The organism is Arthrobacter sp. MOO21 (assembly GCF_057369995.2).
Genome location: NZ_CM170671.2, coordinates 2834821 through 2891166, shown reverse-complemented (window position 1 = coordinate 2891166; position 56346 = coordinate 2834821). Strand labels below are relative to the sequence as shown.

Annotated in this window: 53 protein-coding genes, 3 tRNA genes and 1 pseudogene (1 of these 57 only partly in view); 25 read left to right on the top strand and 32 right to left on the bottom strand. The window is 67.7% G+C overall.

Annotated elements, in window-relative coordinates:
* Both AC2JAJ_RS13425 and asd read left to right on the top strand, forming a co-directional pair.
* Positions 1-33 carry the final stretch of a hypothetical protein gene (locus AC2JAJ_RS13425; protein WP_221386430.1) on the top strand. 402 nt of this gene lie to the left of the window's left edge, so the window shows 33 of its 435 coding nt (coding positions 403-435); its start codon lies off the left edge, out of view; it ends in the stop codon at positions 31-33.
* 108 nt (positions 34-141) lie between these two features.
* Entirely contained in the window at positions 142-1272 is a 1131-nt protein-coding gene (gene asd / locus AC2JAJ_RS13420) for an aspartate-semialdehyde dehydrogenase (RefSeq protein ID WP_486415490.1), read from the top strand.
* A gap of 99 nt (positions 1273-1371) precedes the next feature.
* Here asd and AC2JAJ_RS13415 read toward each other — a convergent pair whose 3' ends face one another.
* The 11 genes from AC2JAJ_RS13415 to AC2JAJ_RS13365 form a co-directional block, all read right to left on the bottom strand.
* The gene (locus AC2JAJ_RS13415; RefSeq protein WP_501053159.1) at positions 1372-2475 is read right to left on the bottom strand and encodes a DNA glycosylase AlkZ-like family protein; all 1104 of its coding nucleotides are present in this window, start codon (positions 2473-2475) and stop codon (positions 1372-1374) included.
* Positions 2476-2510: 35 nt separating this feature from the next.
* On the bottom strand, positions 2511-3578 hold the full coding sequence (locus AC2JAJ_RS13410) for a UDP-N-acetylmuramate dehydrogenase (protein WP_486415492.1): 1068 nt from the start codon (positions 3576-3578) through the stop codon (positions 2511-2513).
* A 22-nt stretch (positions 3579-3600) separates the two neighbouring features.
* A complete protein-coding gene (locus AC2JAJ_RS13405; protein ID WP_486415493.1) occupies positions 3601-4878 on the bottom strand; it encodes an MFS transporter in 1278 nt (425 codons plus the stop codon).
* A 10-nt stretch (positions 4879-4888) separates the two neighbouring features.
* Positions 4889-5326, bottom strand: coding sequence for a MaoC family dehydratase (locus AC2JAJ_RS13400; RefSeq protein WP_221386425.1), 438 nt, complete (start codon positions 5324-5326; stop codon positions 4889-4891).
* Between the two features lie 2 nt (positions 5327-5328).
* The gene (locus AC2JAJ_RS13395; RefSeq protein ID WP_221386424.1) at positions 5329-5790 is read right to left on the bottom strand and encodes an FAS1-like dehydratase domain-containing protein; all 462 of its coding nucleotides are present in this window, start codon (positions 5788-5790) and stop codon (positions 5329-5331) included.
* A 65-nt stretch (positions 5791-5855) separates the two neighbouring features.
* Positions 5856-6080: a DUF3188 domain-containing protein gene (locus AC2JAJ_RS13390; protein ID WP_486415494.1), complete on the bottom strand. Its 225-nt coding sequence runs from the start codon at positions 6078-6080 to the stop codon at positions 5856-5858.
* 20 nt (positions 6081-6100) lie between these two features.
* Entirely contained in the window at positions 6101-7060 is a 960-nt protein-coding gene (locus AC2JAJ_RS13385) for a DUF2797 domain-containing protein (RefSeq protein ID WP_486415495.1), read from the bottom strand.
* A gap of 29 nt (positions 7061-7089) precedes the next feature.
* Positions 7090-7953 (bottom strand): HpcH/HpaI aldolase/citrate lyase family protein, encoded by an 864-nt coding sequence (locus AC2JAJ_RS13380; RefSeq protein ID WP_486415496.1) that lies wholly within the window; start codon positions 7951-7953, stop codon positions 7090-7092.
* A gap of 166 nt (positions 7954-8119) precedes the next feature.
* Positions 8120-9061 carry an aldo/keto reductase gene (locus AC2JAJ_RS13375; RefSeq protein ID WP_486415497.1) on the bottom strand — a complete coding sequence of 314 codons (942 nt, stop codon included), beginning with the start codon at positions 9059-9061 and terminating at the stop codon, positions 8120-8122.
* Between the two features lie 31 nt (positions 9062-9092).
* On the bottom strand, positions 9093-10805 hold the full coding sequence (locus AC2JAJ_RS13370; RefSeq protein ID WP_486415498.1) for a glycoside hydrolase family 13 protein: 1713 nt from the start codon (positions 10803-10805) through the stop codon (positions 9093-9095).
* A 135-nt stretch (positions 10806-10940) separates the two neighbouring features.
* Complete coding sequence (locus AC2JAJ_RS13365) at positions 10941-11597, bottom strand: SDR family oxidoreductase (protein WP_221386419.1); 657 nt, start codon at positions 11595-11597, stop codon at positions 10941-10943.
* Between the two features lie 105 nt (positions 11598-11702).
* On the opposite strand from AC2JAJ_RS13365, the gene AC2JAJ_RS13360 reads away from it, so the two are divergent.
* Genes AC2JAJ_RS13360 through AC2JAJ_RS13340 form a run of 5 tightly spaced genes read left to right on the top strand, consistent with a single transcriptional unit; the run spans position 11703 to position 19872 of the window.
* Positions 11703-15413: a nitrate reductase subunit alpha gene (locus tag AC2JAJ_RS13360; protein ID WP_486415499.1), complete on the top strand. Its 3711-nt coding sequence runs from the start codon at positions 11703-11705 to the stop codon at positions 15411-15413.
* Positions 15413-17107: a nitrate reductase subunit beta gene (gene narH / locus AC2JAJ_RS13355; protein WP_473696637.1), complete on the top strand. Its 1695-nt coding sequence runs from the start codon at positions 15413-15415 to the stop codon at positions 17105-17107. The genes AC2JAJ_RS13360 and narH overlap by 1 nt, the downstream gene beginning before the upstream one ends.
* Positions 17104-17724: a nitrate reductase molybdenum cofactor assembly chaperone gene (narJ, locus tag AC2JAJ_RS13350; protein WP_221386416.1), complete on the top strand. Its 621-nt coding sequence runs from the start codon at positions 17104-17106 to the stop codon at positions 17722-17724. The genes narH and narJ overlap by 4 nt, the downstream gene beginning before the upstream one ends.
* Before the next feature lie 2 nt (positions 17725-17726).
* The gene (gene narI, locus AC2JAJ_RS13345; RefSeq protein WP_486415500.1) at positions 17727-18596 is read left to right on the top strand and encodes a respiratory nitrate reductase subunit gamma; all 870 of its coding nucleotides are present in this window, start codon (positions 17727-17729) and stop codon (positions 18594-18596) included.
* A gap of 55 nt (positions 18597-18651) precedes the next feature.
* Entirely contained in the window at positions 18652-19872 is a 1221-nt protein-coding gene (locus AC2JAJ_RS13340) for an MFS transporter (RefSeq protein ID WP_501053158.1), read from the top strand.
* Here the strand turns inward: AC2JAJ_RS13340 and AC2JAJ_RS13335 are convergent.
* From AC2JAJ_RS13335 to AC2JAJ_RS13310, 6 genes and pseudogenes are all read right to left on the bottom strand, one after another.
* Positions 19857-20414 (bottom strand): dihydrofolate reductase family protein, encoded by a 558-nt coding sequence (locus AC2JAJ_RS13335; RefSeq protein ID WP_486415502.1) that lies wholly within the window; start codon positions 20412-20414, stop codon positions 19857-19859. The genes AC2JAJ_RS13340 and AC2JAJ_RS13335 overlap by 16 nt on opposite strands.
* 142 nt (positions 20415-20556) lie before the next feature.
* Positions 20557-21345 (bottom strand): membrane protein insertase YidC, encoded by a 789-nt coding sequence (yidC, locus tag AC2JAJ_RS13330; RefSeq protein ID WP_486415503.1) that lies wholly within the window; start codon positions 21343-21345, stop codon positions 20557-20559.
* 93 nt (positions 21346-21438) lie between these two features.
* Positions 21439-21512 (bottom strand) — tRNA-Met (locus AC2JAJ_RS13325).
* A gap of 61 nt (positions 21513-21573) precedes the next feature.
* Positions 21574-21645 (bottom strand) — tRNA-Thr (locus tag AC2JAJ_RS13320).
* A 301-nt stretch (positions 21646-21946) separates the two neighbouring features.
* A pseudogene (locus tag AC2JAJ_RS13315) lies at positions 21947-23958 on the bottom strand (DEAD/DEAH box helicase).
* 405 nt (positions 23959-24363) lie between these two features.
* The gene (locus AC2JAJ_RS13310; protein WP_486415504.1) at positions 24364-25020 is read right to left on the bottom strand and encodes an MOSC domain-containing protein; all 657 of its coding nucleotides are present in this window, start codon (positions 25018-25020) and stop codon (positions 24364-24366) included.
* Positions 25021-25201: 181 nt separating this feature from the next.
* Here AC2JAJ_RS13310 and AC2JAJ_RS13305 point away from each other — a divergent pair, with 181 nt between their 5' ends.
* From AC2JAJ_RS13305 to AC2JAJ_RS13290, 4 genes are read left to right on the top strand one after another with little or no spacing between them, the layout of a single operon-like run.
* Positions 25202-25792 carry a Tat pathway signal protein gene (locus AC2JAJ_RS13305; RefSeq protein WP_486415505.1) on the top strand — a complete coding sequence of 197 codons (591 nt, stop codon included), beginning with the start codon at positions 25202-25204 and terminating at the stop codon, positions 25790-25792.
* A 3-nt stretch (positions 25793-25795) separates the two neighbouring features.
* Positions 25796-27007, top strand: coding sequence for a glutathionylspermidine synthase family protein (locus AC2JAJ_RS13300; protein ID WP_486415506.1), 1212 nt, complete (start codon positions 25796-25798; stop codon positions 27005-27007).
* Positions 27004-28497 carry an amino acid permease gene (locus tag AC2JAJ_RS13295; RefSeq protein WP_501053157.1) on the top strand — a complete coding sequence of 498 codons (1494 nt, stop codon included), beginning with the start codon at positions 27004-27006 and terminating at the stop codon, positions 28495-28497. The genes AC2JAJ_RS13300 and AC2JAJ_RS13295 overlap by 4 nt, the downstream gene beginning before the upstream one ends.
* 21 nt (positions 28498-28518) lie before the next feature.
* Positions 28519-29736, top strand: coding sequence for an acyl-CoA dehydrogenase family protein (locus tag AC2JAJ_RS13290; protein WP_501053156.1), 1218 nt, complete (start codon positions 28519-28521; stop codon positions 29734-29736).
* 79 nt (positions 29737-29815) lie between these two features.
* Here AC2JAJ_RS13290 and AC2JAJ_RS13285 read toward each other — a convergent pair whose 3' ends face one another.
* Genes AC2JAJ_RS13285 through AC2JAJ_RS13265 form a run of 5 tightly spaced genes read right to left on the bottom strand, consistent with a single transcriptional unit; the run spans position 29816 to position 35120 of the window.
* Complete coding sequence (locus AC2JAJ_RS13285; RefSeq protein ID WP_486415507.1) at positions 29816-30586, bottom strand: SDR family oxidoreductase; 771 nt, start codon at positions 30584-30586, stop codon at positions 29816-29818.
* Between the two features lie 37 nt (positions 30587-30623).
* Complete coding sequence (locus AC2JAJ_RS13280; protein ID WP_486415508.1) at positions 30624-31991, bottom strand: MFS transporter; 1368 nt, start codon at positions 31989-31991, stop codon at positions 30624-30626.
* Positions 31988-32494: a winged helix-turn-helix transcriptional regulator gene (locus AC2JAJ_RS13275; protein ID WP_486415509.1), complete on the bottom strand. Its 507-nt coding sequence runs from the start codon at positions 32492-32494 to the stop codon at positions 31988-31990. The genes AC2JAJ_RS13280 and AC2JAJ_RS13275 overlap by 4 nt, the downstream gene beginning before the upstream one ends.
* Positions 32495-32544: 50 nt before the next feature.
* Entirely contained in the window at positions 32545-33708 is a 1164-nt protein-coding gene (locus AC2JAJ_RS13270) for a cystathionine gamma-synthase (RefSeq protein ID WP_486415510.1), read from the bottom strand.
* A gap of 26 nt (positions 33709-33734) precedes the next feature.
* Positions 33735-35120, bottom strand: a complete 1386-nt coding sequence (locus AC2JAJ_RS13265) for a cystathionine beta-synthase (RefSeq protein WP_486415511.1) — start codon at positions 35118-35120, stop codon at positions 33735-33737.
* A gap of 59 nt (positions 35121-35179) precedes the next feature.
* On the opposite strand from AC2JAJ_RS13265, the gene AC2JAJ_RS13260 reads away from it, so the two are divergent.
* Entirely contained in the window at positions 35180-36367 is a 1188-nt protein-coding gene (locus AC2JAJ_RS13260; RefSeq protein ID WP_486415512.1) for an SLC13 family permease, read from the top strand.
* A 13-nt stretch (positions 36368-36380) separates the two neighbouring features.
* Here AC2JAJ_RS13260 and AC2JAJ_RS13255 read toward each other — a convergent pair whose 3' ends face one another.
* Entirely contained in the window at positions 36381-36758 is a 378-nt protein-coding gene (locus AC2JAJ_RS13255) for a DUF1304 family protein (protein ID WP_486415513.1), read from the bottom strand.
* 33 nt (positions 36759-36791) lie between these two features.
* Positions 36792-37187: a VOC family protein gene (locus AC2JAJ_RS13250; RefSeq protein WP_486415514.1), complete on the bottom strand. Its 396-nt coding sequence runs from the start codon at positions 37185-37187 to the stop codon at positions 36792-36794.
* A 132-nt stretch (positions 37188-37319) separates the two neighbouring features.
* On the opposite strand from AC2JAJ_RS13250, the gene AC2JAJ_RS13245 reads away from it, so the two are divergent.
* From AC2JAJ_RS13245 to AC2JAJ_RS13230, 4 genes are all read left to right on the top strand, one after another.
* Positions 37320-38306 (top strand): DNA-3-methyladenine glycosylase family protein, encoded by a 987-nt coding sequence (locus AC2JAJ_RS13245; protein ID WP_486415515.1) that lies wholly within the window; start codon positions 37320-37322, stop codon positions 38304-38306.
* A 119-nt stretch (positions 38307-38425) separates the two neighbouring features.
* Positions 38426-39013 (top strand): hypothetical protein, encoded by a 588-nt coding sequence (locus tag AC2JAJ_RS13240; RefSeq protein ID WP_486415516.1) that lies wholly within the window; start codon positions 38426-38428, stop codon positions 39011-39013.
* Positions 39014-39088: 75 nt separating this feature from the next.
* Positions 39089-40582 (top strand): C2 family cysteine protease, encoded by a 1494-nt coding sequence (locus AC2JAJ_RS13235; RefSeq protein WP_486415517.1) that lies wholly within the window; start codon positions 39089-39091, stop codon positions 40580-40582.
* A 119-nt stretch (positions 40583-40701) separates the two neighbouring features.
* A complete protein-coding gene (locus AC2JAJ_RS13230) occupies positions 40702-41010 on the top strand; it encodes a hypothetical protein (RefSeq protein ID WP_221386393.1) in 309 nt (102 codons plus the stop codon).
* A 7-nt stretch (positions 41011-41017) separates the two neighbouring features.
* Here AC2JAJ_RS13230 and AC2JAJ_RS13225 read toward each other — a convergent pair whose 3' ends face one another.
* Positions 41018-42694, bottom strand: a complete 1677-nt coding sequence (locus tag AC2JAJ_RS13225) for an AMP-binding protein (RefSeq protein ID WP_486415518.1) — start codon at positions 42692-42694, stop codon at positions 41018-41020.
* Positions 42695-42786: 92 nt separating this feature from the next.
* Between AC2JAJ_RS13225 and AC2JAJ_RS13220 the strand changes: the two genes are divergently transcribed.
* Positions 42787-43065, top strand: coding sequence for a putative quinol monooxygenase (locus AC2JAJ_RS13220; protein ID WP_473696621.1), 279 nt, complete (start codon positions 42787-42789; stop codon positions 43063-43065).
* A 63-nt stretch (positions 43066-43128) separates the two neighbouring features.
* Here AC2JAJ_RS13220 and AC2JAJ_RS13215 read toward each other — a convergent pair whose 3' ends face one another.
* Both AC2JAJ_RS13215 and AC2JAJ_RS13210 read right to left on the bottom strand, forming a co-directional pair.
* A complete protein-coding gene (locus AC2JAJ_RS13215; protein ID WP_221386390.1) occupies positions 43129-43566 on the bottom strand; it encodes a thioredoxin family protein in 438 nt (145 codons plus the stop codon).
* Positions 43567-43649: 83 nt separating this feature from the next.
* Complete coding sequence (locus AC2JAJ_RS13210; RefSeq protein ID WP_486415519.1) at positions 43650-44204, bottom strand: acyl-CoA thioesterase; 555 nt, start codon at positions 44202-44204, stop codon at positions 43650-43652.
* Between the two features lie 70 nt (positions 44205-44274).
* On the opposite strand from AC2JAJ_RS13210, the gene AC2JAJ_RS13205 reads away from it, so the two are divergent.
* Both AC2JAJ_RS13205 and AC2JAJ_RS13200 read left to right on the top strand, forming a co-directional pair.
* On the top strand, positions 44275-45009 hold the full coding sequence (locus tag AC2JAJ_RS13205; protein ID WP_221386388.1) for a potassium channel family protein: 735 nt from the start codon (positions 44275-44277) through the stop codon (positions 45007-45009).
* A 376-nt stretch (positions 45010-45385) separates the two neighbouring features.
* Positions 45386-46369: a LysM peptidoglycan-binding domain-containing protein gene (locus tag AC2JAJ_RS13200; RefSeq protein ID WP_486415520.1), complete on the top strand. Its 984-nt coding sequence runs from the start codon at positions 45386-45388 to the stop codon at positions 46367-46369.
* An 84-nt stretch (positions 46370-46453) separates the two neighbouring features.
* On the opposite strand, the gene AC2JAJ_RS13195 is transcribed toward AC2JAJ_RS13200, so the two are convergent.
* From AC2JAJ_RS13195 to AC2JAJ_RS13185, 3 genes are all read right to left on the bottom strand, one after another.
* A complete protein-coding gene (locus AC2JAJ_RS13195) occupies positions 46454-46879 on the bottom strand; it encodes a CBS domain-containing protein (RefSeq protein ID WP_221386386.1) in 426 nt (141 codons plus the stop codon).
* Between the two features lie 322 nt (positions 46880-47201).
* Positions 47202-47283: transfer RNA gene (locus tag AC2JAJ_RS13190), tRNA-Tyr, on the bottom strand.
* 163 nt (positions 47284-47446) lie between these two features.
* On the bottom strand, positions 47447-47680 hold the full coding sequence (locus tag AC2JAJ_RS13185) for a hypothetical protein (protein WP_221386935.1): 234 nt from the start codon (positions 47678-47680) through the stop codon (positions 47447-47449).
* A gap of 187 nt (positions 47681-47867) precedes the next feature.
* Between AC2JAJ_RS13185 and AC2JAJ_RS13180 the strand changes: the two genes are divergently transcribed.
* The 4 genes from AC2JAJ_RS13180 (at position 47868) to efeB (ending at position 52077) form a co-directional block, all read left to right on the top strand.
* Positions 47868-48359, top strand: coding sequence for a YajQ family cyclic di-GMP-binding protein (locus AC2JAJ_RS13180; RefSeq protein WP_018769043.1), 492 nt, complete (start codon positions 47868-47870; stop codon positions 48357-48359).
* Positions 48360-48626: 267 nt separating this feature from the next.
* On the top strand, positions 48627-49487 hold the full coding sequence (gene efeU, locus AC2JAJ_RS13175; protein ID WP_486415521.1) for an iron uptake transporter permease EfeU: 861 nt from the start codon (positions 48627-48629) through the stop codon (positions 49485-49487).
* Between the two features lie 29 nt (positions 49488-49516).
* The gene (gene efeO / locus AC2JAJ_RS13170) at positions 49517-50713 is read left to right on the top strand and encodes an iron uptake system protein EfeO (RefSeq protein ID WP_486415522.1); all 1197 of its coding nucleotides are present in this window, start codon (positions 49517-49519) and stop codon (positions 50711-50713) included.
* Positions 50710-52077: an iron uptake transporter deferrochelatase/peroxidase subunit gene (gene efeB / locus AC2JAJ_RS13165; RefSeq protein ID WP_486415523.1), complete on the top strand. Its 1368-nt coding sequence runs from the start codon at positions 50710-50712 to the stop codon at positions 52075-52077. Before efeO ends, efeB begins: the two co-directional genes overlap by 4 nt.
* Before the next feature lie 43 nt (positions 52078-52120).
* Here efeB and htpX read toward each other — a convergent pair whose 3' ends face one another.
* Together htpX and AC2JAJ_RS13155 are read right to left on the bottom strand one after the other, a co-directional pair.
* Positions 52121-52987 carry a zinc metalloprotease HtpX gene (gene htpX, locus AC2JAJ_RS13160; protein ID WP_221386382.1) on the bottom strand — a complete coding sequence of 289 codons (867 nt, stop codon included), beginning with the start codon at positions 52985-52987 and terminating at the stop codon, positions 52121-52123.
* A gap of 28 nt (positions 52988-53015) precedes the next feature.
* Entirely contained in the window at positions 53016-54287 is a 1272-nt protein-coding gene (locus AC2JAJ_RS13155) for an MFS transporter (RefSeq protein WP_486415524.1), read from the bottom strand.
* Between the two features lie 80 nt (positions 54288-54367).
* Between AC2JAJ_RS13155 and AC2JAJ_RS13150 the strand changes: the two genes are divergently transcribed.
* The gene (locus tag AC2JAJ_RS13150; protein ID WP_221386380.1) at positions 54368-54865 is read left to right on the top strand and encodes a Fur family transcriptional regulator; all 498 of its coding nucleotides are present in this window, start codon (positions 54368-54370) and stop codon (positions 54863-54865) included.
* The gene (locus AC2JAJ_RS13145; protein WP_221386379.1) at positions 54862-56343 is read left to right on the top strand and encodes a catalase; all 1482 of its coding nucleotides are present in this window, start codon (positions 54862-54864) and stop codon (positions 56341-56343) included. The genes AC2JAJ_RS13150 and AC2JAJ_RS13145 overlap by 4 nt, the downstream gene beginning before the upstream one ends.
* The last annotated feature ends 3 nt before the right edge of the window (positions 56344-56346 follow it).

The window sequence follows — 56346 nt, the reverse complement described above, 5'->3', positions numbered from 1 at the left end:
CCCGAGCCCACAGGCCGCCAGTTGGACTGGTAGCAGCGAGCGGTTGTTCCGAGGTGCGTGCCGCCGTCGTACCTTGCCAAGCCGCCCACGGCGTGACGTAACCGACTGCGCCCTGCCGGTTCCGAAGTCTAAACTGTACGAATGACTACAGCAGCTACCCCTTCCGTCGGCCTGGTCGGATGGCGCGGCATGGTCGGTTCCGTCCTCATGCAGCGCATGCAGGACGAGGGCGACTTCGCCAACATCAACCCGGTGTTCTTCTCCACTTCCAACGCGGGAGGTGCCGCGCCTTCCTTCGCCGAAGGCGCAGGCAAGCTCGAAAACGCGTTCGACGTCGACACGCTGGCCAAGCTGCCCATTATTGTCACCGCCCAGGGCGGCGACTACACCAAGCAGGTCCACGGCGAGCTGCGCAGCCGCGGCTGGGACGGCCTCTGGATCGACGCCGCCTCCACCCTGCGCATGAACGACGACTCGATCATCGTGCTGGACCCCATCAACCGCGACGTCATTGATAAGGGCCTGGTCAACGGCACCAAGGACTTCATCGGCGGCAACTGCACCGTCTCCTGCATGCTGATGGGCCTTGGCGGCCTGTTCAAGAACGGACTGGTGGAGTGGGGAACCTCCATGACCTACCAGGCTGCCTCCGGCGGCGGGGCCCGGCACATGCGAGAGCTGCTCAGCCAGTTCGGCACGCTCAACGCCGAGGTCAGCACGGAACTGGACGACCCGGCGTCGGCCATCCTGGACATCGACCGCAAGGTCCTGGCCCACCAGCGCACAGACATCGACGCCACCCAGTTCGGCGTGCCCCTGGCCGGCTCGCTGATCCCCTGGATCGACGCGGACCTGGGCAACGGGCAGTCCAAGGAAGAGTGGAAGGCCGGAGTCGAAACCAACAAGATCCTGGGCACCGCGGACGAAAACCGCGTGGTCATGGACGGTCTCTGCGTCCGCATCGGTGCCATGCGCTCCCACTCCCAGGCCCTGACCCTGAAGCTCCGCGAGGACCTGTCCGTCGCCGAGATCGAGAAGCTGCTGGACGAGGACAACCAGTGGGCCAAGGTGGTTCCCAACACCAAGGAAGCCTCCATGGCCGAGCTGACCCCCGTCGCGGCTTCCGGCACCCTGGACATCCCCGTGGGCCGCATCCGCAAGATGGAGATGGGCCCGCAGTACATCAGCGCGTTCACCGTCGGCGACCAGCTCCTCTGGGGCGCCGCCGAGCCGCTGCGCCGCATGCTCAACATCGCCACCGGCAACCTGTAACGCCTACAGCTGCTTCACGAGCGGCCCTGCCCCGCACGAACGGTGCTGCCCAGCACCGGTTATGCGGGGCAGGGCCGCTTATGCGAGCGGGCAAGCTGGTCAGGCGGCCAGGAACGCCAGGTAGCGCCGGGCGGCCTTGGTGAGGGCTGCCTGCGCTGCGGGGCCCAGCGTCGCGGTCCCGTCAAAGAGTTCAGGTACGACGGCGGCGCCCGGCCCAGAGCCCTGCAGCGCCCAGGTGCCCACCACCTTCCCCGCCGCGACGACCGTCTTCTTGAACACACCGTTACCGCCGGGAACGATCAGGTCGGAGTGCTCCGGCACCAGGACGGCCGACCGGTCCGTGTAGCCGAGGACGAACTCATCGAACCCGGGCAGCAGATGTATGGACCGGGCGCCGGGAAGTCCGGAGTCCAGGAGGGCCGCCACATCCGGTGAGAGCCAGTAGCCGGCACCCTCGAACTCCAGTTCCACCAGCCCGTCCCGGACGCTTTCAAAAGCAGCCCGCACCTCGGTCAGCGGCAGCTGGGTCCACCAGGCGAAGTCGCGGAGCGTTGCCGGGCCGTGGCTGCGGAAATAGCGGAGCGCGAACTCCGCGATCCCCTCCTCGCGGCCGAGGCTGCGGGACTCTGGGATCCATTGCTCGAAGGCGGCGATCAGCTGCTGGTTTCCCGACAGCGGACCCAGTACCAGCCAACCATGCCGGCACAGCGAGCCGAGCAGATGGATCCCCCTTTGGCCTTGGGTCGGCTGGCCGGCGGCGTCGAAGACCCGGAACAGGTCGGCGCGGCTGACCGGACCTTCAGCCGAGATGTGCTCCAGCGCGATGTCCCGGGCCTTTTCGATATCCGCCCACGTGATCTCCAGCTGCCGGTGCCGGCCTGCAATGCTTTTGGTGAGCCGCTCGGCCGTGAGTTCCAGCATCCAGCCCAGGTCCTCCGGTGCCACCAAATGCAGCGTTCCGCGCATGGGCCAGGACCTGGCCACAGTCCCGGCATCTATGGCGGCCCGCACATCGGAGAGTCCTGCTGCGGGCACGCGGACACCCACGGCCCACAGCGCCGCCTGCAGGTCCTGCGCCTGCATCGCGGTCATCCAGCGGACCAGGTCAGATGCCGTCGCCGCGGCCTCGCCCACGAGCCGCTGGGATGCCAGCCGGAGCCGTCCCACAATCCTGCGGTCGCGCAGGGAAGCGTGTGCAGCCATGGCCCCATCCTAGGCCTGGTCACGGCCGGGAATGCCTACAGTTCCAGGCCAATCAACAGCGGCTCCGGGTGCAGCGAAATGCCGAAGCAGCGTTCGACGCCGGCACGCACCTCCCGGGCGACGGCCACCATGTCCGCGGCGCTGGCTGCGCCGCGGTTGGTGATGGCGAGCGTGTGCTTGGTGGACAAGGAGGCCCGGCCACCCGACACGCCGTCGGGCTCCAGGCCGAAGCCCTTGCCGAATCCTGCCTGGTCAATCAGCCAGGCGGCGGAGAGCTTCACCAGGCCATCGCTTCCGGCCGGGTAGCGGGGAGCCGTTTCCGGCAGCCTGTCCGCCACCTCGGCGGGCACGATGGGGTTGGTGAAGAACGAGCCCGTGGAGTACGTGTCCCGGTCCGCAGCGTCCCACACCATGCCCTTGGAAGCACGGAGCCGCAGGACCTCCCGGCGGACGTCGTTGGAGTATGCCCGCTTGCCCGGCTCCACGCCAAGCGACCGGGCGAGCTCGGCGTAGCGGATAGGCGCGCTCATCCGGCCCAGCGGCAGCTGGAATTCCACCGTCAACACGATGTACCGCGGAGAGCCGTTCACCGTGGTCTGTTTAAGGATGGAGTCGCGGTAGCCGAACTTCAGCTCGGAGTTGGTGAAGGTCCTCACGGCGTTCTGTTCGCGGTCCCAGGTGCGGACGGCTGCGATGGTCTGGGAGACCTCGGCGCCGTAGGCACCAACGTTCTGCACCGGCGTCGCCCCGGTGGAGCCCGGGATGCCGGACAGGGCCTCGATCCCGGACCAGGCGTGGCGGACGGCGTGCTCCACCAGTTTGTCCCAGTTGTGGCCGGCCTGCACCACCACGGCCACTCCGCCGCAGGAGTCCTCCGCGTTGACGGTGAACCCCTCGGAGGCGATCTTCACGACGGTTCCGGCGAACCCGTCGTCGGACACCAGGAGATTGGAGCCTCCGCTGATGATGAGGACCTGCTCCCCCGCCGCATCCGCCGACCGCACGGCGTCGATGATCTCAGCCTCGGTCCGGGCCTCGACGAACTTGCCGGCGGGGCCACCGACGGCGGACGTGGTCAGGGAGGAAAGCAGGGTTGGAGTCACCCGTCCACAATACTAGGGAAACCTAGGCAGCCTTCCGGGCCACCGGCGACAGGACGAAGCTCACCGCAAGCATCACCATGACCGCCAGCAGCGAATGCAGGATGCCCACGTGTTCGGCCAGCAGGCCCAGCAGCGGTGGTCCGCAGAGGAACGCGGCGTAGCCGATGGTGGACACCACGGAGACCCGGGCGGCGGCCATGGCCGGGTCATCGGCCGCGGCGGACATGCCCACCGGGAAGCCGAGGGAGGCGCCCAGCCCCCAGGCGGCAAGTCCCACGTAGGCCAGCCAGGGCGCGGTGGCGAAGACGAACACGCCCAGGCCCACGACAGCCAGGGCGGCGCACCATCGCATGACCGGCACGCGGCCAAAGCGGTCCAGCACGACTGTTCCGGCGAAGCGTCCGATGGTCATGAATGTCACGAACAGTCCGTAGCCGGCGGCGCCGGCAGCATCGGTCTGGCCGTGGCCGTCCGCCAGGGCAAGGGCCACCCAGTCCCCCGCAGCGCCCTCGGCCAGTGCGAGGCCCAGCACCAGGACGCCCAGCAGCAGGGTCCGCCGGTCCCGCCACGCCTGCGCTATCTTGCGTTTGTTGTCCAGCGGTGCGCCACCGGATGCGGTTCCGGCGGCAATGACGGGGATGGGACCGGTGACCGGGTCCTCGAAGTTGTCCGGGACGTAGGCGCGCTCCCCCGCCGCGGGGGTGATGTCGGCACGGAACCGGGCCGCCGCCGTCGCCACCGACACCGCGACCACCGCACCTGCCGCAGCGAGGTGCCAGAACACCGGCAGGGACACTGCCGCGGCACCTGCGCCCAGTCCGGCGCCCGCAACGGTCCCCAGGCTGAACGCGCCGTGCAGCCGCGGCATGATGTGCCGGCCCACGGCCCGTTCCACCGCGGCGCCTTCAACGTTGGACGCCGTGTTCCAGCTGCCGGTACCCAGTCCGATGACTGCCAGCCCCGCGGCTGTGGCCACCGGGCTGGATAGCACGGTTGTGCCAAAACCGGTAGCCAGCAGGCCGGCACCCACCATGATGCTTCCGGTCCGGATGGTCCGCTTGGATCCCAGCCGCAGCACCACCAGCCCTGATGCTGAGACGGAGGCGAAGGATCCCAGCGTCATGCAGAGCAGGAGGATCCCGATGTTGCCGGGAGTGAGGTCCAGCGCGTCCCGGATGGCCGGAAGCCGGGAAACCCAGGAGGCGAAGGCGAGGCCGCTGGCTGCATAGGCCACCACCACCGCGTTGCGCCACTGCCTTACCTCAAGGGAGGTGGCCGCGGTTCCCGCGCCTGCGCTCAAGGGCGGGCGCTCAAGACAGCTTGACGAGCGCCTGGGCCTTCATCAGGACCTTCTGCCCGGCCGAGACGACGGTGAGGTCCACGCGCGCGGTGCCGGCATCGGCGTCGAGCTTGCCGATGGTGCCGCTGACCTCAATGGTGGCACCGGGCTCCTGCGTGCCCGTGGTGTCGGCGACCAGGACGGGCTTGGTGAAGCGGGTCTGGAAATCGACGACGGCGCCCGGGTCACCCGCCCAGTCGCTGACCAGCTGGACAGCGGAGCCCATGGTGAACATGCCGTGGGCGATGACGCCGGGCAGTTCCACGCTGGTGGCGAAGGCCTCGTTCCAGTGGATGGGGTTGAAGTCGCCGGACGCGCCGGCGTACTTGACCAGGTCGGTGCGGGTGACCTCGATGGTGCGGCTGCCGATCTCCTGGCCGGCGCTGAGTTCGTTGAAGGTGGGGCTCATGGTTACTGTCCCTCTCCGCGGACCAGGATGGATGACGTGGTGGTGGTGACGTGTTCGCGGGCGTCGCCGTCGCCGAGGGCGAAGATCTCGGAACGGGTGGTGATCATGGCGCCGCCGCCCATGGCCCGGACGCCGTCGACGTGCAGTTCCGCGATGAGGCGGTCCCCGGCGACGATGGGCCGGTGGTGCGTGAAGCGCTGGTCGGCGTGGACCACGCGGGAGAAATCGATGCCGGCTGCCGGATCCTCGATCAGCTGGGCGTCGGCGCGCTGGGCGATGATGATGGCGAACGTGGGCGGGGCCACGAGGTCGCGGTGGCCCAGGGCCTTGGCTGCGTCGAGGTCGAAATGTGCAGGGTGGGTGGCTTTGACGGCGCGGGCAAACTCGCGGATCTTCTCGCGTCCGACGTCGTACACCTCTGCGGCAGGGTAGCTTCGCCCCTGCAGGTCCGGATTGATAGTCATGGCCTCCAGCCTATCGCCCGGTCAGTGGCGGCCGGAAAAGCCCACCGGTACCGTTCCGGCGGCGGCTAGCGGCGGAGGTTCTTGCGGATCGCCTGGCCGCGGACCACGATGCCGGCCACATGCAGGACGAGGCCCAGACCGATCAGCGACAGGGAGGCCATCGCCAGCCCCTGGTTGCCGCTGGTGTTGCCTACCAGGTTGAGGATGATGCCGACGGCGATCAGTCCCATCGCGCTGAAGACCAGGACTTTGTAGCGGGTTGGCGCGGTGGCCCAGAATTCGTTCAGCACCCAGCCAGTTTACCGGGCCGTCAGAACAGGGACTCCTGGATCGCCGGCACCGCCGAGGCATAGTCACCCAGGACGATGGTCCGGGCGGCCAGTTGGGACAGGTTGACCACGAACTCGGCACCGGTGCCGTCCAGCCGGGCCAGTGCGTTCGGCCCGCTCAGCGCGGCGATGTCGAAGCCGTGCCGGCCTGTGTCCAGCGGGTGCGGGTAGGCGTGGCGTAAAGCGTCACTCCCGTAGAGGGCGTCGGCCCGGGCCGGCCGGACCCATTGCTCCTCCACCGCCTCGAAGCCGTCGACGGCGGTGCGCGCCAGCAGCGCCCGCACCTGGGCGGCGGCGCGGGCATTGATGGCGTCCAGCTGCCTGGGCGGGAGCGGCTGCAGCAGGGCGTCCGCCTTGGCTGCGGACCGGATCTGCTGCGTCAACCCGGCTTCCGAGCTCACCAGGTCCTCGAGGATACGCACCACCCGGCCGTCCTCCGCCCGCGCCACGTACCTCGCGGCGGCGGCGCCCTGCTCCGCGAGCCGGTTCCACTTCCGAGGGCCGGACGCCGTCCCCACCTTGGTGGCACCGCCGGCGAAGGTGGCCACATAGAGCCAGTGTTCCTGCATCAGGTAGTCCCGCAGCCCCGGAGTGACCCGGCCGCCGCGGTGGAAGTCGTGCATCAGCCGGGATTCGTCCAGCATGAAGCAGCGCCCGCACTGCCTTCCCTTCGATGCCGGGGCCCCAGCCGTACACAGGATGTGTTCCCGCCGCGACGGGGAATGAACCACCACGTGCCCCAGGCAGGACCTGCCCGGCTGGACCACCTCAAAGCCCAGGCGCGCGCCGGCGTGGAGGCCGAGCTGCCGGAACTCCCCGTCCGGTGACTGGAGGCGCAAAACCGGGGCACCGCCGTCGTCAGCTGCCATGGCGGCGCCCGCTGCCTTGGAAGCCGGCCCATCCCAAAAGACCCCGTGGACCAGATAGCGGGTATCGGTCAACGGGGCCTCCTGAAGATATGTGGGCGGCACTACAGTGCGGGCTGCACCCCGAAGGCGACCGCGAGCTTCATGATCTTCTCGGCGCGGCCCAGGCGGGGCAGGTCGGAGCCGTCACGGATGACGCGGCCGTTGGCTTCGAAGTCCGCCATGAAGTCGGTGGCCCAGGCGACGTCGGACGGCGTGGGGCTGATGACCTCGTTGATGACGGGGGTCTGGTCGATGGCCAGGCACAGCTTGCCGGTCATGCCCATCATCACGGTAATGCCGGTCTGCTCGCGCAGGATGGGGTGGTTGGTGCCCACGGTGGGTCCGTCGATGGGGCCCGGCAGGTTGCCCACGCGGCTGGCCACGACGAGCTTGGCGCGCGGGTAGGCCATGGCCTCGGGGGTGGCGGCCATGCCGGTGTCGCGGCGGAAGTCGCCGGAGCCGAAGGCCAGGCGGAAGGCGCCCTGGGCCTTGGCGATGTTGTTCGCTTCCTCGATGCCGACGGCGGATTCCACCAACGGAATGACGGGGGTCTTGCCGTCCATGCGGTGGTAGCTCTCGGTGACCTGGTCCGCGGATTCGGTCTTGGCGAGCATGACGCCGAGCAGGCCGGGGGTGCCCCGCAGGCCGGCAAGGTCATCGGCCCAGAACGGGCTGGTGGCGTCGTTGATTCGGACCCAGGCCTTGCCGCCGGCCGTGAGCCAGTCGATCACGTTGTTCCGGGCCTGGTCCTTCTGGGAAGGGTCCACGGCATCTTCAATATCCAGGATGATCGAGTCGGCGCGGGACACGGCCGACTGGTCGAACAGTTCCGGCTTCATGGCGTTCACGAGGAGCCAGGAGCGGGCGATCTCTGCAGGGATATTGCGTTCCGGCCTTACGGTCTCGGTGGCGATGGTAGACGTCATGTATCTACCGTATCCGGCCCGCAAGCGGCGCGGTGAAGAAAACGGCCAGCTTGTGAGGATCAATACGAACTAAACGGGATATGACCGGTCCCGTGGCGAATGCAGGTAGCAGCAAGTGCCGTTCCGGGCTCCAAAACGGCACTTGCTGCTACGTGGTTGGGTGAGGTCAGGGGATGTTGCTGCCCCGCGCCGTCACCCAGAGTTTGTACCAGTCGGGCCGCGACATGGCCTCCGCCACGCGGGCGGCGTCGGCGCAGGCCCGGATCCGGTCCGGGTTGACCGTTCCGATCACCGGGGCGATGCCTGCCGGGTGCTTCATCAGCCAGCCCAGCAGCACAGCTTCGCCGGTGGTGCCGTACCCCGCCGCCAGCTGCGCCACGAGTTCCGTGGTGGCTGCCTCCGGGGAAGCCGGGGTCTCCGGTTCCACGCCGGTATAAGCCCCGCGGGCCAGCGAACCATAGGCCTGCAGCGTGATGTTGTTGCGCGTGCAGAACTCCACGGTGCCGTGCGGGAAGCTGTAGTCCAGGTGGCCGGGATGGTTGACCAGGACCTGGCTCTCCAGCCAGGCGCGCTTGAGCAGGCTCATTTCAAGCTGGTTTGCCACCACCGGCGTCTCCAGCCGGTCCTGCAGCGCCTCAATCTGCGGCCCGGACATGTTGGAGACACCCAGCTGCCGGACCTTGCCTTCCGCCATCAGCTGCCCGACGGCGGATGCCACCTCGGCAGGATCGGACAGGGGGTCGGGGCGGTGCAGCAGGAGAATGTCGACGTAGTCCGTCCGGAGCCTTTTGAGGCTGCCGTTGACACGCTCAAGGATGGCTTCGCGGCTGAGGTCGTAGTGCGTTTGGAGGCCGCGCTCATTGAGCCTGATGCCGCACTTGGTTTGCAGCCTGATGCGTTCCCGGAGCCCCGGCGTGGCCGCGAGGACCTCACCAAAGACCGCCTCCGACTTGCCGTTCCGGTAGATGTCCGCATGGTCGAACAAGGTGATGCCGGCGTCCAGGGCGGCCTGGACGGCAGCCGCGGCCTCGTCCACATGGTGGCTGCCATGTGGCTCGTCGGACCAGCTGCCGCCCAGGCCCATGCACCCGTAGATCAGCTCCCGCATCAGCGGGCCGCGCCTTCGCCGCGGCCGCGCATCAGCGCAGCCATGCGGTGGTGTTGGCGGGCAGCTTGCCGTCCTCGAGCGGGGCGCTGCTGACCAGCACCTTGCCGGCCGGAAGGTCCACGGCGGTGTTCCCGAAGTTGGTCACGGACTGCCAGCCGTTGGGGCGCCTGAAGTGCAGCACGTCAGGATTGCCGCTTTCCACCCATTCGAGGTCCTCGCTTGTCTGCAGTTCCCGGCGCAGCTTGAGGGCCGTCCGGTAGAGCTCCAGGGTGGAGCCTTCCGTTCCGTCCTGGGCCTCGACGGCGTACTTGCTGAACCAGTCCGGCTGCGGCAGGTGGGAACCGCCGTCGCCGAAGCCGAAGGAGGTTCCCTCCACCTTCCACGGCAGCGGCACGCGGCAGCCGTCGCGGCCGATCTCCACTCCCTTGTTGCGGAAGAAGGACGGGTCCTGCCGCTCGGAGTCCGGAATCTCGGCAACCTCCTGCAGGCCCAGCTCCTCACCCTGGTAGAGGTAGGCGGAGCCCGGCACAGCGAGCATCAGCAAGGTGGCAGCGCGGGCACGGCGCTCGCCGAGTTCAACATCCAGCTGGTCCTTCGGGCCGCCTGCGAGCAGCCAGTCCTTGCCGTCCTGGCCCTTGGTGCCGGCCTTTTCCTTGGCCACCTGCGGCAGGCCGTAGCGGGTGGCATGGCGGACGACGTCGTGGTTGGAGAAGACCCAGGTGGAGGAAGCGCCGGTGGCGGCGGCCTCCGCGAGGTTGCGGGTGATGATTTCCCGGTACTCCGCCGCGTCGAAATCGGCCTGCAGCAGGTCGAAGTTGAAGGCCTGGCCAAGGCCCTGGGGGCTCGCGTAGCGGGCGCGGCGGGTGGCGTGCACCCAGGCTTCGGCGACGGCGGTGCGCGGAGGGTTGTATTCGTTGAACACTTCGCGCCATTCGGCGTAGATCTCATGGACTTCGTCCCGGTCCCAGAACGGGTGCGTGCCGTCGTCGAACCCGTCCACGCCGGTGTTGGCCGCGCTCAGTTCCAGCTTGGAGAGCAGCGGCTCGGTGAGGTCCTTGGTGAGGGCGTGGGCCACGTCCACGCGGAAGCCGTCAACGCCGCGGTCGGACCAGAAGCGCAGGGTCTTGAGGAAGTCCTCGCGGATTTCCCGGTTGGACCAGTTCAGGTCCGGCTGCTCCTTGGCGAAGATGTGCATGTACCACTGGCCCGGGGTGCCGTCCGGCTCAGTGATGCGCTCCCAGGCGGGCCCGCCGAACACGGAGTCCCAGTCCGACGGCGGGAACTCGCCGTTGGGGCCCTTGCCGTCGCGGAAGATGTAGCGGTCGCGGGCAGGTGAGCCCTTCGGCGAGGCCAGGGCCTCCTGGAACCACTTGTGCCGGTTCGAGGAGTGGTTGGGGACGATGTCGGCAATCAGCTTGATGCCGGCCCCGTGCAGGGCCTTGGCCATCTCGTCGAAGTCCTCCAAAGTGCCCAGCTTGGGGTCCACGTCGCGGTAGTCGTCAACGTCGTAGCCGCCGTCAGCCAGGGCCGAAGGGTAGAAGGGGCTCAGCCAGACGGCGTCGATACCCAGCGTTTTCAGGTACGGGACCTTCGCCGTGATGCCCTTGAGGTCGCCGATGCCGTCGCCGTTGGAGTCGGCGAAGCTGCGCGGGTAGATCTGGTACACGGACGCCTGGCGCCACCAGTTCGGGTCAGCCAGACGGTCAGAGTCGGACAGGGTTGCCAAGGTGGCAGTGGTGGACAAGGCTCGATCCTTTTCTTCAGCAAGGGGGATATTTATTTTGAATCTAAATTTACTTCCGGATCCATTATTCGCGCCCTGCAGGGGAAGGTCAACAGCATCCCGGCACCGGTCCCCGGACCAACTGTCCGGGACCGGCTACGGCCGCGGTTCCAAGGCTGCTGCCACGGGCAGCGTGCCGTCCCGGAATTCAATGGTCCGGCCAGCGGTTTGCGGCAGGTCCAGAACTGCCGCCGCCACGATCGCCGTGTTGGCCCGTGAGGTTTCCCGGGAGCCCCCGGGCGCCGGATCGACGTCGATCAGCCCGGTCCCGGGCTTGTCCGTCAGCGCTCCGGGGCCCAGGATGGTCCACGCCAGTCCGCTGCCGCGCAGGTATTCGTCCGCGGCCGCCTTGGCCTCCGCATAGGCGTAGAAGCTGTTGTCTTCCGGCACGCCGTGGTTTTTGCCGGCACCCAGGTAGGAGACCATGACATACCGGTCCACCCCGGCCTGGGCTGCGGCATCCATCGACCGGATGGCGGCGTCCCGGTCCACGGCGTAGGTGCGGCCCGGGTTGCCGCCGCCGGCGCCGGCGGACCAGACCACGGCGTCGTGGCCTTCCAGCGCCTCGGCGATGTCCGCCGTCGTTGCATTCTCCACGTCCAGGACCACCGGCGTGGCACCGGCACCCGCAACGTCGGCGGAATGGTCCGGATTCCGGATGAACGAGGTGACGCTGTGGCCCTCGTCGGCAAGCATGGCGGACAGGAGGAGGGCCACTTTGCCGTGGCCGCCGATGATGGCGATGCGTGTCATGCACCCATTCTGCCTGCCCCGGGGATAATTCCAAGGGCCCAGGCGGCCCTGAACAGGGCCTTTGTGCCCTAGCCCGGCTTTCCGGCCCCACCCTAGCTTGAAGGAATGGCTGCCGGACCCAGAGCGGGGTTGGATGGACCCGCCTCAGAGACGATGTTGAAGCTGGGCCGTTTCTTCACGAAATGGGACCAGACAGAGGACGGCAGGGCGGTGTTTCGGGAAGGCGGCCGCAAGGGCGACATCTTCTACCGGGACCGCTGGAGCCACGACAAAGTGGTCCGCTCCACCCACGGCGTGAACTGCACGGGGTCCTGTTCCTGGAAGGTGTATGTCAAGGACGGCATCATCACCTGGGAGTCGCAGCAGACCGATTACCCGTCCGTGGGCCCGGACAGCCCGGAATACGAACCCAGGGGCTGCCCGCGCGGGGCGGCCTTTTCCTGGTACACCTACTCCCCCACCCGCGTCCGCTTCCCGTACGCCCGCGGGGTCCTGGTGGAGATGTACCGCGAAGCGAGGGCCCGGCTCGGTGATCCGGTGCTTGCCTTCGCCGAAATAGCGGCGGACCCGGAAAAGCGGCGCCGCTACCAGCAGGCCCGCGGCAAGGGCGGACTGGTGCGCGTCTCGTGGCAGGAAGCGATCGAGATTGCGGCCGCAGCGCACGTGAACACCATCAAGACCTACGGCCCGGACCGCTGTGCGGGCTTCTCCCCCATCCCGGCGATGTCCATGGTGTCCCACGCGGTGGGAACCCGGTTCATCCAGCTCATCGGCGGGGTGATGACCTCCTTCTACGACTGGTACGCGGACCTGCCGGTGGCCAGCCCGCAGGTGTTCGGGGACCAGACCGACGTTCCGGAATCCGGGGACTGGTGGGACGCACGGTACCTGATGATGTGGGGCTCCAACGTCCCCGTTACCCGCACCCCGGATGCCCACTGGATGGCGGAGGTCCGCTACCGGGGCACCAAGGTGGTCACGGTCAGCCCGGACTATGCGGACAACACGAAGTTCGCTGACGAGTGGCTGCCTGCCCAGGCCGGGACAGACGCCGCGCTGGCCATGGCTATGGGGCACGTGATGCTCAAGGAGTTCTTCGTGGACCGGCAGGTGCCCTTCTTCACCGACTATGTGAAGCAGTACACGGACCTTCCGTTCCTGGTCCGGCTGGCAAGGAACGACGACGGCGCGCTGACGCCGTCGAAATTCCTTACCGCCCTTGACGTCCCCGGGGAGTCCACGGCCGAGGACGCGGCGTTCCGCACCGTCCTGTACGACACAAAGGCCGGCCGCCCGGCGGTGCCCAACGGGTCCATGGGGTTCCGGTACTCAGGCAGCGGCGAGGGCAAATGGAACCTCGACCTCGAAGGACTCGAACCTGCCCTGTCCCTTCGGGAAGTCTCCGCGGAGAGCGCCGAGATCCTCCTCCCCTGCTTCGAGGACCCCGGCGGCGACGGCAGCATCCTGCGGCGGGGCGTGCCGGTCATCGAGGTCAACGGCGGGCTGGTGACCACCGTGTTCGACCTCATGCTGGCCCAGTACGGGGTGGGCCGCGAGGGGCTGCCCGGCGACTGGGCCGCAGGGTACGGGGACGCCGCCACCCCTTACACGCCCGCCTGGCAGGAGGAAATCACCAGCGTCCCCGCGCAGGCGTGCATCCGGGTGGCCCGCGAATTCGCCCGCAACGCAGAGCAGTCCAAGGGCCGGTCCATGATCATCATGGGCGCCGGCATCTGCCAGTGGTTCCACGGCGACACCACCTACCGGGCGGTCCTGGCCCTGGTCATGCTCACCGGCTGCATGGGCCGCAACGGCGGGGGCTGGGCGCATTACGTGGGACAGGAGAAGACCCGGCCCGTGACCGGCTGGGTATCCCTGGCCAACGCCCTGGACTGGTCCCGGCCGCCCCGCACCATGATCGGCACCGGCTACTGGTACATGCACACGGACCAGTGGCGGCAGGACGGCTACTCCGCGGATGCGCTGAAGTCGCCGCTGTCCACCGGCAACCTGGACGGCATGCACACGGCGGACGCGCTTGCCCAGTCCGCCCGGCTGGGCTGGATGCCCTTCTACCCGCAGTTCGACCGGAACCCGCTGGACGTCGCGGACGAGGCGGAGGCCGCCGTCGCCGCCGGCGCAGCTGCCAACGCCCCCGCCTACATCGCCGAAGCACTGAAGAACCGCACCCTCAACCCGGCCATCGAGGACGTGGACGCCCCGGCCAACTGGCCGCGGACCCTCGTGCTGTGGCGCTCCAACTTGTTCGGCTCCTCCGCCAAGGGCAACGAGTACTTCCTCCGCAACCTGCTGGGGACGCACAACAACGTCATGGGCCCGGACAGTGCCGCCGAACTCAAACCACGGGACGTTGCCTGGCACGACCAGGCACCGGAAGGAAAGCTGGACCTTTTGGTGTCCGCCGACTTCCGCATGACCTCCACCACACTGCTGTCGGACGTCGTGTTCCCGGCGGCCACCTGGTACGAAAAGAACGATCTGTCCTCCACGGACATGCACCCGTTCGTCCACGCCTTCAGCCCGGCCATCGACCCGCCCTGGGAAACCAAGACCGACTTCGACACCTTCCACCTGCTGGCCCGCGAGTTCTCCCGCCAGGCAAGGACCCACCTCGGCGTGCGGCGGGACCTTGTCAGCGTGCCGCTGCAGCATGACACCCCCGGTCAGCTCGCCCAGCCCGGCGGCGTGGTACGGGACTGGCGGAACCCGGACATCCCGGCCGTGCCCGGGCAGAACATGCCCGTCTTCTCTGTGGTGGAGCGGGACTATACGGCCATCGCGGACAAGCTTGCCGCCGTCGGGCCCCTGGCTGACAGGCTGGGCTTCACCGTCAAGAACGTCACCTACAAACTGGCCGGACCGTTGGAACGGCTCAGCCGGTCCAACGGCGTGATGCTCGGCGGCGCCGCGGACGGCCGCCCCGCAATGGACACCGACGCGAAGATGGCCGAGGCGATCCTGGCCTTCTCCGGGACCACCAACGGCGCCTTGTCGGTGCAGGGGTTCAAGGACCTCGAGGTGCGCACCGGGAGGACGCTGGCGGACCTCTCGGAAGGCTCCGAGGAGAAATCCATCACCTTCGCCCAGACGCAGGCCGGCCCGGTGCCGGTGATCACGTCGCCGGAATGGTCCGGTTCCGAGACGGGCGGGCGCCGGTACGCACCGTTCACCATCAACATCGAACGGCTCAAGCCCTTCCACACCCTGACCGGGCGGATGCACTTCTTCCTGGACCACGACTGGATGACGGACATCGGCGAGGCCCTGCCCATCTACCGGCCGCCGCTGGACATGCACCGGCTCTTCGGCGAACCGCGGCTGGGCTCTGACGGGTCCATGGAAGTGACGGTCAGGTATCTGACCCCGCATTCCAAATGGTCCATCCACTCCGAGTACCAGGACAACCTGCTGATGCTGTCGCTCTCCCGGGGCGGCCCCACCGTGTGGATGAGCCCGGCGGACGCGGACGCGATCAAGGTCCGGGACAACGACTGGGTGGAGTGCGTGAACGTCAACGGGGTCCTGGTGGCGCGCGCCATCGTCAGCCACCGGATGCCGGCCGGCGTTGTGTACGTCCACCACGCCCAGGAGCGCACCATCGACGTCCCCAAGTCCGAGGCCACCGGCAGGCGCGGCGGCATCCACAACTCCGTGACCCGGCTGCTGGTCAAACCCTCGCACCTGATCGGCGGCTACGCCCAGCTGGCCTACGCCTTCAACTACCTTGGCCCCACCGGAAACCAGCGCGACATGGTGGCCACCGTCCGCCGCCGTTCCCAGGAGGTGCAGTACTGATGAGGGTGATGGCCCAGATGGGCATGGTGATGAACCTGGACAAGTGCATCGGCTGCCACACGTGCTCCGTGACCTGCAAGCAGGCCTGGACCAACCGTGCCGGCACCGAATACGTCTGGTTCAACAACGTGGAAACCCGGCCCGGGCAGGGCTACCCGCGCCGCTACGAGGACCAGGACCGCTGGTACGGCGGCTGGTCGCTAAACAAGCGCGGCAGGCTGGTCCTGAGGGCCGGCGGCAGGGTGAAGAAGCTGTTCGGCATCTTCGCCAGCCCGGTCCAGCCCGAGCTCAAGGACTACTACGAGCCCTGGACCTACGACTACAAAACCCTCGTGGACGCCCCGCTCGGCGACGATTTCCCGGTGGCCCGTCCCAAGTCGCTCATCACCGGCGAGGACACCAAAATCACCTGGTCCGCCAACTGGGACGACAACCTGGGCGGCTCCCGGGACAACGGCCACCTCGACCCGCTGGTGGAAAGGGTCCGGCGCGAGTCCGAGGACAAGATCAGGTTCGCCTACGAGCAGACCTTCATGTTCTACCTGCCCCGGATCTGCGAGCACTGCCTGAACCCGTCCTGCATGGCCTCCTGCCCCTCCGGGGCGATCTACAAGCGGGTGGAGGACGGGATTGTCCTGGTGGACCAGGACCGGTGCCGCGGCTGGCGCCAGTGCGTCACCGGCTGCCCCTACAAGAAGATCTACTTCAACCACAAGACCGGCAAGGCAGAGAAGTGCACGTTCTGCTACCCCCGCGTGGAGGTGGGCCTGCCCACCGTCTGTTCCGAGACCTGCGTGGGCCGGCTGCGCTACCTCGGGTTGTTTTTGTACGACGCCGATGCCGTCACCGCGGCTGCGTCCGTCACCGACCCGCAGGACCTCTACGACGCCCAGATGGACGTCCTCCTGGATCCCCACGACCCCGCCGTCCAGGCCGAGGCGCGGGCGCAGGGCATCCCCGAGGACTGGATCGACGCAGCCCGCCGCTCCCCCGTCTATGCGCTGGCCAAGGTCTACAAAGTGGCCTTGCCGCTGCACCCGGAGTACCGGACGATGCCGATGGTCTGGTACGTGCCGCCGCTGTCGCCCGTGGTCGACCTGCTGCGCGACCAGGGCCACGACGGCGAGGACGCCGGCAACCTGTTCGGCGCCATTGACGCGCTCCGGATTCCGGTGGAGTACCTCGCCGAGCTCTTCACGGCCGGGGACACGGAACGGGTCACCGCCGTGCTCCGGAGGCTGGCGGCGATGCGTTCCTTCATGCGCGGCATCAGCCTGGGCGAAGACCCGGACGAGTCGATCGCCGGGTCGGTCGGCATGGACGGGCAGTCCATGTATGAGATGTACCGGCTGATGGCCATCGCCAAGTACAGCGAGCGCTACGTCATCCCCAAGGCCCATGTGGAGCAGGCCCACGACCTGGAGGAGCTGGGCTGTTCCCTGGATTTCGACGGCGGACCGGGCATGCAGGATTCCTCACCGCTCGGCGAGGCAAGCGGCAGGCCCGTCCCGGTAGCCGTGGACACGTTCCATGCGCTGCGGGAGCGGCAAACCACCGACGAGATCGCGTCGGGACCGGGCCTGCGCGGCAGGGTGAACCTGCTGAACTGGGACGGCCGGGGAGCGCCGCCAGGCCTGTTCCCGGACACTCCCACGGCGCCCGGCGCCGGGCCCGGTCCAGGAGAGCGCCCGTGAGCCGCCGGGACCGGGTGGTTTACCTGGCCGCCGCCTGGTGCCTGTCCTACCCCGACCCGGAGCTGGTGGCCCGGGTACCGCTGATGCGGGCAGCCCTGAACGAGTTCGACGGCGCCCTGCCGGACTTCGCACCGGTGCTGGACCTGCTGGAGCGCACGCCCGCGATGGACCTGCAGGCGCAGTACGTCAGCGAGTTCGACCTCGGCCGGCGCCACGCGCTGCACCTGAGCTATTGGACGGACGGGGACACCCGCCGTCGCGGCGAGGTGCTGGCCGCGTTCAAGGAGGCGTACCGGCGCAGCGACGTCCTCGTGGACCTGGACGGCGAACTGCCGGACTACCTGCCCATGGTGCTCGAATATGCGGCCAGGGTGGATTTCGCCGCGGGCCACGAACTGCTGGCCAGTTACCGCCCCAGCCTGGAGATGCTCCGCCTCGGGCTGCTCCGGGACGGGCTGCCGCAGGCCCGGATCCTCGCCGCGGTCTGCGCCACGCTCCCCGGGAAATCGCCCCAGGACGAGCAGGCCGTGATGCGCATGGCCGGACTCGGGCCCCCAACCGAAGCCGTGGGGCTGGACCCCTATGATCCCCGGCTGCTGCCCGTAAGGAGGACCTGACCATGCCCGCACTCGAAGCGGCGTCGGAGGCGGGGCCCGGAACCGCCGTCGTCACCACCACGTGGGACACCGTGCTGTGGGGCGTCCTGCCGTACGTCATGGTGGTGGTGCTGGTGGGCGGGCTGGTGTGGCGCTACCGGTGCGACCAGTTCGGGTGGACCACCAGGTCCTCCCAGCTGTACGAATCGCGGCTGCTCCGGATCGCCTCGCCCCTCTTCCACTTCGGCCTGCTGGCGGTGATCGCCGGGCACTTCTTCGGCCTGGTGATCCCCATGGCGTGGACCCAGGCGGTTGGGATGAGCCAGGAGTTCTACCATTTCAACGCGCTGCTGGTGGGCGGCATCGCCGGCGTGGCCACCCTCGGCGGGATTGCCCTGCTGATCTACCGCCGCCGGACCAGCGGACCTGTGTTCATGGCCACCACCAGGAACGACAAGACCATGTACGTGGTGCTCACGGCGGCCATTGTGTTCGGTCTCTGGACCACCCTGGCGAGCGTTTTCGAAGGCGAGCACGGGCACAACTATCGCGAGACGGTGGCGCCGTGGTTCCGTTCGCTGTTCATCTTCCAGCCGTATGTGGCAGCGATGGCAGCCGCTCCGTTCTCGTTCCACCTGCACACCCTGGTGGGGATGGCGCTGTTCGTCATCTGGCCCTTCACCCGGCTGGTGCACGCCTTCACGGCTCCCCTGCATTACCTGTTCCGCCCGTACATCGTCTACCGCTCCCGGGACACGGCAAATGGCCGGCGTACCACGGGGCCCGGCGGACGCAGCCGGGACCGCACAGCAGCAGGCACCCGGTCGCAGGTCGCGCCCCGGCGCGGCTGGTCGCCGGTGGGAACACCGGACCGGGACACCCACAACCGCTAGCCCCGACCGGCCGGGCCGGCCCCGGCCCAGCCAAAGGCCCCCAAAGGAGTCAACAGTGTCCGGAACAACAACCCCCGCGGCCACGGGGCGCGGCCTGAACCTGGCACTTGCCACGGCAGCGTCGGTGGCATGCTTTTGGGCCTGGAACTCGGTGGCAACCTTGGGCGCCTTCTACACCCAGAACCTGGAACTGACGCCCGCCACGACCGGGATCCTGGTGGCCATGCCGGTGTTCGTGGGCGCGCTGGGGCGGATCGTGGTGGGGACCCTGACTGACAAGTATGGGGGCAGGGCGATGTTCACCTTCGTCCTGCTCGCCGCCGTCCTCCCGATCCTCCTGGTGGCCGTCGGTGGCCTCATCAGTTCCTTCGCGCTGGTGCTCGGGGCAGGGCTGTTGCTCGGCGTGGCCGGGACGGTCTTCGCGGTCGGGATCCCCTTCGTCAGCGCCTGGTACGAACCTGCCCGCCGGGGCTTCGCCACCGGTGTGTTCGGGGCAGGGATGGGCGGGACGGCGCTGGCGGCGTTCCTGAACCCGCGGCTCGTGGCCGGGATCGGCTATTTCCCGACCCACCTGCTGATCGCCGGCGTCCTGGCCGTGATGGCGGCGCTGGTGTGGTTCTTCATGAAGGAATCCCCCGGCTGGACGCCCAACCACGTCCCCGTGATGCCAAAGCTCCTCGATGCGGCCCGGACCGCGGTCACGTGGAAGATGTGTTTCCTCTACGCCGTAGTCTTCGGCGGCTTCGTGTCCTTCGCCACGTACCTGCCCACCTACCTGCGGGATGTCTACAGCTTCGATCCCGCCGGCGCCGGAGCCCGAACCGCCGGGTTTGCCCTGGCGGCGGTCCTGGCCCGACCTGTGGGCGGCGTCCTGGCGGACAAGCTGGGCCCCAAGCCGGTAGTGCTCGTCTCGCTGGCCGCCGTCGCCGTCCTGGGCTGGGTGGTGAACCTGCGGCCCGACGGCGAGGTCCCGGCTGGTGCCACGTTCGTCGCCATGGCCGCGGCGCTGGGCCTGGGAACGGGCGGCGTCTTCGCTTGGGTGGGTGTCCTGTCGCCGGCCGGCAAGATGGGCAGCATCAGCGGCATCGTCAGCGCGGCCGGTGGCCTGGGCGGCTACTTCCCGCCGCTGGTCATGGGCGCAACGTACGACGCCGTGACGCGCAGCTATTCGATCGGCCTGCTCCTCCTGGTGGGAACAGCCCTCGCGGCCCTGCTGTTCACCCTCTTCGCGGTGCAGGCCCGGTCCGGCGCGCCCGCGGTTCAGCGGGCGCCGTAGCGCAGGTACACCACGCCGCTTTCCGGGAACCGCCGCTCATCCAGGAGTTCGAACCGGGCGTCGAAGCCGTCCGGAAACAACCGCAGGCCCCCGCCCACCACGGCAGGATTCACGAAAACCTGGCACTCATCCACCAGCCCCGCCCTCAGGGCATGGGCGGCCAGGGTGGGGCCGCCGATGCCGATGCTTCCTTCCGTGGCCGCCACCAGGTCCCGCACGGCGTCCGGCAGGAACTGCCTCTCCAGGCGCGTCCGGTCAGTGGAGACGCTGCCCAGGGAGTTTGAGTAGACCACCTTGTCCGCGCTGCGCCAGATCCGTGCATAGTCCTGGATCACGGGCGGGTCCTCGGCCGTGCCCATGGTCTCCCAGACCTTCATCACCTCATACATGCGCCTGCCATACAGGGAGGTGCCCACATCGCGCTCCAGGTCGTTGATGAAGGCGTGGACTTCCTCGTCCGGGGCAGCCCAGTCAAAGTTCCCGGCCTTGTCCGCGGTGTAGCCGTCAATGGAGGCGATTCCGGAGTAGATCAGTTTGCCCATGGGGACCATTCTGCCGCCGGGACCCCCGGGCCGAACAGGGCTGATAGGGGCTGGGCCGGCCGGGGCGCCGGTTCGTCCTGGGCTTGTCCGCGGATCCGGCCCCTTCAGGCCGTGGTTTTGCGAACAAGCCCAGGACCGGCCCTCAGGGCTTCCGGGACACCACGAACTGTTGCCCCAGGGTCCAGAGGTTGGAGACCGTCCAGTAGACCAGGACCCCGATCGGGAAGAAGACCCCGCCGGCGGCGAAGACAACCGGCAGGACGTACAGGAGGACCTTCTGCTGGCGCACCAGGGGGCTGTCAGCGTCCTGCCCGTCCAGGGTCCGGGCGGTCACGAGTTTCTGCGTGAAGAACTGGCAGGCGGTCATCACCAGGATCATGGCGACGGCGAGCACGGCAAGGGCTGTGGGATTGCCGCTGCCGTGAAGCAGCGAAGCGGACAGCGGCACGCCGGCGATACTCGCCGAGTCGAACTGAGCCACCTGGTCCGGGCCCATCGCTCCGATGCCTTCACCCCGCGCCGCGGCATTAGAAATCCCGGACAGCACCTGGAAGAGCCCCAGGAAGAACGGCGCCTGGATCAGCAGGGGCAGGCAGGCCGAGAACGGGTTGGTGCCGTGCTTCCTGTACAAGGCCATCTGCTCCTGGGCCATGGCCTGCCGGGACAGCTGGTCCGTCTTACCGCGATACTTTTCCTGCAGCGCCAGCAAATCAGGCTGCAGCAGCCGCATCCGGCGCTGGGCCTTGACCTGCGCCAGGAACACGGGAACCAGGGCGGCGCGGATCACCAGCACCAGTCCGATGATGGACAGCGTCCACGTCCAGCCGTCGGACGGCGGCATCCCCAGGCCCGTCAAGCCGTCGTGGAAAGCGACCAGGATGACCGAAACCAGCCACCGGAACGGTTCCATGACCGCTGCGAAAAAATCCACCGAATCCCCTGTCCGCCAGTTGCTGCCAAGCTACTGCGGATCGGGGAAACAGGAAAGCCCCCGGAATCTCGGAGACTCCGGGGGCTTGGCCTGTAGCGGTGGGGAGGCTCGATCTCCCGACCTCACGATTATGAGTCGTGCGCTCTAACCAACTGAGCTACACCGCCACGAATGAGAAAAACCTGCGCCAAGCCGGTCAAAACCGCCTTGACACAGGCCCTCATTCAGAGCCCCCCACCGGAATCGATCCGGTGACCTCGTTCTTACCAAGAACGCGCTCTACCACTGAGCTAGGGGGGCAACGAGTAAATACTCTACCGGAAGATCTCCGCACCAACAAATCGGCGTCCGGGGTGGCTCCGGGGCACCGCAACAGTTGCATTCCGGCCGGGCCGAAGCTCCATTTTCCCCGGAATTCCGGGGCTTTGGGGGTGCAGGCAAGCAGGGCGGACGACGGCGGAAAGCACCTTTCGGAGGCCCTCCGCCTCCATTCCGCTACGGGAATGTGTCCAGCCACACATGTTGCCGGGTGTTAAACGCCGATGGGCCGGCTCGAAAGCCGGCCCATCGCCGTCGTCAATTACTCAAACCCGCGGAAGGCCTACCACTTGCCCTTGCGGTTGAAGCTGTCGCCGCCGTGGCGGGGCTTGCGGGACCCCTCACCGTGGCCGAAGGAACGCTCGGAACGCTCACTGTACGAACGTCCACCGCGGTCGGCCGAGGACCGCTCGCCGTCGTTCTTCCGGAATTCCTTCTTGAAGCCGCCGCTGCCCTTGAAGTTGCCGCCGCGGTCGCCGCCACGGTTGCCCTGGTAGGCGCCGCGGTCGCCGGAAGGCCTGCGGCCGTTGTCCAGCTCCAGGTGGATCAGCTCTCCGCCGATCCGGGTGCGGGACAGTGCGCGCAGCTGGTCCTGGCTCAGGTCCGCGGGAAGCTCCACCAGGGAGTGGTCCGAGCGGATGTCGATGCCGCCGATCTGGGCGGAGGAGATGCCGCCCTCGTTGGCGATGGCGCCCACGATCGAGCCGGGCATGACGCGCTGGCGGCGGCCCACCGCGATGCGGTAGGTGGCGTTGCCTTCGGTCAGCTGGCGGGTGGGCCCGCGGGAGCCGAAGCCGTCCTTGGAGCGTTCGCGCTTCTGGAACTCGGGAGCAGCGGGCAGTTCCTTGACCAGCAGCGGCTGCCCGCCCTGTGCCATGACGGCCAGTGCCGCGGCGATTTCTGCCGCCGGCACCTTGTGCTCTTCCTCGTAGGAAGCGATGAGGTCGCGGAACATCGAGACGTCCTCGGAGGCCAGGGTTTCCGTGATGCGCTCGGCGAACTTGCCCAGGCGCAGGGTGTTCACGGTCTCCGCGGTGGGCAGGTGCATCTGCTCCACCGGCTGGCGGGTGGCCTTTTCGATGGCGCGCAGCAGGTACTTCTCCCGCGGCGTCATGAACAGGATCGCGTCACCGTTGCGGCCCGCGCGGCCGGTGCGGCCGATGCGGTGCACGTAGGACTCGGTGTCGTGCGGGATGTCGTAGTTGATGACGTGGCTGATGCGCTCCACGTCCAGGCCGCGGGCTGCGACGTCGGTGGCCACGAGGATGTCGATCCGGCCTTCCTTCAGCGCGTCAACGGTGCGTTCACGCTGCTGCTGGGGGATGTCGCCGTTGATGGCGGCAGCCTGGAAGCCGCGGGACTTCAGCTTGTCAGCCAGGTCCTCGGTGGCCATCTTGGTGCGCACGAAGGCGATCACGCCGTCGAACTCTTCCACCTCGAGGATGCGGGTCATCGCGTCCAGCTTCTGCGGACCCATGATCTGCAGGTAGCGCTGGCGGATGTTGGTGCCCGTGGACGTCTTGGTCTTGACCGAGATCTCCGCGGGGTCGTTCAGGTACTGCTTGGACATGCGGCGGATCTGGCTCGGCATGGTGGCCGAGAACAGCGCCACCTGGCGGTCCTCGGGGGTCTGCTGGAAGATCTGCTCCACGTCTTCGGCGAAGCCCATGCGCAGCATCTCGTCGGCCTCGTCGAGCACCAGGTACTGGAGTTCGGACAGGTCCAGGGAGCCCTTGGAGATGTGGTCGATCACGCGGCCGGGGGTACCCACAACCACCTGGGCGCCGCGGCGCAGGCCGGAAGCTGGGGACCGTAGGCGGAGCCGCCGTAGACGGGCAGCACGGTGAAGTCGTCGATGTGCTTGGCGTAGGAGGTGAACGCCTCCGCCACCTGCAGCGCGAGCTCGCGGGTGGGGGCCAGGACCAGGGCCTGGGTTTTGCGGGACGGGCCGTTCAGGTCGTGGAGTTCGGCCAGGCGGGACAGTGCCGGCACTGCGAATGCTGCAGTCTTGCCGGTACCGGTCTGCGCCAGGCCGACAACGTCGCGGCCTTCGAGCAGAAGCGGGATGGTGGCTGCCTGGATGGGGGACGGCTTTTCGTACCCGACATCCTGCAGGGCGGCCAGGACGCGGCCGTCGATGCCGAGGTCGGCGAACTTCACGGTGTTTTCGTCTTCGTCCGCGGCGGGCGCAGTCGTGGCAGGAGCCTCAGTTGCGGGAGCGGTTACGGGAGCCTCGGCAGCAGCCACAGGGGCGTCCTCGATAACAGCGGTGGTTTCGTTCTGGTTTTCGGGCATAGGGAGTTATTCCTCATCCATAGGGGGCCAGGCGGCACTACCCGAGGTGAGCGGAGCCGCAGTACACGTGCCGATGGTGCCGGGCAAACGTTGACCGGCCGGTCACAGAAGTCCGGCGCTTTCGCAATCCCGTGGCAGGACTTCGCGCTGCATCTCTTGGCTGCTATCCCAGCAGTCTGTACAGCGTTTTCTTTAGCCGGCTCTCCCTATGAAAATGCCCGCATCGCTTGCGCGGGCCCCAACACTTGCCAGTCCTGCCTCAAAAATTGGGCAGGAATAAGGGATTTCCGGAGTGGGGGATGTATCCAGTGTAGGGCACGCAGGCGCCGCGGCGGTAATCGAAGGGACGACGGCGGCGGTGAGCTTGCGCACAGCCGCACCTCCCGCCGTCGTACTTCACTTCCGTCAGAGACCCAGCTGCCGTTGCAGGGCCGCGAACTTCTTGCTGAATTCCGGCTGTTGCAGGCGGATCTGGCCCTCGGCGTCCGCGTCCTTGAGCGCCTCCATGGACTCGACGTCAGGCTCGCTGAACCATTTACCCACCGTGATCCCGTGCTGCGGGACGAAGATCCGGTGGATGTGGTCGCCGGCCTGGATGCTGCCTGTCTTCAGGACGCGCAGGTACGCTCCCACCCGGCCTTCCTCGGTGAAGCGCCTGACCCACTGCCGCTCCCCCAGCCGCCGCTGGAACGTGGCACACGGGGTCCGTGGCGACGTGACCTCAAGCTCGACGTCGAGCCCGATCCGCCAGCGCTCGCCGATCACCGCCGATGTTGCATCGATGCCGGCCACCCGGAGGTTCTCTCCGAATGCTCCCGGCGGGACGTCCCGCTGCAGCAGGCCGGCCCAATATTCGGCGTCCGTCTGGGAGTAGGCGTAGATGGCCTGGTCCGGGCCGCCGTGGTGGACCCGGTTGGCTTGGATATCGCCCTGCAGTCCCAGCCTGTGCACCTTGACCGGCCCTTCGGCAGGGCGCTTGTCGATGGCAGTCACCCCCACGTTGGAAGCGTCCGGCACGAGCTGGTGGACGCGGCAGACGGCGAGGACTGAAGCTGTTTCCATGGCATCAGTCTAGGGTTCGGCGGTGCTGCGGCCCGCGCGGCCGGGAGATGGGCAGTTCTCCCCTGCCGTGGGGGTGCCGTCCTGCTCGCAGGCCGCACCGCCAGGTACTACGCTGAAGCGAGGATTGCATTTGGGGGGTGCAGCGCTGTGCCCGATTCACCTGAACGACGAAGGGGACGCCGTGGACTCGAACCGACAAGACCCGGACGGGACTGCGCCGTCCGGCGGATCCGGCGGGGAGAACACGCCCAAGCCTCCTCCCTGGCAGGTCCCCAAACCCGAGCTGCGCCCGGAGCTCCTGAATGAGCCCGTCACGCCGGTTGACCCGTTCGCGCGGGAACGGGAAAAGCAGCTCAACGACGCCGCTGCCCGGAAGAAGCGATCCCAGCGGCGGACTGTGGTGGTGGGCCTGGGCGTCACGGCGCTGCTGGCCGGAACCATCACGGCCGTTGTTGCCAGCAACGAGGACGACCCCGAGTACGCGCAGGTGTGCTTCAACGACGAAACCGGCGAGCGCGTGGCGGACACCAACTGCGACAGTTCCGCCGGCCGCAGCGGCGGAATCTACGCCTGGTACTTCTACTCCCGCGGCGCGAGCGTGCCCTCAATCGGCCAGAACCGGTCCACCGCGCCCAACTACACCCGAACCATCCCCAGCGGGGCCAAGGCCTCCTCGGGATACAGCAGCAAGGGCGGCACCGTGAGCCGCGGCGGCTTCGGCACCAGCGCCAAGAGCGGGTCAAGCGGCGGCAGCAAGGTCTCGGGTGGCTGACCGGTGAAAAGATCGCTGTCGGAACCCCGGCCGGGCTGGAAGCAGAAGATCGAAGAGCAGGGCCTGGTCTTCTCCACCACCACCATGGATGACGGGCGGAAGATCGAGTACTGGAACGAGTCCGCCTACTACGAATTCACCATGGACGAGGTGGAGACCCTGGAGGTGGCCGCCGAGGACATGCACCGGATGTGCCTGGAAGCGGCGAAGTTCCTCGCCACCGGGGCCATGGGCAGCATCGGCATCGGACCCCAGGCCCTCGAACTGGCGGCGGAATCGCTGCAGGCCGGCGACGTGGACGTCTACGGGCGGTTCGATTTCATCTACGACGGGCGGGGCGGGCCGGCCAAGATGCTCGAATACAACGCCGACACCCCCACCGGGCTGATTGAGGCCGCCGTCGCGCAGTGGTTCTGGCTGCAGGACGTGTTCCCGGAGAAAGACCAGTGGAACGGCATCCATGAGGCGCTGATCCGGCAGTGGAAGAAGTTCCAGTACCGGACGGGCATGAGCACCCTGCACGTGGCGCACTCGGAGGTCGAGGAATCCGGCGAGGACTGGATGACGGCCGCGTACATGCGCGACGTTGCCAGCCAGGCGGGGTGGACCACCATCGGGATCAACATGTCCGATATCGGCTGGGACCCCAACCTGAACCGCTTCGTGGACCTGGACAACTTCCTGATCAGCACCATCTTCAAGCTCTATCCCTGGGAGCTGATGATGAAGGAGCCCTTCGGCCACCGGCTGCTGGAACGCGCCCACAACCCGCGCTGGGTGGAACCCGCCTGGAAGATGCTGCTCTCCAACAAGGCCCTCCTCGCCGCGCTGTGGCACCTCTACCCCAACCACCCCAACCTGTTGCCCGCCTACCTCACGGATCCCGGGCCGCTCAAGGAATGGGTGGGCAAGCCGCTGCACGGCCGCGAGGGGGACAACATCCGGATCCACGCGGACGGCATCAACCTGGAACAGCCCGGCGGCTACGGCCGCGAGGGATGGTGCTACCAGCAGTACCATCCCTTGCCCGACTTCGACGGCAACCATCCGGTCCTGGGCCTCTGGGTGGTGGACGGCGAGTCCGTGGGCTGCGGCATCCGCGAATCGGACGGGCCGGTCACGGACTACTTCTGCCGCTTCGTACCCAACACCATCGACGCGCCGGCGCCGCTTTCGGCCGTGGCCAACCCCACCAAGGCAGGTGTCTCCCTATGAGTACAGAGATGACGACGACGGGAAGCCCCGGCGGCGGGGGCAGCGCCCCGGTCCCGGCCAAGGGATTGCGGGCCGGCATCCTGGACCTTGGCGACTCGGTCATGCTGGGGCTGGCGTCCACCGCCCCGGTGTATTCGCTGGCCGCCACCCTGGGACTCATCGTTGCGGTGAACGGTAACTACACTCCGCTGATCCTCCTCCTGGGCTTCGTCCCGGTCCTGTTCATCGCCTACGCCTTCCGCGAGCTCAACAGTGCCATTCCGGACTGCGGCACCACGTTCACCTGGTCCCGCCAGGCCTTCGGCCCCTGGGCAGGCTGGCTGGGCGGCTGGGGCGTGGCGCTCGCCGGAATCGTGGTCCTGGCCAATCTCGCACAGGTGGCCGGCCAGTACCTGTGGCTCCTGGTGGGTGACGGATCGCTGGCGCAGAACAAGGTGCTGGTCACGGGGACGGGACTGCTGTTCATCGTGCTGATGACGCTGGTGAACTACCGGGGCATCCGGCTGGGCGAGCATGTCCAGCGGGTGCTGACCTACATCCAGTACATAGCGCTGGGCATCTTCGCGCTGGCCCTCGTGGTGCGCATCGTCGGGGGTGCACCCGAGGGCCAGGCGTTCGACTTCGAATGGTTCAACCCCTTGGGCGCCTTCGGCGATCCCGGTGCAGTGGTGCACGGTGCCCTGCTGGCCCTGTTCATCTACTGGGGCTGGGACACCTGCCTGGCGGTGAACGAGGAAACCGAGAATCCGTCCACCACGCCGGGCCGCGGCGCGGTGATCTCGGCCTTCGTGCTGGTGGCAATCTACGTTTCCGTGGCGCTGCTGGTGATGATGTACGCCACCGTCGGTTCGGAAGGAATCGGTCTGGGCAACGAGGCCAACCAGGACGACGTTTTCCTCGCCATGAAGGACGTGGTGCTGGGCCCATGGGGCTGGCTGATCGTCGTCGCGGTTTTGGCCTCGGTCCTGTCCTCCACCCAGACCACCATCCTGCCCACCGCCCGGGGCACCCTGTCCATGGGCGTCCACGGCGCCCTGCCGGCGAAGTTCGGTGAAGTGCATCCGAAGAACCAGACCCCGGGCTTCTCCACGCAGGTGATGGGTGGCGCGGCCGCAGCCTACTACGTGGCCATGAGTTTCCTGAGCGAGAACCTCCTGTCGGACTCCATCAGCGCCATCAGCCTGTTCATCGCGTTCTACTACGCCCTGACCGGGTTCGCCTGCTTCTGGTACTTCCGGGGGACCTTGCGCGGGTCCGCCCGCAACCTGTGGTTCCGCGGCATCCTGCCGTTGCTGGGCGCGGTGCTGCTGACCGCCGCCTTCTTCATCTCCGCCATCCAGATGTGGGACCCGGCGTACGGCGACACCCAGATCTTCGGCGTCGGCGGGGCCTTTGTGAGCGGTGTCCTGCTGCTGGCCCTGGGCGTGGTGCTCGCTGCCGTTTGCCGGTTCCTGCCCTCCACCCGCGGCTACTTCCTGGTGAGGAAATGACCGGTGAAGACGGGCGAAGAAATGACTCGTGAAGAAATGCCGGGCGAAGAAGTGACGGGTGAAGCCATGGCCGGCCCGTCCGACGTCCTGGACCTCGACTCCCTGCTGTCCGCGGATGAGCTGGAGCTCCGCCAGAAGGTCCACGACTTCACGGAGCAACGGATCAAACCGGACATTGCCGGGTGGTACGAGGACGCTGTCTTTCCCCTGGAGCTCGCCCCCGAGTTGGGCGAGCTTGGGGTGCTGGGCATGCACCTGGAGGGTTACGGCTGCCCGGGCCGGTCCGCCGTCGAATACGGCCTCGCGGCGATGGAGCTGGAAGCCGGGGACTCCGGGATCCGCACCTTCGTCTCGGTCCAGGGCTCCCTGGCCATGACGGCCATCCATACGTGGGGCTCGGAGGAGCAGAAGGAGGAGTGGCTGCCGCGGATGGCGGCCGGCGAGGTCGTCGGCTGCTTCGCCCTGACCGAGCCGACCGCAGGGTCGGATCCAGCCGCCATGGCCACCGTTGCCCAGCGGGACGGCAGCGGGGACGACGCCGGCTGGGTACTCAACGGCACCAAGCGCTGGATCGGGCTCGCCTCGGCGGCCGGCGTGATGGTGGTCTGGGCCATGACGGACGACGGCGTGCGCGGATTCCTGGTGCCAGCCGGCACGCCCGGCGTGACGGCCACGCCCATCAAACAGAAGCTGTCCATGCGCGCTTCGATCCAGTGCGACGTGGCGTTCGACGGAGTCCGGCTTGGTCCCGAGGCGCTGCTCCCCGGCGGCTTCGGCCTCCGCGGTCCCTTCACCTGCCTGAACGAGGCGCGGTACGGCATCGCCTGGGGCGCGATGGGCGCTGCCCGGGATTCCTACGAGGCCGCGCTGGCGTACTCGCAGGACCGGCTGCAGTTCGGCAGGCCGCTGGCCGGCTACCAGCTCACGCAGGAGAAGCTGGTGAACATGCTGGTGGAGATCCAGAAGGGCACGCTGCTGGCACTTCACCTCGGGCGGCTCAAGGATGCAGGGACCATCCGGCCGGAGCAGATTTCACTGGCCAAGCTCAACAACGTCCGCGAGGCCATCGCGGTGGCCCGTGAGGCCCGGACCATCCTGGGCGGCAACGGCATCACCGGTGACTACTCACCGCTGCGGCACGCCGCGAACCTGGAGTCGGTGCGGACCTATGAGGGCACCGACGAGGTGCACACCCTGATCCTGGGCCGGCATATCACCGGCCTGGGCGCCTTCCACTGACCCCTCCCCCGGCTGGGTGGCAGTTAATGTCGGTTTGGGGGCTCAGGACGACATTTCGCGCTACCTGGTTGTGAGGGACTTATGCCGAGAAGCCGCCGTCCGCCTTGATCAGCTGCCCGGAAACCCACCGCCCCGCCGGTGAGAGCAGGAAGGCCACCGTCCCCGCGACGTCGGCCGGCGTGCCCAGCCTGCCGGTGGGTTGCCGTTCGAGGACCGCGGCACGGACCTCATCGTCCATCCAGCCCGTGTCAACCGGGCCGGGGTTCAGGACATTGGCGCTGATCCCCTGCGGGCCCAGCTCCCGCGCGGCGGCAATCACGATCCGGTCCAGCGCCCCCTTCGACGCACCGTAGGGAAGGTTGAACGCTGTGTGGTCACTGGTCAGCGCAACGATCGCACCGCCGTCGTCCGCTGCTTGCCGTGCGAAGGCGGCAATCAGCTGCCAGCTGGCGCGGGTGTTCACCGCGAAGTGGCGCTCAAAGGATTCCACCGTGGTGTCCAGCACGCCCGAATCGACCGATTCGGCGTGGCTGAGCACCAGCCCCTGAAGACGACCCGCAAGCTGCACCGCTTCGGCAACCAGCCGGTCCGGCACGCCGGGATCCTGCAGGTCTGCCGGGAGGGAGTGGACCCTTGCGCCGATGGCCTCCAGCTCCGCGGTGAGGCGGACCACGTCCTCGGGCTCGCTCCCCCATGGCATGCGGGCATCGTAATCAGCCCAGTAGGACAGCACGAGGTCCCAGCCGTCGGCGGCCAGCTGCCGGGCGATGCCGGACCCGATGCCGGCCAGCCGTCCGGCCCCCGTGACCAGGGCAACGGGGCGGACGGGGACAGGCGGCACGGATTCCATGGAACCCAGCCTAACCGTACCCGGCTGCTCCCCCGGTTCAGGCAGCTGCCGCCTCCGTGTCAGCGGCGCTGGTGTCCTGCGGGGCGCGGTGCCGCCGGATAGTGGCACTGATGACGGCGGCGATGGTGCACATGGCTGCCGCGCCGAACCACGCGTACGTGTAGTGGCCGGTGGCGTCGCGGAGGGCGCCGGCGGCAAGCGCGGCACCCGCGGCCCCCAGCTGGTGGGCGGCGAAGACCCAGCCGAACACCACGCTGCCGTCCGCGCCGAACGTCTCCCGGCAGATGGCCGCCGTGGGCGGAACGGTGGCCACCCAGTCCAGGCCGTAGATCACCACGAAGACGATCATGCTGGGCTGCACCTCGGCGTTCAGCAGCAGCGGGAGCACCAGCAGGCCGACGCCGCGGAATTGGTAGTAGACGGCCAGCAGCACACGGGGGTTGAAACGGTCGGTGAGCCAGCCGGAGGCGATGGTGCCCACGATGTCGAAGATTCCGACGACGGCGAGCAGGCCTGCCGCGGTGGTTTCGGGCATGCCGTGGTCATGGGCGGAGGGGATGAAGTGGGTGCCGATCAGGCCGTTGGTGGTGGCGCCGCAGATCGCGAAACCTGCCGCCAGTGCCCAGAAGGTGCGGACCTTGCTGGCACGCCGGAGCACCTGGAGGGCACGGACTGCGGCGTTCGTGCGGGGCGCGTCCGCGGTTGCAGGCGCCCGGGCAGGTGCCGGACTTGCTGCCGGTTCCGCGCCGTAGGGCAACACGCCGACGTCGGCCGGCGAGTTCTTGAGGAACTTCAGCACCAGCGGGACCACGGCGAGTGCGCCCGCCGCGATCAGCAGGGAGGCCTGCCGCCAGCCGGGATCTTGGGCCAGCATGGCGATAAAGGGCAGGAAGACCAACTGGCCGGCCGCGCTGCCCGCGGTGAGGATGCCGATCACCAGCCCCCGGCTCTTCGTGAACCAGGTGTTGGCGATGGTCGCCGCGAACACCAGCGCCATGGAACCTGTCCCCAGCCCGATCAGCAGGCCCCACGTCAGCAGGATCTGCCAGGACTGGTTGACCAGCACCGTCAGCGCGCTGCCCGTCCCGATCAGGACCAGGGCGGTTGCCGTGACTGCCCGGATGCCGAAGCGTTCCATCAAGGCGGCGGCGAACGGGGCGGTGAGGCCGAAGAGGACCAGGTTGATGCTGACTGCCGCGGACAGGACTGCGGTGGACCACCCGAACTCCTGCTGGAGCGGGACCATCAGCACGCCGGGCGCTGCCCGGAATCCGGCGGCGCCCACCAGCGCCAGGAACGCCACGGCCGCGACGGTCCATGCCGGGTGGAGGCGGCGCGGACCGGGTGAGGGCTGCAGTGCCGCCGCGCCTTCCGGTGCTGTTGCCTTGTGGGGAAGAGTGCTCATGCGGCGGACCCCTTCGGGGATGCGGTGGACAGCGGAACGGGATGCTCGGTCCTGGCCTGGCTGTGCCAGCTGGTATTGGCGGCGGTGAGCCGTTCCCCGCATTCGGTGCAGGTGTCGGCGGAGGTGGTGCGCTGCCCGCAGCCGGCATGGATGACGTACATGTGCGCCCTGTCCGAGGGGGCCGGCAGGTGCTTTTCCGCCCAGATGGTGACCGCATTCAGGACCGGCAGGGCGTCTTCGCCCATCACAGTGAGGACGTACTCCTGGCGGGTGCGGCCGCCGTCGCCGTACGCCTTCTTTGCCAGCAGCCCGGACTCAACCAGGCCTGCAAGGCGCTTGGTAAGCACCGAGTCGGCAACGTCCAGGCGGGCCTTCATGGCGTCGAAGCGCCCGTTGCCGAAGAAGACCTCCCGCAGGACCAGGATGGACCAGGGGTCGCCCAGGATGTCCAGGCCGCGGGCCATGCTGCAGGTGCGTTGGGACCAGTCGGATCGAAGGGGCATACGGGAACCCTAGCTGACTTCTTTCAAGAAAGCCAGGGTTTGCCGTCGTGCTATGGAATCGAGGTGAACGCCTGGTCCAGGTCCGCGATCAGGTCCTCGACGTCCTCGATGCCGCAGGAGAGCCGCAGCAGGTTCACCGGCACGGCCAGTTCGGTGCCCTTCACCGACGCGTGCGTCATCTCCGAGGGGTAGTTCATGAGCGATTCGATGCCGCCCAGGGACTCGGCCAGGGTGAACACGGACGTGGATTCGGCCACCTTCCGGGCTGCGGCTTCACCACCCTTGAACTGGACGGACACCATGCCGCCGAACTTCCGCATCTGCTTTTTGGCCAGCTCGTGGCCCGGGTGGGAGGGCAGCCCCGGGTACAGGACTGCCTCCACTTCGGGCCGTTCCAGCAGCCACTCGGCCACGGCCTGGCCGTTCTCGCTGTGCCGGTCCATCCGCACGCCCAGGGTCTTCAGGCCGCGGGTGGTCAGGAAGGCATCCATGGGCCCGGACACGGCGCCGACGGCGAACTGGACGAAGCCGATCTTCTCCGCCAGGTCCGCGTCCTTGACCACGACGGCGCCGCCCACCACGTCGGAGTGGCCGCCGATGTACTTGGTGGTGGAGTGGACCACGACGTCGGCACCCAGGGCGAGCGGGTTCTGCAGGTAGGGCGACGCGAAGGTGTTGTCGACGACGAGGAGGGCACCGGCGTCGTGCGCTATGTCGGCGAGCGCCGCGATGTCGGTGATCTTCATCAGGGGGTTGGACGGCGTCTCCACCCAGACGAAGCGGGTCTTGTTGGCGGCGACGGCCTGCCGGACGGTGTCCAGGTTGGCCATGTCCACGGGGGTGTTGCCGATCCCCCAGTCACCGAGGACGCGGCTGATCAGCCGGTAGGTGCCGCCGTAGGCGTCGTTGCCGAGCACGATGTGGTCCCCGGGCCGGGTCAGCGCGCGGATGAGGGCGTCCTCCGCCGCAAGCCCTGAACTGAAGCTGTAGGCGTGGGTGCCGAGTTCCAGCGCGGCCAGCTGTTCCTGCAGGGCGTCCCGGGTAGGGTTGCCGCCGCGGCCGTACTCGTATCCGCTGCGCAGCCCGCCGATGCCGTCCTGGGCATAGGTGGAGCTGAAGTGCAGCGGGGGGACCACCGCGCCGGTGCGGGGTTCGAAGGCCTGGCCGGCGTGGACGGCGCGGGTGTTGAAGCCTTGGTGCTCAGAGGCGGTCATGGTGCTCCTTTACGGGGTAACGCAAATCAGTTGCTGAGGTACGCCAGCAGGTCGTGCCGGGTAAGGATGCCGATGGGGGCACCCACGAACGTGACCATCACCGTGTCCGCGTCCGAGAGCAGCTCCCTGGCGGCGGAGATGGTTTCCAGCGACCCGATCACGGGCAGCTTGGGACCCATGTGCTCGGAGATCTTGTCCGTCAGCTTTGCCTCGCCGCGGAACAGCTTGGCGGTCAGGGTGCGCTCGTCCACGGCGCCGAGGACCTCGCCCATCACCACGGGCGGTTCCTGCGACAGGACGGGGATGTGGCTGACGCCGTACTCGTTCATGATGTTGATGACGTCGCGCACGGATTCGTTGGGGTGGATGTGCACCAGGTCCGGCAGTTCGCCGTTCTTGGACTTGATGACCTCACCCACGGACGTTTCCTCGCCGCCGGAAAGGAAGCCGTAGGAGCGCATCCACTGGTCATTGAAGATCTTGGCCAGGTACCCGCGCCCGGAGTCGGGCAGGATGACCACGACGACGGCGCTTTCCGGCAGGTCCTTCGCCGCCTTCAGCGCGGCCACCACGGCCATGCCGGACGAACCGCCCACCAGCAGGCCCTCTTCCCGTGCCAGCCGGCGGGTCATCGCGAAGGAGTCCGCGTCGCTGACGGCGATCACTTCGTCCGGGACAGTCTTGTCGTAGTTCGCCGGCCACATGTCCTCGCCGACGCCCTCCACGAAGTAGGGGCGCCCGGTGCCGCCTGAGTAGACCGAACCTTCCGGGTCCGCGCCGATGATCCGGACCACTCCGCCGTCGGACTCTTGCCGGTCCGCCGATACCTCCTTGAGGTACCGCCCGGTGCCGGTGATGGTGCCGCCGGTGCCGGCACCGATGACGCAGTGCGTGACTTTGCCGTCAGTGTCCCGCCAGATCTCGGGCCCGGTTGTCTTGTAGTGGCTGCCGGGTGCAGCCGGGTTGGAGAACTGGTCCGGCTTGTAGGCGCCGGGCGTCTCCCGGGTGATCCGGTCCGAGACCCCGTAGTAGCTTTGCGGGCTGTCCGGCGGGACGGACGTGGGCGTGACCACAACTTCCGCGCCGTAGGCCTGCAGCACGGCGCGCTTGTCCTCGCCCACCTTGTCCGGGACCACGAAGATGCACTTGTAGCCCTTCTGCTGCGCCACCAGGGCCAGGCCGACGCCAGTGTTGCCGGACGTGGGCTCCACGATGGTGCCGCCGGGCTTCAGCTTGCCTTCGCGTTCGGCGTCCTCGATCATCTGCGCCGCGATGCGGTCCTTGATGGATCCGCCCGGATTCAGGTACTCCAGCTTGACCAGGACAGTGGCTTTGATGCCTTCGGTCACGTGGTTGAGTTTGATGAGGGGGGTATTGCCGATGAGGTCCAGGATGGACTGGGCGTACTTCATAGGTACAAAGCTACCGCTTCCTGCGGGCCGTTCCGGGGCAGGGGTGCGAGGATAGCCCGGTGAAGCAGTTCGCATGGTCAAAAACGGCCCGGAGCTACCTGCTGCCCGGCGCAACGCTGGCAGCAGGAGTTGCAACCCTGGCATCCGGTGCACTCCCCCTTCCCGCCTTTGGTGAGCTGGCATCCCGGACCATTCCCATCCTGGCCTTTGTGCTGGCGATGTCGCTCGTCACCGAGCTGGTGGATGAGGCCGGCCTGTTCCGGGTGGTGACGGACCGGTTGGCCGCCCTGGGCAGGGGCCGGGTATTCCTGCTGTGGCTCCTGGTGGTTGCGGTGGCTACGGTGTCCACGGTGTTCCTGTCCCTGGATACGACGGCGGTGCTGGTGACGCCCGTGGTTGTCCTCCTGGCCGTGCACGCCAGGATCCCGCCGCTGCCGTTTGCCCTCACCAGCATCTGGCTGGCCAACACGGCATCACTGCTGCTGCCCGTCTCCAACCTGACCAACCTGCTGGCGCAGGACCGGCTGGGCCTGAGCCCCCTGCAGTTTGCGGGGCTGGTGTGGGCGCCTTCCCTGGCAGGTCTGCTGGTCCCGCTGGGCCTGCTGTGGCTGGCGTTCCGGCGGGACCTGCGCGGAACATACGGCCCCAGGGCAGCCCACCCGGCCAAGGACCCCGCCCTGCTGAAGTTCGCCGCCGGGACGCTGCTGGTGCTGCTGCCCGCGCTGGTGTCCGGCGTGCCGGTCCAGTACCCCGCCCTGGCGGCTGCCGCCGTCCTCCTGGCGGTCTTCCTGCGCCGCCGGCGGTCAGCACTGCGCTGGTCCATGGTCCCCTGGCGGCCACTCATGCTGACCGTGGGCCTTTTCATGCTCATGGAGGCGCTGCATGCCCAGGGCCTGACCTCCCTGCTGGCCGCCGTGGCCGGTTCCGGGGAGGGCCTGCCGGCCTTAATGCAGTTGGCCGCGCTGGGTGCAGGTGCGGCCAACACCGTCAACAACCTCCCCGCCTACCTGGCCCTGGAGCCGGTTGCCGGTTCGCCTGCCCGGCTTGCCGCCCTGCTGGTCGGGGTCAACCTCGGGCCGCTGGTGAGCCCGTGGGCTTCCCTGGCCACGCTGCTCTGGCATGAGCGGCTCCGCGTGCTGAATGTTCCCATCCGGTGGGGCGGGTTCGCGGTGGCAGGGCTGGTGGCGGTCGCGCTGACGGTGCCGGTTGCCGTCCTGGCCCTTTGGGCGGTCACCGGGATGCGGTAAGCCAGGCCTGCGCTTACCCGGCGAACATCAGCCAGAGGATGACGGCGGGGAGGAAAGCCTGGCCAATGCCGCTGATCCACAGCCTGGGTTCACTGATGATCAGCACCATGCCGAGGATGGCGTGTGCGATGGCCATCATTGCCACGATGGTGCGGCCCACCGTGGCTTGGCCGGCGTTGGCGAGGACCACCCCTGAGATCCCGAACAAACCCCAGACGATGTTGTAGAAGCCCACATTGATCGTCCATAGCCGCACCGCCGCGGTATCTTCCGGCTTGATCAGGAAGATCGGGTGGAGGCGCTGGTCCTTGTAGCGGAAGGCTTCCAGGAGGCCGACGCTGATGAGGATTGCCGCAGTGATGACGGCGAGCACCTGGACTAACGTACTCATGGCGATGCGCCGGCGCTGCCGCGACGTTCGCCGCTACGCGCCGGCGTCCACGGCCGGGAGGTTCTCCCACAGGCCCATCACGTTGCCTTCGGAGTCCTTGAAGTAGGCCGTGTACCCCATGCCGGGGACTTCGTTCTTGGGGATGACGACGGAACCGCCACATTCCGCCACGCTCTTCAGGGTAGCGTCGATGTCCGGCACGTCGACGGTGATGACGGGGCTGGTGATCTGCCCTTCGCGGGCCATCATGCCCCCGTTGATGGCGCCGGGGGTTGTTGACTGGCCAGCGTCATCCATGCCCGTGGTGATGACCATGTTGTAGTCCATCCCCGGCACCGGCTCGATCCTCCAGCCAAGGGCGTCCCGGTAGAACTTCCGGGCCCGGTCCTGGTCGTCGGCGGGGATTTCGAAATGCACTACTCCAGCCATGGCGGTCCTCCTGTTTGTCAGGTTGCGGCGCGGCGGTCCGGCGCCGCACGCGGTGATCCTAGCCGGGGCCTGCACGGTGGAGAAGGGCCGATGGTCCCGCCGTTGTCAGCGGGCCGTGGGACGATGGAAGACATGACCATCGCAGAGGCACCTCCCCGGCTGGCGGCCGCCGCGGACGCGTCACTGCGGTGGTATCCGGAGGGCCCCTACAGCCTGGTCCGCACCCTGGGACCGCTGCTGCGCGGCAACAGCGATCCGTCATTCAGCGTCCAGGGCGATGTCATCTGGAACGCGTTTACGACGCCGGGCGGTCCCGCTACCTTGCGCCTCACCCCAGCGGGCGGCGGCGAGTCAGGTCCGGCGCTGGTGGACGCGCAGGCTTGGGGGCCGGGTGCCGCAGACGCGATCAGGGCAGTGCCGCGGCTCCTGGGGGGCGACGACGACTGGCAGCATTTCGATGAACCTGCCTTCCATGCCACGCTCCCACGCATGGTCCGGGAGGCACGCAGGCGGAGCCTGGCGCTCCGGCTCCCCTCCAGCGGCCGGATGGTGGACCAGCTGGTGCCCATCATCCTGGAGCAGAAGGTGACCGTCATCGAGGCGCGGCGCGCGTACCGGTACCTGGTGCACCGCTATGGAACACCGGCGCCAGCGGCAGGGACCTCCACGCCGCCCGGCCTCTTGGTCGGCCCGACGGCCACGCAATGGCTGCAGGTCCCCAGCTGGGAGTGGCATAAGGCCGGGGTGGGTCCCCAGCGCTCGGCGACCGTCATGCGGGCGCTGCGCTCCGCCGTCGCCCTTGAACGGCTTGCGGCGTTGCCGGCCGCCGAGGCTGCGGAGAAGATGCAGGTCATCCCGGGCATCGGCATCTGGACGGCGGCGGAGGTGGTGCAGCGCACGCACGGTTGCCCGGACTCGATTTCGGTGGGCGACTACCACCTGGCCGCCTATGTGGGGGCCGCACTGACCGGACGCAGGACGGACGACGCCGGCATGCTCCGGCTGCTGGAACCCTGGCGCGGGCACCGGCAGCGTGTGGTCCGGATGATCCAGAGCACCGGTTTCCGGAAGCCCACGTTCGGCCCACGGATGACCATCCAGGACCACCGCGCGCACTGACCTGCGCCCGTTGACCAGCGATCTTTCCGGCGCAGCCGCTTGATCCTGCCGGTGATGGGTACGGCCACGTGGAAGCCTCCTGCGAGGCGGACGGCGGTACCATGACGGAAAGGACACCCATGAGCTCCACTGCAGGCAGCACCGATCCGGCCTCCGCGGTCCCGGCGCACGTCTCTCCCGACGGGCTGGACCCCAGCGCCAAGGACCATGCCTTCGATGAGAAGCTGCGGCTCCAGCTGGCCATCTTCGAGGTCACGCGGGACGCCGGCGGCAAGGGCCTCAGCGAGATCCGTGAGATGCTGCTCGCTGCCTTTGCCAGGCACGGCGTGGAACCGCCGCCGGGCACCTGGGTGGAGTCGGTGGCTTCCTCCGCGTTCTATGGCGAGCCGTACATCGTGGACCTTCCCGCGGCCGTGGCGGCGGACGGGATGGTGCCCGCCCCGAACGATGAGGTCAGGGACCGGCTCGCATCCCAGCGGCAGCTCCAGCAGGAGAAGCTGCCGGCCGGGATCTTCCCCTCCAAGGCCGACTGGAACATTCCGGGCCACGAGGTCAGCCGCGGCAGCACCCGCACGTTATCCCTGACACCGCGGGAAGGTGGCACCGTCCTGGTCGTGGCAGCGCTGGTGGCAGCCGCCGTCGTGGCCGTTGTTGCCGTCCGGGCAGGAACAGGCCGCCGCCCCAACGGATCAGGCCCCCGGAGCTAGCGGGCAGTTCTCCCCATGCCGCACGCGCCTGCCGTCGCTTAGGCTGTTGGAGGCTCGGACTGATTTGGGGGAACAATGGCAGGCATCTATGGGGCGGACGTCGCCCAACTCCGCGCCCTGGGAAAGGCCCTGACGGCCTCATCCGCGCGACTGGCGTCCACCAGGACGGCGCTGTCGAGGGACGTGCGCGACCCAAGCCGGTGGAAAGGGGCCGACGCCGAGGCGTTCCGGAACGACTGGGCCGGTACCCACAGCCTCCTGCTGGGCAAAGTCGTTGAGGCGCTTGCGGAGGCCGGGAAAGCGGCTGGACGGCAGGCGGATGAGCAGGAACTCGCCAGCGGCGCCGGTGGCACGGCAGGCCGGACTGGTGCGTCCGGCGGCCCCGCCGGCAAGGGCGGCGGGGATTCGGCGGCCGAGTACCTGACCGGCGGGGAGCATTCCGTGGCGCGCCACCCCGACCGCGGCGAAGCGAACCTGTCCGCGCCGGAACTGGACAGGCTCCGGGGCCTGGTCAGGGACGCTGCGTCGGGCAGCAACTTCTTTGTCGGCAACGATACGGACGTCAACGAACTCCGTGACGCCCTGGCCGGGCTCAAACCGGCCCAGCTGAACCAGTTGCTGGAGTCGTTGACAGATGATGAGATACGCAGCCTCGGCAGCGGCGCCGCAACCGACGGCAAGGGCCTGTTCAATGGCGAGGGAACCACCCCCTTCGAGCGGCAGCAACTGCTTGACCAGCTCTTGTCCAAGGCGTCGGAGGAGCAGGTGGGCCGGCTGAAAGACCTCATCCCGTGGGCCCAGCCGGATGGAACTGCAATGGGTGACGCTGCCAGGCCCGGCGGTCCAGACCCCGGCACCGCCAACCGGTGGATGAAGCCGGACTGGCCCGTGATCGGGCAGCACCCGGGCACGGACGACATCAGGCAGGGCCAGTACGGGGACTGCGTGGTTTTGGCCGCGGCCGGGGCCATGATCAATGCAGATTCCGGCTGGGCCCGGGAGCACGTGACTGACAACGGCAACGGGACCGTTTCCGTCCTGCTGTATGACAAGAACGGACAGGAGCAGTGGGTCACCGTCACCTCCGACCTGCCGGCGAACAACAAGGGCACACAGATGGGCGCCAAGGCGGGTTTCGGCGGCAACTGGCCGGCCTACGTTGAGAAAGCATTGGCGCAGGTGTACACCGAAGACGACAACAACGACGGGACCAAGGAAGGGACGCCCCCGGACCAGGCGTACCCCCCGGGTCACTACCGCGCCATCGAAGGCAACTGGGGTCCGGACGCGTTCCAGTATTTGGCGGGACCGGACATAGCACGCACCACTGCTCCCGACGATGTCTGGGAGGCTGCCAGGCAGGGACGCGCCGCTTTGGTGACCACCCTCGCCGATCTGCCCCAAGGTGCCCCGGACGGCTATCACACCAGCCACGCCTACTTCGTTACCGGTTTGGATGCGGAAGGAAATATTCTCCTGCAGAACCCCTGGGGTTCGCAGTACCCGGTCCTGACCGTCACACCACAGGACTTCAAAGACAAGTACCAGGACGCATCGGTGGCGCGCTGATGGGACGCCTGCATCGGTTCCACCGTCTCGGAGCTGCCGCCCTCCTGACCCTGGGCACAGGAGCGTGCTCGCCCAGTCCATCCACAGATCCCACGCCCGTTTCCACTGAGGAGCCCACAATGACTGACAGCTGCACCGGATCAGGCGCCTACCGTATCGTCCCTTCAATTCCCGGATCATGGCCGCTGCTTCCCGATTCCAGCAAGGGCGAGAAGTTCACGCCGACTGTGGGACTGGCCGGTACGAGGGCCTCAGCCACTCCCGTAACGGCGGACGTCTCGCTGGCTGCCGATGCCCCGGATCCCACCCCGGTCTACTTCCACGATCTCAAGGTGGGCTCTGAAGCGGCGATGAACGGCTACACCATCAGGATCACCTCGATCTGCGACGGCGAAGTCCTCTTCGACCTGGTGCAGCAGCCGGGGTAGTGGGTAGTCAGAGCCCCAGCCGGGCCACTGCCTGCTCGCGCATCTCCACTTTCCTGATCTTTCCGGAGACGGTCATGGGGAAGCTCTCGCGCACCTCCACGTAGCGGGGGATCTTGTAGTGCGCCAATTTTCCGCGGCAGAACTCCGCCAGCGCGGCCGCGTCCAGCGGTTCGGCCCCCGGCTTGAGGATGATGCAGGCCATCAGTTCCTCGCCGTACCTGCTGTCCGGGACGCCGATCACCTGGACATCCTGGATGGCGGGGTGGGTGTAGAGGAACTCCTCAATCTCGCGCGGGTAGATGTTTTCGCCGCCGCGGACCACCATGTCCTTGATCCGGCCCTCCACCACCACATACCCGTCGTCGTCCATGCGTGCCAGGTCGCCGGTGTGCATCCACCCGTCGGCGTCGATCGCTTCGGCCGTCTTGTCCGGCTGGTTCCAGTACCCGGCCATGACTGCATAGCCGCGGGTGCAGAGCTCGCCGATCTGGCCGCGTTCCAGTTCCTCCCCCGTGGCCGGATCCACGATCCGGCTTTCCAGCTGCGGCATGGTCCGGCCCACGGTCTCGGTGCGCTGCCGCAGGGTGTCCCCCTTGCGCGTCATGGTGGACACCGGCGAGGTCTCCGTCATGCCGTAGCAGATGGCCACGTCCACCATGTGCATGTCAGAGATCACCCGGTTCATCACCTCAACGGGGCACAGCGAGCCGGCCATCACGCCCGTGCGCAGCGTCGACAAGTCGTACGAGGAAAAGTCGGGCAGGGCCAGTTCCGCAATGAACATGGTGGGCACGCCGTACAGGGACGTCCCGCCGAAGTCCTGCACCGCCTCCAGCGCCGCCGCAGGCGAGAATCCACGGCCGGGGATGATGGTGGCGGCGCCGTGGCTGAGCGCGTTCAGGTTGCCGATCACCATCCCGAAGCAGTGGTAGAACGGCACCGGAATGACCACCCGGTCATGCTCGGTGTAGCCCAGCAGCTCACCGATCGCGAAGCCGTTGTTGAGGATATTGTGGTGGGTCAGCGTCGCACCCTTGGGGAACCCCGTGGTGCCGGAGGTGTACTGCAGGTTGATCGGGTCGTGCGGGCTGAGCTCGGCCATGCGGGCCCTCAGGACAGAGTGTGCGACGCCGTCCGCCCGGTTGAGGAGTTCGGCGTACGTGAGTTCCGCGTCCCGTTGCGGCGCGCCGGCTTCCAGCCCGTCCAGGCCGTGGTCCGGGAGGAAGACGAGTTCGCGCAGGTCCGGGCACACGGCCAGCGCCTGGCGTGCCATCCCCACGTAGTCGCTGTTCTTGTCCGAGGGCGCCGTGACCAGCATCCGCATACCGTTCTGCTTGACCACGAATTCAAGTTCGTGGCTGCGGTAGGCCGGATTGACGTTGACCAGGATGGCGCCCGCCTTGGCGGTCGCATACTGCAGGAGCGTCCACTCCGCGCAGTTGGGGCTCCAGATGCCCACCCTCTCCCCCTTGGCCACGCCTAGGGCGAGCAGCGCACGCGCGAGCCGGTCGACGTCGTCGTTCAGCTTGGTATAGCTCCAGCGGCGGGCGTCAGCGCCCGGCACGGGCGCGGCTTCAATCAGCGCGTCATGCAGGGGGAACTGCGCGGCAACGCGCTCAAAGTTCGCGCCAATGGTCTCTTCCAGGAGCGGGACGTCAGTGTCCCCGGCTGTGTAAGCACGCATGCTGGCACGCTACCAACAGGAAGCACCGAGGAGAAGCATGCCGCGGCGCAACACTGCCGGCCCGGCCGCGGGCGCCCGGTATTGTGAAATCCATGAGTGCACCGATTGACCTGATAGCAACGTTCATCCCCAACGAAGGCGAGTTCTTCCGCGTGAAGCTGGCCCTGGAAATCGCCATCGACGAGGTGGTGAACGAGCCCGGCTGCATCCGGTACGAGCTCACCGAAGCCACCGAGGAGAAGCTGGTGCTGACGGAACAGTGGGCGTCGGAGGAAGACCTCGACAAGCACTCCAAGGGCGTTGCCGTCCAGGACCTCAACGAATCCCTCAGTGCACTGCTGGCCGAGCCGGTCAAGGTGGAGCGGGTCTAAGTCGGCCCTTAAACGCATTGCGGGACCTCCAGTTGGAGGTCCCGCAATCGTTTAATTGAAGTCTTAGAAGTCGGGGATCTGCGTGCCGTCCTGGGGGCTGTTCTGCCGGCTGGAAGGATTGCTCGCCGCGGCCGCTGCTTCCTCCCGCTGGCGGGCCACATGGGCGTGGACCTCTTCCATGTCCAGGGCCTTCACCGCGTCCACCACCTGTTCAAGCTGCTGGGCATTCAGGGCGCCCGGCTGCGAGAACACCAGCACCTTTTCGCGGAAAGCCATCAGCGTGGGGATGGAGGTGATGCCTGCCTCTGCCGCGAGCTGCTGCTCGGCTTCGGTGTCCACTTTGGTGAAGAGGACGTCAGGGTGCTTCTCGGAGACTGCCGAGTAGGTAGGGCCGAACTGCTTGCAGGGGCCGCACCATTCTGCCCAGAAATCGACCAGGACAATGTCGTTGCCTTCAATGGTGGATGCGAACTGTTCACCTGTGATGTCAAGGGTAGCCATGTGTCAACGGTACGCGTCCCGGTGCGGCCTGTCGCGGCTGTTCGCTCCCCGCGTCATTGGGAATAACGACGGCGGCACCCGGCTCAGGCGTTGACGTCCCAGAGGTGCGGGGCCGCTGTGCGGCTGCCGGGCAGGGCGCTGGAGGCCCGCCACTCGTGGATCCACTCCGGAAGCTCCAGGTCCGCCGGCGGCGCGCCGAACTCTTCCAGGATGTCGTCCTGGCTGACCGGACGGCCCTTGGCAACCAGCCGGGTGGCGATGTAGGCTCGCGCGTAAATTTCGCCGTCGGCCACCATGCGCTGCTCGAAGAAGATCGCCTTGGTATCCAGCCCGATGATGCGGGTTTCGATCGCGTACTCCTGCCACAGCTGCAGGGATTTGCGGAAGGAGATGGTCTCCGCGGACACCACGGGGCTCCAGCCGCGGCGGCGCATCCGCTTCCAGACGCCGCTGCGCACCATCAGGTCGAACCGGCCCAGGTCCATCAGGGACAGGTACATGCCGTTGTTGACGTGCATGGCGATGTCGATGTCTGTCGGCAGGACGCGCAGCGGCAGGGACGAGGGATCCCAAACCGCCAGGGACGGCCGCCTGGAGGAACGGAACAGCAGAAGCAGGGTTCTCAGGAGCAGGTGCATGACCCAATGCTACCCGCCGGTAACATCCGTGGGGCTTCCGGCCACTCCCATCGGCCGTAGGATTTCCTGCATGACGCAGCAACGCTACCGGGACCTGGCCGAATGGCCGCTGATGGCCACGGCGCTGGTGTTCCTGGCCGCCTATGCCTGGCAGGTCCTGGGCCGGCTCGAGGGCAGCGGAGCGGCCTGGCTTGAGGCCGTCATGTGGGTGACGTGGTGCGTTTTCGTCCTGGACTATGCGGCCAATCTGTGGCTGGCCGAAAACCGGCGGCAGTGGTTTGCCCGTAACCTGCACGAACTGGCCATTGTGGCCCTGCCGTTCTTCCGGCCCCTGCGCCTGCTGCGGCTGGTGACGCTGCTGTCCGTGCTGCACCGGACCGTGGGCGAAACGCTGCGGGGACGCGTGGCCACCTACGTGGCGGGATCAGCGGCCTTGCTGGTCTTCGTCGGGGCCCTGGCGGTCCTGGATGTGGAGCAATGGGCGCCCGACGCCAAGATCACCACGTTCGGCGATGCCCTGTGGTGGGCCACCGCCACCATCACCACCGTGGGCTACGGGGACATGTATCCCGTGACGCCCATCGGCCGGCTCGTGGCGACAGCGCTGATGATGAGCGGAATCGCGGTGCTGGGCGTGGTGACCGCGTCGATCGCGTCCTGGCTGGTCCAGCGGGTGGAGGACACAGCCGAGACAGTGGCGGAAGCCGTAGAGGAGCCCGTGCGGGTGGAAGTGGCCGAGCTCGTAGCCGAAATCGCACTGCTCCGCCGGGAAATCGCCGAGCTGCGGGCAGACCGGGCCCTGTAAGGCCTGTGCCTGTGGTTCTGCGAGCGGCCCGGGAACAAGTAGTGGACCCCGCCGGGCTTGAGTAGCCAGGCCGGAGCGGCCGGGTACTGAGAGCAAAAACTCGGGTAATTCCTACTGGTGCCCGGCCTGGTTCCGCTTTTTAGACTCGGGATTCCTAGGACCAAACATGCACTGGGCAGGTCCCCCGGGTGGCTTCCGGGATTCCGGCCTTCACGCGGAGCTCCGTATTTTCTGGGTATGCGGATGCCTCCATCCTGCGCCGCGCGCGGGCCCCCGGCAGCTGCCGGGGCCTGCGGCGCCACAACATCTCGATCCGTCCGGCGACCTGGCGTGCCCCCCGCACTGCCTGGCCGGACCGTCCCCGGATGGGCTACCCATGAACCAGAAAATCTCCACCTCCCCCGACGGCGTGAGCCGAAGCTTCGCCACCGACGAACCCCGCACCGACCTCACCACTGGACGCGCCGCCATCAGCAACAAGCTTTGGGCGGGCATGGCCACCGCGGCAGTGGTGGCAGCAGTAGGCGTGGGGGCCCTGGCAGCACCGCCCGCCTCGCATAATGGAAGCGCGACGACGGCGGTCCAGGTTGCCGAGGCCGCACTGCCAACGGCGCCGAACACTGCAGCGGCATCCGCTGCCCCTGCTGAATCCGCCGCCGCGGCTCCCGCGGCCGACGCAGCACCTGCGCCGCCGGCCGGGCCCGCTCCTGCGGCTCCGCCGGCACCGGAACCGGCACCCGCACCGGCGCCGGAACCGGCTCCTGCTCCTGCTCCGGCGGGCGATCCCAACCTTTACACCGTGGCGCCGGGTGACACTGTTGGGGCCATTGCTGCCGCCCATGGCGTGGACAGGAATGCCATGCTCGCGGCCAACGGCCTCGGGCCATACAGCACCATCTATCCCGGCCAGACCCTCCTGCTCACCGGACCCGCCGTCGAGGTGGCCGCACCGGCACCCGCTCCGGCCGCGGCGCCCGCCCCGGTTCCCGCTGCAGCCCCGGCCCCCGCCCCGGCACCTGCTGCCGCTCCTGCGGTCCGCACCATCTACGTCGCCGGCTCCGGTGGCCAGGCCATGGTGGACGCCTGCATCGGGCCCATCCACTACACCCCGAACGACGGCTACTCGCTGTTCATCACCGAGCATGATTTCTGCGGCGGCTGGGCACGTTTCTCCGGAATCGGCGTGGGCGAGACGGTGAGCATCCCCGGCTACGGGACGTTCACCGTGACGGCGCGCGGCCAGGTCCCGAATCCAGGAACCACGAACGACGTCATTGCGGTCTTCGGCGGCTTCCCCCGGGCGATCCTGCAGACGTGCATCCCCGGCACCAGCCAGATGCTGCTGATCGCGCTGAACTGAGCCGGCTGAAAACTCCTAAGCTTGTCCGCGGGTCCGAACCTTCCAGGCGGGGATCCGCGGACAAGGCCATGTTGTGCTGGGGCGCTACATCCCGTGGCGTTCCGAAATGTGCTCCACCAGTTCGCCTACGCGCTGCTCGGAGTAGTTCCGCGCGATGTCGCCCTGGCTGATGATGCCCACCAGCTTGTGGTCGGCGATCACCGGGAGCCTGCGCACCTGGTGCTTCTCCATCATGTCGATCGCTGCATCGACATTGGCGTCGGCATCAATCCAGTACGGCTTGCCGGAGGCGAGGTCGCGGGCCATCACCTGGCCCGGATCGCGGCCCGTGGCGACGCACTTGATCACGATGTCGCGGTCGGTGATCATGCCCATCAACTTGCCGTCGTCACCGCAGATCGGCAGCGAGCCGCAGTCAAGGTCCAGCATCATCCGGGCCGCGTCCGTGAGGGACTCGGATTCCCTGATACACCGCGCATCAGTGGTCATGAATTCGCGTACAGCACTCATTGAGTCCTCCTTCATCGATAGGAATATCGACGCAGGGCATCGGGGCACATGCGCCGATGCTGCCAGACTACGCCCGCACCAACACGGTGTCGACGGCGGCCGGAAACGTCCACCAGACAACGCACCATCACCTCCCGCCTCCCCCACAGCGCGCCATCACCTCCCGGGGAAATACGACGGCGGTGCTGCCGCGGCAAGGTCCGGAGGTCCCGGCAACACCCTGGTGGCGGCGCGTCCGTCGACACAGGGCAGGACGTGATGAGGGGATCGGGGCACGAAAAAGCCTCCGGAACCTGGTGGTTCCGGAGGCTTTTCCTTTGGGTGGCAGATGAGGGATTCGAACCCCCGTAGGCGTTGCCAGCTGATTTACAGTCAGCCCCCTTTGGCCGCTCGGGTAATCTGCCGAACTTCAAAAGAAGTACCCGCTGATGCAGTCTTCGGAGCGTCCGTTTCCGGGCCGTTCCGCTTCAGTAACCGCGGGCAAGACAACTTTACAGAACTTCCGCCGAAGAATCGAATCGGGACCCGACCGACCCGAAAATCCTTGAAACGGCAGGGAAAAGCAGCTCAGGCGTCGCCCAGGATGCGGCCGGCCAGCTTCGCCTCAAAACTGAGTGCCTGTTCTTCGGTGATCTGGTTCAGCTGTACTGCCCGCTGGAGGTCTGCCCGCACGCCCTCCAGCCGGGAAGAGGCGTCCGCCACGGGGCTGAAAACCACTGAGGCCGCCACAGCGGCCGCCGCCACCGAGGTGGCTGCTGCTGCGGTGGTCCGGGTGACGTAGCGGGCGGCTTTGCGGTGCATGGAGTTCCCTTCGTACTGGTCCAACTTGCTCCAACTTTTCCCGGGCCTCCTTCGTTCCCCCGGTACGTCCGCTGGGAGGGAACTGTGAATACGGCAACCCCCACCAGCCGGACCATCCGTATTAGGCTGGAACGCAGAGATCCATGCCCTGTCTCCGCACAGGGCTCCCACCAGCAAAAGGAGAGTCATGGCAGGCGAGTCAACGTTCGACGTCGTAAGCAAAGTGGACAAGCAGGAAGTGGCGAACGCGCTGAACCAGGCCCAGAAGGAGCTTGCCCAGCGCTACGACTTCAAGGGCGTCGGCGCCGAAGTGGATTTCAGCGGCGAGAAGATCCTCATGAAGGCCAACTCCGAGGAACGCGTCCTGGCGGTCCTGGACGTACTGCAGTCCAAACTGATCCGCCGCGGCATCTCGCTGAAGTCCCTGGACACCGGCGAGCCGTACGCCTCCGGCAAGGAATTCCGGCTGGAGGCTTCCATCAAGGAAGGCATCGCCCAGGACCTGGCCAAGAAGATCAACAAGCTGATCCGCGACGAGGCTCCCAAGTCGGTCAAGTCCCAGATCCAGGGCGACGAGCTCCGGGTCTCCTCCAAGTCCCGCGACGACCTGCAGGCCACCATGGCGCTGCTGAAGGACTTCGAGGAAGCGGACCTGCAGTTCGTGAACTTCCGCAGCTAACCCCTGCCCAGCGTCGCTTTCGACGCGCAAAGCGTATGCAGCTACCCGAAAAGGCTGGCGCACCCCGGATATGGGGCGTGCCGGCCTTTTTGCGTAGCGGGGATGACCACGCGCTGAGCGGGAGACTTCACCTGATGCGGACGGGGCGGCCGACGCCGGAGGTAACCAACCCGAATTAACGCACATTTAGTTTGCGTAATAGCAGCCGCCGGGTAATCTCTCTCTTAGGCCTTCCTAAGTAAGGCTTACCTGAGTGAAAGAATTTCCATGACAGCCAACTTCCTGATCGGCCTGCGCGAAGGACTCGAAGCCACCCTGGTGGTGGTCCTGCTGATGGCCTACCTGGCCAAGACCGGCCGGCGCCACCTCATTGCCCGCCTCTGGGTGGGCGTGGCCGCGGCAGTTGCCGTCTCCGTGGGCTTCGGCGCCCTGCTGACCTTCGGACCCCAGGGCCTGACGTTCGAGGCGCAGGAAGCCATCGGGGGCACCCTGTCCATCGTGGCCGTTGGCCTGGTGACATGGATGGTCTTCTGGATGGCGCGTACAGCCCGGACCCTGGGCAGCGACCTCAAGTCGCGCGTCGACAGGTCCGCAGGCGGAGCAGGCTGGGGCCTGGCCGTCGTCGCCGCCATCGCCGTTGGCCGCGAAGGACTGGAAACGGCCCTGTTCCTCTGGGCAGCCGCCAAGGCCACCGGCGAGTCCACCCAGCCGCTGATCGGCGCCCTGCTGGGACTCGTGGCCGCGGCGGGATGCGGCTACCTGCTGCACCGCGGCGTCCTCAAGGTCAACCTCTCCCGGTTCTTTACCTGGACCGGAGCGGCGCTGATCGTGATCGCGGGCGGAGTCCTCGCGTACGGTGTCCACGACCTCCAGGAGGCCCGCTTCCTGCCTGGCCTGCACGTCCTGGCCTTCGATGTCAGCGGCGCCGTCCCGCCGTCGTCCTGGTACGGCACGCTGCTCAAGGGCACCCTGAACTTCTCCCCCGCCACCACCTGGCTTGAGGCCGCCGCTTGGCTGGCCTACGTGCTGCCGGTGCTGTTCCTCTACCTGCGCACCAACCGCACGTCACCACCCAGTCCAGCCGCTACCGGCAACAACGCTGCCGCCAACGCCGTAGTGGCCGCCTGACCCCCTCCACCCGCACCAAAGGAAACCCCATGCCTTGCTTCACCCTGCCCAAAAACACCCGTGCCACTCCCGGTACCAAGAACACTTCACTGGTTGCCGCCGTCATGGCAGTTCCCCTGCTGGTCACCGGCTGCACTGACAACACCAGGGCCGCCGACACCTCCCCCGGCGCCATCCAGGTGGTCAGCTCGGCCACCGAATGCAAGGTGTCAGCCGGCAGCGTGCCCAGCGGCAACCTCACCTTCAGCGTCAAGAACGAAGGCACGGAGGTGACAGAGTTCTACCTGCTGGCAGCGGACGGACTGCGCATCGTGGGCGAGGTGGAGAACATCGGCCCTGGCCTCACCCGCAACCTTGTGGTCACCGCCCCGGCCGGCACCTATACCACCGCCTGCAAGCCGGGCATGGAAGGCGACGGCATCCGGGGCGCCCTGGAAGTGACCGAGTCCGGCAACCAGCCCTCGGCGGACGCGGACTTCCAGCACCTGCTCGATACCGCCACCGGCCAGTACGCGTCCTACGTCAAGGACCAGAGCGAACAGCTGCTCACCGGCACCCAGCAGTTCGCCGCCGCCTTCGCCGCCGGGGACGCAGAGAAGGCACGGTCCCTGTACGCCGCCACGCGCCAGCACTGGGAGCGGATCGAGCCGGTGGCGGAGTCCTTCGGGGACCTCGATGCGCAGCTCGACGCCCGCGAAGCCGACCTCGAGCCCGGCCAGGAGTGGACCGGGTGGCACCGCGCGGAGAAGGACCTCTTCCCGCCGGCGGACTACACCGCCCTCACCGCTGCCGAACGCGCGTCCATCGCCGACCGGCTGGTGGCCGACACCAAGGACCTCGTGGAGCGTACCCGCACCCTCGAATTCACCGCTGACAACCTGGGCAACGGCGCCAAGGAACTCCTCGACGAAGTGGCCACCGGAAAGGTGACCGGCGAGGAAGAGATCTGGTCGCACACGGACCTCTGGGACTTCCAGGCGAACGTCGACGGAGCCCGGATCGCCTTTGAGAACCTGCTGCCCGCGCTGCAGCAGAAGGATCCTGCCCTGGCCGCCTCGCTGAACGAGAAGTTCGCGGCCCTGCAGGCCGAGCTTGCCACCCACGCCCAGGGCGGCGGCTTCACCTCCTACGACAAACTGGCACCGGAACAGGTCCAGCGGCTGGCCTCCCTGGTTGACGCGCTGGGGGAACCGCTGTCCAAGCTGACCGCGGCGGTGGTCCTGTGACCGGCTGCCCGTTCGGCGGCCAGCCGCCTGCAGGAGCGGCAGCTTCGGAGGCCCGCGGTTCGGCCGGCGCTGCGGCACCGGAACAGCCGACGGCGGGACCGCGCGTCAGCAGGCGCGGCCTGCTCAGTCTCGCCGGGCTGGGCGGTGCAGCCGCCGGGCTTGCCGCAGGCTTCCTGGGGCACGACGCTGTGGCGGCCACTGCGGCTCCGGCGCCTTCCGCCGACAGCCCGGTGGTCCCCTTCCACGGCGACCACCAGGCGGGCATCACCACTGCCGCGCAGGACCGCCTCCATATGGCGGCGTTCGACGTCACCACCACCAAGCGGGAAGAGCTGGTCCAGTTACTCAAGGACTGGACCGAGGCTGCGGCAGCGCTGACTGAGGGCCGGCCTGCCGGGGCAACGGGCGCTGTGGACGGGCCCTACGGCGCGCCGCCGGAGGACACCGGGGAGGCGCTTGACCTGAACGCGGGAAAGCTGACCCTGACCTTCGGTTTCGGAGCCAGCCTGTTCGAAAAGGACGGCGCGGCCCGCTTTGGCCTGGAAGGGCGGAAGCCCGAGGCCCTGATCGACCTGCCGCATTTCCCCGGCGACGACCTCGACCCTGCCCGCAGCGGCGGGGACCTGGTGGTGCAGGCCTGCGCCGACGATCCCCAGGTGGCCGTCCACGCCATCCGGAACCTGGCCAGGATCGGATTCGGGAAGGTGCGGGTCCGGTGGTCCCAGCTGGGCTTCGGCCGCACGTCCTCCACCTCCCGCGCCCAGCAGACCCCGCGGAACCTGTTCGGCTTCAAGGACGGCACCAACAACCTCAAGGTCGAGGACCGGCAGCTGCTGGACCAGCACGTCTGGGCCAAGGCTTCACGGCCGGAGGACGCGTGGCTGGCCGGAGGCAGCTACCTGGTGGCCCGCCGCATCCGGATGCACATCGAGACGTGGGACCGGACCTCCCTGGGCGAACAGGAAGGCCTGATCGGCCGGACCAAGGGAACAGGCGCGCCCCTCTCCGGCGGAGAGGAGTTCACCGAACCCGACTTCGCCCGGCAGGGCAAGGGCGGCAAACCCCTGATTCCACTCGATTCACACATGCGGATGGCCCACCCCGGCCAGAACAACGGGGTCCGGATGCTGCGCCGCGGCTACAACTACACCGACGGTTCCGACGGCGTGGGCCACCTCGACGCCGGACTGTTCTTCATCGCCTTCGTCACCGACCCGCGGACCCACTACGTGCCCATGCAGATGGCCATGGCCAAGGGCGACACGCTGGCCGTGGAATACCTCAAACACACCGGATCGGGCCTGTTCGCCGTCCCCGGCGGAGTGAAGCCGGGCGGCTTCATCGGCGAGGGGCTCTTCACCTAGGAGTTCCTGGCCGCCCAAGGACACGTCCGACGGCGGGTCCCGGCTACTGCGGCCGGCCCGCCATCCGCTCCAGCCTGGAGATCCGGTCGCGCATCGGGGGGTGGGTGGCGAAGAGCTTGTTGATGGCGCCACCCCGGAACGGGTTGGCAATCATGAGGTGCGAGGCGTTGACCAGCCGCTGGTCCTGCGGCAACGGGGCAAGGCTGACGCCGCGCTCAATCTTGGCCAGGGCTGATGCGAGCGCCAGCGGATCTCCGGTCAGCTGGGAGCCGTCCTCGTCGGCGTCGTACTCCCTGGTGCGTGAGATGGCCATCTGGATCAGCGACGCCGCGAAGGGCGCCAGCAGCGCCATGGCGATCATCGCCAGCGGATTGGCATTGCGCCGGTCGCCGCCGCCGAAGAACAGCAGCATCTGGCCCACCGAGGTGATGACGCCGGCGACGGCGGCAGCCACCGATGAGGTGAGGATGTCGCGGTTGTAGACGTGCATGAGTTCGTGGCCGAGGACCCCGCGCAGCTCGCGGGCGTCGAGGAGCCGCAGGATGCCTTCAGTGCAGCAGACCGCGGCGTTTTGGGGGTTGCGGCCGGTGGCGAAGGCGTTGGGGTTCATGGTGGGCGAGACGTAGATGCGCGGCATGGGCTGGTTGGCGCGCATGGAAAGCTCGCGCACTATCTGGTAGAGCTGCGGGGCCTGGGCTTCGGACACCGGGATGGCCTGCATGGCGCGGATGGCGATCTTGTCGCTGTTCCAGTAGCCGTAGAACGTGGTGCCGACGCCGATCAGGGCCATGATCCAGATGGGCGTGGAGCTGCGGGTACCGACGCCGATAAGTCCACCAAGACCCAGCAGCACCGCCCACAGCACCCCGAACAGCGCGGCCGTCTTCAGGCCGTTGTGATGGTTGTGCACGTTTCCTCCTTGCTCAAGGAACGGTCCACTACGGCACCGGGTTCCGGGCGTCATACCTGCCGAAGCCCGGCTGCAGTTTCGCCGCCAGCCACGCCCCCGCGATGCACAGCGCACCGCCGAGCAGCAGGACCCAGCCCTCACTCAAAATCTTAGTCCCGCCGCCGGCCAGCAGGTCCCCGATGCGCGGACCGCCGGCCACCACCACGATGAAGACGCCCTGGAGCCTGCCACGCAGGTGGTCCGGGGCCGCGGCCTGAAGGATCGTGTTGCGGAAGACGCTGCTGATCGAATCGGCGATGCCGGCCAGCGCGCAGCAGATGGCGGCGGGAACCAGCCACGGTGTCACGCCGCCGTCCGGCGCGTGCCCGGCCAGCAGCACCACCAGCCCGAACGCTCCGATGGAGGCGCCCCACCCCATGACGGAGATGACGACGGCGGTCCCCTGGCGGCGGACCATCCCCAGTGGGCCGGAGAACAGGCCCGCGAGGAAAGCCCCGACGGCGGTGCACGCGAGCAGGATGCCGACCGTCGCCTCCCCGCCGCCGATGGACAGGGCGGCGACGGCCGGCAACAACGCACGCGGCTGGGCCAGGACCATGGCGATGAGGTCGATGATGAAGGTCATGCGGAGATTGGGCCGGGTGCCCAGGAACCGGAACCCCTCGATGACGGATCGGAGCCCTACCTTGCTGCGGGTTCCGGCCGGTGGCATCGGCGGAAGGCGGTAGACCGCCCAGAGCACGAAGGCGAAGCTCACAAAGTCGATCGTGTAGGTCCAGCCGAACCCGAACAAGGCAACAAGCACGCCGGCCAGCAGCGGCCCGGCGGTCATGGCGAGGCCCATGGACAGCATGCTGAGAGCGTTGGCAGCCGGCAGTAGTTCCTTGCGGATGAGCATGGGGATGATGGCGCTGCGGGCCGGCTGGTTGATGGCCTGCGCCCCGCTTTGCAGTGCTACAAGGAGATAGAGGACCCAGACGCTGCCCAGCTGCAGCCAGGATTGGAGCGCGATCAGGCCGGTGGTCAGCCACAGCACCGCGGAGGCCAGCAGGGCGATGCGCCGGCGGTCGTGCGCGTCCGCGATGGACCCGCCCATCAGGCCGCCCACCACCAGGGGCACCAGCGCGAAAACGCCCAGCAGGCCCACGTAAAAGCTGTCGTGCGTCAGCCGGTAGACCTCAAGGCTCACAGCCACCAGGGTGAGCTGGCTCCCCACGGCGGACACCGCGGATCCCAGCCAGAGCCGGCGGAATGCCGGGCTTTCCTTGAGCGGCCGGACGTCGGCCAGAATCTTCCCCACCCGGCAACCCTAGCGGGCGACACGGACAGGTTAGCCACGCCTTATTGTGACTTACTAATAATAAGTGCTTCAATGGAGCCATGACGGAGCACTTCGACGGCCAGGAAGCATGGGCAGCGGCCCTGCGTGCCCACGGCCGCAGGGTGACCAAGCAGCGGCTTGCCGTACTGGCCGCCGTCGATCGCCACCCCCACTCCCCGGCGGAAAGCATCCTGGCTGCGGCCCGCACCGAACTGCCCGAGCTGACTGCCCAGTCGGTGTACGTCGTCCTCGGCGACCTGACGGACCTGCACATGCTGCGCCGGTTCGAACCTCCCCACTCCCCCGCCCTGTATGAAACGCGCGTGGGCGACAACCACCACCACGCGATCTGCATCAGCTGCGGCCGAGTGGAGGACGTGGACTGCGCCGTCGGCCATGCTCCCTGCCTCACGCCCCACTGGAACCCCGACGCCAAGCCGATGACCATCCAGATCGCGGATGTCATGTACCAGGGCATCTGCCAGGACTGCCAGCGGGCCCAACAACTTCCTCCCCAGTCGTCCCTTACAAGAAACAAAGAAATAGGAGAACAATGACTGCCGTTTCAACAACCCAGTCAGGTGCGCCGGTTACGTCCGACGCGCACTCGAAGTCAGTTGGTGCCGATGGTGCCATCATCCTGACTGACCACTACCTGGTGGAAAAGCTCGCCCAGTTCAACCGTGAGCGGGTTCCGGAGCGCGTAGTGCACGCCAAGGGCGGCGGTGCATTCGGTACGTTCAAGACCACCGAGGACGTCTCCAAGTACACCAAGGCCGCGTTCCTGCAGCCCGGCGTCGAGACCGAGATGCTGATCCGCTTCTCCTCCGTGGCCGGCGAGAACGGTTCCCCGGACACCTGGCGCGACCCGCGCGGTTTCGCCGTGAAGTTCTACACCAGCGAGGGCAACTACGACCTCGTGGGCAACAACACCCCCGTGTTCTTCATCCGCGACGGCATCAAGTTCCCGGACTTCATCCACTCCCAGAAGCGCCTGCCGGGCACCCACCTGCGCGACGCCGACATGCAGTGGGACTTCTGGACCCTGTCCCCCGAGTCCGCCCACCAGGTCACCTGGCTGATGGGTGACCGCGGCCTCCCCGCCTCCTGGCGTGAAATGCAGGGCTACGGCTCGCACACCTACCAGTGGATCAACGCCGCCGGTGAGCGCTTCTGGGTCAAGTACCACTTCAAGTCCAACCAGGGCGTGAAGAACATGACCTCCGAGCAGGCCGAGGCCCTGGCCGGTTCCGACGCCGACTTCTACATCCGCGACCTGCACGAGAACATCGAAGCCGGGAACCTGCCCTCCTGGGACCTGCACGTCCAGGTCATGCCGTACGAGGACGCCAAGACCTACCGCTTCAACCCGTTCGACCTGACCAAGGTCTGGCCGCACGCGGACTACCCGCTGATCAAGGTCGGCACCATGGAGCTGAACCGCAACCCGGAGAACTACTTCGCGCAGATCGAGCAGGCCACCTTCGCGCCGTCGAACTTCGTGCCGGGCATCGCCGCGTCCCCGGACAAGATGCTGCAGGCCCGCATCTTCTCCTACGCCGACGCGCACCGCTACCGCGTGGGCACCAACCACGCCCAGATCCCGGTGAACCAGCCGAAGAACCAGGTGAACAACTACAGCCAGGACGGCCAGGGACGCTTCCTGTTCAACGCGCCTTCCGTTCCGGTCTACGCACCCAACACCTTTGGCGGCCCGGCTGCGGTTGAGCCGCAGAACGTCGCCGGCGGCTGGGAGAACGACGGCGAGCTGACCCTCGCCGCGCACTCCCTCCACGCCGAGGACGGCGACTTCGTCCAGGCCGGTGCGCTGTACCGCGAGGTCTACGACGAGGCCACCAAGGCCCGCTTCCTCGAAACCATCACCGGCGCCGTAGGCGGCGTCAAGCGTTCCGACATCAAGGAACGCGCCATCCAGTACTGGACCAACGTCGACGCCGAACTCGGTGCCAAGCTGCGCGCAAACCTTGGTGCAGCTCCGCTCTCCGAGGCAGAAGCAGCCAACAAGATCGGCTAGTAC

Excerpts from the sequence above, each read along its gene's own strand:
- asd (WP_486415490.1), top strand. The coding sequence starts at position 142 with ATGACTACAGCAGCTACCCCTTCCGTCGGCCTGGTCGGATGGCGCGGC.
- AC2JAJ_RS13415 (WP_501053159.1), bottom strand. The coding sequence starts at position 2,475 with ATGGCTGCACACGCTTCCCTGCGCGACCGCAGGATTGTGGGACGGCTC.
- AC2JAJ_RS13400 (WP_221386425.1), bottom strand. The coding sequence starts at position 5,326 with ATGAGCCCCACCTTCAACGAACTCAGCGCCGGCCAGGAGATCGGCAGC.
- AC2JAJ_RS13395 (WP_221386424.1), bottom strand. The coding sequence starts at position 5,790 with ATGACTATCAATCCGGACCTGCAGGGGCGAAGCTACCCTGCCGCAGAG.
- AC2JAJ_RS13380 (WP_486415496.1), bottom strand. The coding sequence starts at position 7,953 with ATGACGTCTACCATCGCCACCGAGACCGTAAGGCCGGAACGCAATATC.
- AC2JAJ_RS13375 (WP_486415497.1), bottom strand. The coding sequence starts at position 9,061 with ATGCGGGAGCTGATCTACGGGTGCATGGGCCTGGGCGGCAGCTGGTCC.
- AC2JAJ_RS13365 (WP_221386419.1), bottom strand. The coding sequence starts at position 11,597 with ATGACACGCATCGCCATCATCGGCGGCCACGGCAAAGTGGCCCTCCTC.
- AC2JAJ_RS13360 (WP_486415499.1), top strand. The coding sequence starts at position 11,703 with ATGGCTGCCGGACCCAGAGCGGGGTTGGATGGACCCGCCTCAGAGACG.
- narH (WP_473696637.1), top strand. The coding sequence starts at position 15,413 with ATGAGGGTGATGGCCCAGATGGGCATGGTGATGAACCTGGACAAGTGC.
- narI (WP_486415500.1), top strand. The coding sequence starts at position 17,727 with ATGCCCGCACTCGAAGCGGCGTCGGAGGCGGGGCCCGGAACCGCCGTC.
- AC2JAJ_RS13335 (WP_486415502.1), bottom strand. The coding sequence starts at position 20,414 with ATGGGCAAACTGATCTACTCCGGAATCGCCTCCATTGACGGCTACACC.
- AC2JAJ_RS13310 (WP_486415504.1), bottom strand. The coding sequence starts at position 25,020 with ATGGAAACAGCTTCAGTCCTCGCCGTCTGCCGCGTCCACCAGCTCGTG.
- AC2JAJ_RS13295 (WP_501053157.1), top strand. The coding sequence starts at position 27,004 with ATGAGTACAGAGATGACGACGACGGGAAGCCCCGGCGGCGGGGGCAGC.
- AC2JAJ_RS13290 (WP_501053156.1), top strand. The coding sequence starts at position 28,519 with ATGACTCGTGAAGAAATGCCGGGCGAAGAAGTGACGGGTGAAGCCATG.
- AC2JAJ_RS13285 (WP_486415507.1), bottom strand. The coding sequence starts at position 30,586 with ATGGAATCCGTGCCGCCTGTCCCCGTCCGCCCCGTTGCCCTGGTCACG.
- AC2JAJ_RS13280 (WP_486415508.1), bottom strand. The coding sequence starts at position 31,991 with ATGAGCACTCTTCCCCACAAGGCAACAGCACCGGAAGGCGCGGCGGCA.
- AC2JAJ_RS13275 (WP_486415509.1), bottom strand. The coding sequence starts at position 32,494 with ATGCCCCTTCGATCCGACTGGTCCCAACGCACCTGCAGCATGGCCCGC.
- AC2JAJ_RS13270 (WP_486415510.1), bottom strand. The coding sequence starts at position 33,708 with ATGACCGCCTCTGAGCACCAAGGCTTCAACACCCGCGCCGTCCACGCC.
- AC2JAJ_RS13265 (WP_486415511.1), bottom strand. The coding sequence starts at position 35,120 with ATGAAGTACGCCCAGTCCATCCTGGACCTCATCGGCAATACCCCCCTC.
- AC2JAJ_RS13255 (WP_486415513.1), bottom strand. The coding sequence starts at position 36,758 with ATGAGTACGTTAGTCCAGGTGCTCGCCGTCATCACTGCGGCAATCCTC.
- AC2JAJ_RS13250 (WP_486415514.1), bottom strand. The coding sequence starts at position 37,187 with ATGGCTGGAGTAGTGCATTTCGAAATCCCCGCCGACGACCAGGACCGG.
- AC2JAJ_RS13245 (WP_486415515.1), top strand. The coding sequence starts at position 37,320 with ATGACCATCGCAGAGGCACCTCCCCGGCTGGCGGCCGCCGCGGACGCG.
- AC2JAJ_RS13240 (WP_486415516.1), top strand. The coding sequence starts at position 38,426 with ATGAGCTCCACTGCAGGCAGCACCGATCCGGCCTCCGCGGTCCCGGCG.
- AC2JAJ_RS13235 (WP_486415517.1), top strand. The coding sequence starts at position 39,089 with ATGGCAGGCATCTATGGGGCGGACGTCGCCCAACTCCGCGCCCTGGGA.
- AC2JAJ_RS13230 (WP_221386393.1), top strand. The coding sequence starts at position 40,702 with ATGACTGACAGCTGCACCGGATCAGGCGCCTACCGTATCGTCCCTTCA.
- AC2JAJ_RS13225 (WP_486415518.1), bottom strand. The coding sequence starts at position 42,694 with ATGCGTGCTTACACAGCCGGGGACACTGACGTCCCGCTCCTGGAAGAG.
- AC2JAJ_RS13220 (WP_473696621.1), top strand. The coding sequence starts at position 42,787 with ATGAGTGCACCGATTGACCTGATAGCAACGTTCATCCCCAACGAAGGC.
- AC2JAJ_RS13215 (WP_221386390.1), bottom strand. The coding sequence starts at position 43,566 with ATGGCTACCCTTGACATCACAGGTGAACAGTTCGCATCCACCATTGAA.
- AC2JAJ_RS13210 (WP_486415519.1), bottom strand. The coding sequence starts at position 44,204 with ATGCACCTGCTCCTGAGAACCCTGCTTCTGCTGTTCCGTTCCTCCAGG.
- AC2JAJ_RS13205 (WP_221386388.1), top strand. The coding sequence starts at position 44,275 with ATGACGCAGCAACGCTACCGGGACCTGGCCGAATGGCCGCTGATGGCC.
- AC2JAJ_RS13200 (WP_486415520.1), top strand. The coding sequence starts at position 45,386 with ATGAACCAGAAAATCTCCACCTCCCCCGACGGCGTGAGCCGAAGCTTC.
- AC2JAJ_RS13195 (WP_221386386.1), bottom strand. The coding sequence starts at position 46,879 with ATGAGTGCTGTACGCGAATTCATGACCACTGATGCGCGGTGTATCAGG.
- AC2JAJ_RS13185 (WP_221386935.1), bottom strand. The coding sequence starts at position 47,680 with ATGCACCGCAAAGCCGCCCGCTACGTCACCCGGACCACCGCAGCAGCA.
- AC2JAJ_RS13180 (WP_018769043.1), top strand. The coding sequence starts at position 47,868 with ATGGCAGGCGAGTCAACGTTCGACGTCGTAAGCAAAGTGGACAAGCAG.
- efeU (WP_486415521.1), top strand. The coding sequence starts at position 48,627 with ATGACAGCCAACTTCCTGATCGGCCTGCGCGAAGGACTCGAAGCCACC.
- efeO (WP_486415522.1), top strand. The coding sequence starts at position 49,517 with ATGCCTTGCTTCACCCTGCCCAAAAACACCCGTGCCACTCCCGGTACC.
- AC2JAJ_RS13150 (WP_221386380.1), top strand. The coding sequence starts at position 54,368 with ATGACGGAGCACTTCGACGGCCAGGAAGCATGGGCAGCGGCCCTGCGT.
- AC2JAJ_RS13145 (WP_221386379.1), top strand. The coding sequence starts at position 54,862 with ATGACTGCCGTTTCAACAACCCAGTCAGGTGCGCCGGTTACGTCCGAC.